We start from the raw sequence: 55,000 nt of genomic DNA, 5'->3' as shown, positions 1-55,000 counted from the left end.
TCGTTACGTTGTTTAATTTACAAGGTACACGCCTCTTCGGCGGAACGTTTGCTATTCTAGCACGCTCTCCCCTCTTTGTCAAGCTCTTTTTTCAAATCTTTTTCAGATCTTTTCGAGCCCGGCTCCCAGGTCCCATGCTATTCTGTTAGCCTTGCTATCTTACCACACCAGCCGAGCTTTGTCAAGAGGTTTCTTTCAAGTTCCTTCCGTCCCTCGTCCGCGACCTCTTGCCGCACGCCGCCGCCGTGTCAGACAGCTTTGTTAGATTACCAGATGTCCCCCGGTTTGTCAATCCCTTTTTTCAATTTTTTTCGCTTTTTGCAAAATGACGGGCAAAGCCCCAAGATCTGGTATGACCTCTGGTCATTTTTAAAAACCACCTGTGCAAAGCCGGAGGACTGTGCTATACTGTCCTTATGGTCCCCTCTTCCCGCCAGATCATGTGATCGGGACTTCGTTTTACATCGTTTTATATTAAGGAGTTGATCCCTTTGCGCATACGCCGCATGACCGCCACCTTCGGCAAGCTCCAAGAACAGGTCCTGGAGCTCCAGGACGGCCTGAACATCCTCCAGGCCCCCAACGAGACCGGCAAATCCACCTGGTGCGCCTTCCTCCTCTCCATGTTCTACGGCATCAACACCAAGGAACGGGACCGGGGCGGCGTCCTGGCGGACAAGAACCGCTACGCTCCCTGGTCCGGCGTCCCCATGTCCGGGCGCCTGGACTGCGTCGCCGGGGGCGAGAACCTGACCCTTTTCCGCACCACCCGCCGCCAGACGGCCCCCATGGGGGAGCTCCAGGCCCTCTACACCGGCACCGCCGACCCGGTCCCCGGCCTCACCGCGGCCAACTGCGGCGAAGAGCTCCTGGGCGTCAGCCGGGAGGTCTATGCCCGCAGCGCCTTCATCCGCCAGGGCGGCGTGGCGGTCAGCCAGGACCCCGGCCTGGAGCGTCGCATCGCCGCCCTCATCACCTCCGGCGAGGAGGACACCTCTTATAGCGAAGCGGTGGAGCTCCTGAAGAAACAGCTGAACCGCCGCCGCCACAACAAGACCGGCCAGCTCCCGGCCCTGGAGGCGGAGCTCCAGGAGACGGAGGCCCTCCTCGCCTCCCAGGCGGAGCTGGTCCGCCAGCGGGAGAACCTGATCGCCCGCTCGGCGGAGCTGGAGGCCAAAGAGGCCGCGCTGGACGGCGAGCTGACCGCCCTGGACCGCTGGGACGTCCACTGCCGGCACCAGGCCCTCCGCCAGGTGGAGGACGCCGCCGCCCAGGCGGAGGAGAAAGCCGCCGCCCTCCGCCGCCGTCTGGAGGAGGAGCAGATCCCCGAGAACGACGTGACGGGCCGTCTCCGGGGGGCCATCGTCAACCTGAACACCGTCCGCAAGAGCGCGGAGAAGGCCCAGGAGGAATACCAAGCCGCCAAAGACGCGCTCGACCGGGCGGAGGACAAGCTCTCCGCCAGCCCCTTCGCGGGCCGGACGGCGGAGGAGGCCCACCGGGCCGCCGCCGATCCCCTCCCGGACTTCAAGCCGCCCCGCCGGGCCGCGCTGCTGACGGCGCTGCTGGGCCTCTGCGCCGCCGGAGGCGTGGGATACGGCGTCTACATCTACATGAAAGATCTCTATGCCGCCCTGGGGGCCGCCGCCGGGGTGCTGGTCCTCGCCCTCATCGCCGCCCTCCTGATCGGGAAGCGGGCGGTGGGGAAGGCCAGGACCGCCGCCCTCACCGGCCGCTATGGCACTGCCGTCCCGTCGGAGATCTCCGCCCTGGCGGAGACCTATGCGGGCCTCCTCTCGGACCGGGACGCCGCCCAGGCGGAGGCCGCCGCCAAGTCCGCCGCCTCCCAGGGCCTCTGGCAGTCCGTGGACGTGAACGCGGACGGCATCCTGGAGGAGGTCCGCCGCTTCGCCCCCGCGGCCTATGACATCCCCAGCGCCGACGCCGCCCTCCGGGCCAGCGCCCTGCTCCGCAAGGAGCTGGCGGACGCGGACAAAACCGCCCGGGAGGCCCGCATCCGGGCGGATCTCCAGGCCCAGCAGGCCCCCGCCCTCCCCGAGGACCTGCCCGCTCCCGCGCAGCCCGTCCGGGACCGCAGGGCCGTGACGGAGGAGCTGGACCAGGTCCGGGCGGACCTGACCGCCCTCCGCTCCAATCTGGACCGCATCGCCGGGCGGCTCCACGCCACCGGGGACCCCCTGACGCTCCGGGCCGATGCCGAGCGCCTCACCGACGAGATCGCCTCCCTGGAGGGGGACCGCGCCGCCATCGAGCTGGCCCTGTCCACCCTGGCCCACGCCAACACCCAGCTCCAGGGCCGCTTCTCCCCCGCCCTGGGCCGGCGGGCGGCGGAGATCTTCGGCCGGCTCACCGGCGGCGCCTATGACGGCGTGCTGCTGGACAAGAGCCTCCGGGTCTCGGCGGAGCCCACGGGGGCCGGCGTGCCCCGGGACGTGGGCTATCTCTCCGCCGGGGCCGCCGACCAGCTCTATCTGGCGGTGCGCCTGGCCATCTGCGACCTGGTCCTCCCGGCGGAGGACCCCGTCCCCATCGTCCTGGACGACGCCCTGGCCAGCTTCGACGACGGCCGCTGCGCCGCCGCCCTGGACTATCTGCGCGAAGCGGCGCAGCGGCGCCAGATCCTCCTCTTCACCTGCCACAGCCGGGAGGCGTATCATTTCAAGGACGATCCCCGCGTCTCCATCCAGGTCTTGACGGCGCCGGAGGAGAAGGTATAGAATAAGGCCATATCATCTTATACGGGACCAGAGGAGGGCCTCACTCATGAGCGAATGCACCCACGACTGCTCCACCTGCGGCGAGTCCTGCGCGGACCGCCAGGAGCCCCAGTCTCTTTTGAAACAGCTGAACCCCCATGCCCGCGTGGGCAAGGTCTTCGGCGTCGTCTCCGGCAAGGGCGGCGTCGGCAAGTCCATGGTCACCAGCCAGCTGGCGGTCACCATGCGCCGCCGGGGCCATGCCGTCGGCATCCTGGACGCCGACGTCACCGGCCCCTCCATCCCCAAGGCGTTCGGCGTCCACGGCCAGGCCGTGGGCGGCGAGGACGGCATCTATCCCATGGAGTCCCGTTCCGGCATCCAGATGATGTCCACGAACCTGCTCCTGCCCAACGAGACGGACCCGGTCATCTGGCGGGGCCCGGTCATCTCGGGCGTCGTCCAGCAGTTCTGGACGGACGTCCTCTGGAACTGCGACTTCCTCTTCGTCGACATGCCCCCCGGCACGGGGGACGTGTCCCTCTCCGTCTTCCAGTCCATCCCCCTGGACGGCATCCTGGTGGTGGCCTCTCCCCAGGAGCTGGTGTCCATGGTGGTGGAGAAGGCCGTCAAGATGGCGGAGATGATGGAGGTGCCCATCCTGGGCCTCATCGAGAACATGAGCTATGTCCTCTGCCCCGACTGCGGGAAGGCGCTGCGCCTCTTCGGCGAGGGCAAGACCGCCGACGCCGCCAAGCGCCACGGCCTCCCCCTGCTGGCGGAGATGCCCATCGACCCGGCCCTGGCCGCCCTGGCGGACGCCGGGGACATCGAGTCCTTCCAGGGCGGCTGGCTGGACGCCGCCGCCGACCTCCTGGAAAAAAAGTGACGCCGCGCCGCGCTCCCCTGCCGGGCCCTCCCGGCGGGCGGAGCGCGGCGTCTTCCCTGCTCCCCCCAACTTGTACGGACCGCAGGAGGCCCGGCGCTCCGTTTTTGTCGGGAACGGCAATTGCAAAAACCGTCCCGATCCGACATAATAAGGGTAAAGATATGATATAGGAGGAGATCACCATGCAGGAACTGAAAGACCGCATCATCAAAGAGGGCAAGGTCCTCCCCGGCAGCATCATCAAGGTGGACGGGTTCCTGAACCACCGGGTGGACACGGTCCTGCTGGAGCACATCGCCGAGGAGTTCGGCCGCCATTTCGACATGGACCGGGTCACCGTCATCCTCACCGCCGAAGCCAGCGGCATCGCCCTGGCGGCCATCGTGGCCCGGCACTTCGGAAAGCCCATGATCTTCGCCAAGAAGGCCAAGAGCGACAACATCGAAGGCGGCCTCTACCAGAGCGAGATCTTCTCTTATACCTACAAGAAGAAAGTCACCCTCCTGGTCAGCAAGGAGTGGCTCCACACCGGGGACAAGGTGCTGGTGGTGGACGACTTCATGGCCAACGGCGAGGCCGTGCGGGGCCTGTGCGACATCGTGGAGAAGGCCGGGGCCGAGCTGGTGGGCGTCGGCTGCGCCGTGGAGAAGGGGTTCCAGGGCGGCGGCGACCGCCTCCGGGAGGCCGGCGTGGACCTCCGCTCCCTGGCCGTCATCGAGTCCGCCGAGCCGGGGAACATCGTTTTCCGGGAGGAAGCCTGAAAGGAAGTGTTCGGATGTCCCATCAGACCGTCATCGTCCTGGACTTCGGCGGGCAGTACGATCAGCTGATCGCCCGCCGGGTCCGGGAGCTGGGCGTCTACTGCGAGGTGAAGCCCTATACCGCCCCCCTGGCCGAGCTGGAGGCCCTGGCCCCCATCGGCATCATCTTCACCGGCGGACCGGGGAGCGTCTATGACCCCGCCGCTCCCCACGCGGACCCGGCGCTCTTCACCTGGGGCGTGCCCATCCTGGGCATCTGCTACGGCTGTCAGCTCCTGGCCCATCACTTGGGGGGGCGGGTCACCGCCGCCCAGGGCGGCTCCGCCCGGGAGTACGGCAAGACCGAGACCACCTTCGACACGGAGTGCCGGCTTTTCCGGGGCCTCCCCGCCCAAAGCGTCACCTGGATGAGCCACGGCGATTATATGGAGGCCGTGCCGGAGGGGTTCCGGCTCTGCGCCCGCAGCGCCGCCTGCCCCAACGTGGCCATCGCCGACGAGGCCCGCGGCTTTTACGGCGTCCAGTTCCATCCGGAGGTCGGCCACACGGAGCGGGGCCTGGACATGCTCCGCAACTTCCTCTACGAGGTCTGCGGCGCCACGGGCGACTGGACCATGGGGGACTACAAGGGCTCCGCCATCCGGCGTCTCCGGGAGGAGATCGGGGACGGGGAGGTCCTCCTGGCCCTCAGCGGCGGGGTGGACAGCTCCGTCGCCGCCGCCCTCCTGGCCGAGGCCGTGGGCCGCCAGCTGACCTGCGTCTTCGTGGACCACGGCCTGATGCGCCTGGACGAGGGCGACGAAGTGGAAGCCGCCTTCTCGAAATGGGACATCCGGTTCATCCGGGTGGACGCGGAGGAGCGGTTCCTCGCCAGGCTTTCCGGCGTGACGGAGCCGGAGGCCAAGCGGAAGATCATCGGCGAGGAGTTCATCCGCGTCTTCGAGGCGGAGGCCAAGAAGATCGGCAAAGTGGACTACCTGGCCCAGGGGACCATCTATCCCGACGTGATCGAGTCCGGCGCTGAGGACGCCGCCGTCATCAAGAGCCACCACAACGTGGGGGGCCTCCCCGCGTGCGTGGACTTCAAGGAGATCGTCGAGCCCCTGCGCCTGCTGTTCAAGGACGAGGTCCGGGCCCTGGGCCGGGAGCTGGGCCTGCCGGAGCACCTGGTCAGCCGCCAGCCCTTCCCGGGGCCGGGCCTGGCGATCCGCATCCTCGGCGAGGTGACCCGCGAGAAGCTGGACATGCTCCGCCAGGCGGACTCCATCTTCCGGGGCGAGATCGCCCAAGCGGGCCTTAGCGGGACCATGGACCAGTATTTCGCCGTGCTGACGAACATGCGCTCCGTCGGCGTCATGGGCGACGGGCGGAGCTATGACTACGCCCTGGCCCTGCGCGGCGTCACCACCAGCGATTTCATGACCGCGGACTGGGCCCGCATCCCCTACGACGTCCTGGACCGGGTGAGCGTCCGGGTGGTGAACGAGGTGCCCCACATCAACCGGGTCCTCTACGACATCACCTCCAAGCCCCCGGCGACCATCGAATACGAGTGAAGCCCGCGGCGCAGGCCCGCATGGATACCGCCCGCCCGCCTCATGATGCCGGCAGGCCCGCGGACGCCCCGCCCCGGGGCACGGCACATACCGTCTCATATCTCACATCCACCAGATTCGCCGGATCTGGATGACAGGAGGCATCCCTATGCGTCTCACCCTTTCCAACGCCGCCCTCCGCGCCGCCGTCCAGACCCAGGGCGGCGAGCTGGTCTCCCTCCGAGATCCGTCCGGCGTGGAGTATATCTGGCAGGGCGACCCCGCCTTTTGGTCCGGACAAAACCCCACCCTCTTCCCCATCGTGGGCAGCCTGAAGGACGGCCGGGTGGACATCGACGGGCGGACCTTCGAGATGGCCCGCCACGGCTTCGCCCGCCGCAGTGTGTTCACGGTCGCGGAGCAGGGCGGGGACTACGCCGTCCTGGAGCTTCGGGAGGGCCCCGAGACCCTGGCCCGCTATCCCTTCCCCTTCGTCCTCCGGATCCGGCACCAGCTCCTGGAGGACGGCTTCACCACCGCCTTCACGGTGGAAAACCCCGGCGGAGCGCCCATGCCCTTCTGCATCGGCGCCCACACCGCCATCAACTGCCCCCTCTTCCCCGGGGAGCGCTTCGAGGACTATGCGCTCGTCTTCGACCAGCCCGAGGACGCGGACACCCTCCTCCTGACCCCGGAGGGCCTCCTCCGCGCCGGCGGCAGGGAGCCCATGCTCCGCGCCGGGGAGACGGCCCTGGACTACGATACCTTCCGCCGCCTGGACACCGTCATCTTCCAGGGCCTGCGCTCCAAGAGCGTGGCCCTGCGGCACAAGGACACGGGCCGGGGCGTCTCCCTGGACTTCAGCCAGTTCCCCATGATCGCCTTCTGGACGAAGCCCGGCGCTCCCTTCCTCTGCATGGAGCCCTGGCACGGCTGTGCCGCCCTGGACGACGAATCCGGCCGTTTCCAGGACAAGCCCCATGTCGTCACCCTGGCCCCCGGCGAACGGAAGGACCTGGCCTATACCTTCACCCTTTTATAAGCTTTGCAGAGAAGGCCCTCCGGCTTGCCGGAGGGCCTTCCTGTCATCTTCGATCCTCTCTCACCCGGACCGCCATATAGTAATGCTCCTGCTCCGGGTCCAGCTCCACGGACATGATCCCCTCCTCCAGGTCGAACCCGAAGTCCTGCTCCACCAGCTCCACCCCTTCCGTGTTCACCAGAGCGGCGCTCTGCCGGGTGAACGTCAGCCCGGACCCCAGCCGGGTCACCAGATCGTAGCCCTGGAGCCCCACGTTCTCCGAACCGGAGCACCCGTAATCGAAGCTGGGCATCTTCCAGAGCTCACAGCGCACCTCCGCGCTCCCCCCGGCGGGCACCGTCACCGGGAAGCCCAGGTACAGCACCCGGTCCTGACTCAGGGTCTCCGCCAGGATATCGTCCAGCCGCCCGTCGGCATAGCGGTCCATGGGCGCACCGGAGAGGGCCCCGTACTGGCTCAGCAGCTCCGCCGCGGCCCCCCGGTACATCTCCGGGGAGACCACGGCGGAAGCGCCCTCCCGGTCCTGGGCATAACGCTCCCGGTGATAGGCGCACAGCCGGTCCAGCACCGCGTCCAGGGTGGTCTCGCTCCGGGTGACGGAGCAGGACACGCCCTCGATCTCCTCCCCCGGGCCGCAGCCCCCGTCCTGATAGCCCTGGAGGACGTATCCCCCGATGTCCTCCCCCAGCACCACCAGCAGCTTCAGGTCCGACTCGCGCAGCGCCCCGTCGGGGACGAAGCAGCTGTACCGCCGGGAGCCCTCGTCCCACTCACAGCCGTTGAAGCCGTAGCTAAAGATCTTCGTGGCACGCTCGTCCAGGGTGAAGGACACCGCCTGGGTCGCCGCCGGATGCTCCTCATGGGGCGCGGTGAAGTCCGAGAACTCGTACACCGTCACCGGCGTATCCAGCACCGGCCGCTCCCCCAGCGCCTGCTCCAGATACTCCCCGCTCTCCAGCAGGGCCTCATACTCCGTCCAGCTGTCCAGCGTGTCCAAGTTCATGGTGTCCGGCGCGTCCGCTCCGAAGGTGGACCGGAAGCCCCCGGAGTACGCCCCGGCGTAAAGCGCGGCCTCCGCCGCCGCCCCGTCCACCGTCACCGCCGGGCAGACCTCCGCCAGACGGTCGAAGCTCCCGGCGAAGGGATACAGGGCCGTCACCGCGATCTCCTCCTCCGAGGGGTTCCGGAGGACATAGGCGTCCGTCACCTCCGCCCCCCATTGCCGGGCCTCTCCGTGGCCGTCGCTCCCCGGGGCAAGATCCCAGGTGACGCTCCGCTCCGCCGTCAGCCCGGCGGGGCCCTCCACGGCGGCCAGGGGGAATACCGGCCCGGCGTAGGACATGAAGGCGATCCCCTCCTCCACGCCCGGGCCGCCCCCGCCGCCCTCGCCGGGACAGACGGGCGCGCCGCCGGAGTCCGCCCCGCTGCTGCCGGACATCCCGCCGCCATAGCCGCGGAAGCCCCCCGCGGCCAGCCAGCCGAAGCCCACGCCGACCACCAGCGCCGCACACGCCGCCAGCGCCCCCCAGCGCTTCCAGAGGACCGCCCGCCGCCGGGTCTCCAGGGCCTCCTCCACCAGCGCCGGGTCCGTCAGGCCCAGCACCCGGAACAGCCGTTCCGCCTTCATACCGCGATCCCCTCCTCCTCCAGATATGCCCGCAGGGCCTTCCGGCTCCGGAAGAGGGAGGACTTGACCTTCCCCTCCCCGCAGCCTAAGGCCGCGCCGATCTCCGCCAGGCTCTCGCCGTACCAGTAGCGCCGGAGGAACATGCTCCGCCCCTCCCGGGAAAGCCCCCGGAGGAACACGTCCAGCGCCTCCGCCAGCTCCCGGTCCTCCAGCGCCCGCTCCGGCCCGCCGTCCCCAGCGGGGACGCACTCCTCCAGCTCCCCCAGCAGCACCTCCGTCCCGCCGCCCCGCTTCTCCGCCCGGAGGCGCTTCCAGCGGTCCAGGGACAGGTTCCGGGTGATGTGCCCCAGCCAGGTCCGGAAGGCCGCGGGCCGCGCCGGCGGGATGGCCTCCCAGGCCCGGAGGTAGGTGTCGCTGACGCATTCCTCCGAGTCCTCCCGGCTTTGCAGGAGGTTCCAGGCGATGCGGTGCAGGAGCCTCCCATATTTCCCGTCGGTCTCCTGGATGGCCCGCTGGTCCCGGTCCCAATACAGCTCGATGATCTGCCCGTCTTCCATATCTCCGCCTCCTCTCCGGTCGTCCTGCCTATATAGACGAAAAAACCGGGGCCCCGGTTCCGCGGGGAGAGCAAATTCTCGGCCCCGGAGGGTCCTCCCGCACGCGCCCCCTCCCCGCCGGCGGGGCCTCCCCTGCTCTTTCGACACTTTGGCCCCGGAGGGTCTCCCCTCCGGGGCCAGTCTCCTCGGGTCAGGACGCCAGCAGTCCCCGGCTCACCAGGAACTCCCGCGCCACGTCGTCCACGGTCCGCTTCTCCACGTCCACCTGATAGGTCATCTCCACCATGTCCTCGTTGGAGATCTCACCGCCCAGGACGTTCAGCACCTCGTCCAGACCGGGGAAGCGCTCCAGCGTGTCCTCCCGCACGAGGAAGGCCCCGTTGTACTCCGGGAAGAAGCCCAGGTCGTCCTCCAGCACCCGGAGCCCTGCCTTGCGGTTCAGTCCGTCGGTGGCGTAGACCACGGTCACGTCGAAGCTCCCCTTCTCGGCGGCGGCGTACTTGAGGCTCACGTCCACGGACAGCGTGTCCTTGAACTTCAGCCCGTAGAACTCGGTGAAGGGCCCGAACTTCATGCTGCCCTCCTGGGTGAAGAACTCGTGCTCCGCGCCGAAGACCAGCCCTCCGGCCACAGGGACCAGGTCGCTGACGTTCCGCGCGCCCTCCTCCACGTGCCCGGTCAGGGCGATGGCGTAGGTGTTGTCGAAGCCCAGCTTCTCCAGCATGGTCAGGCCGTGCTCCTCCCCGGCCAGCCGGCCGGCGAAGTCGTAGAGGCTCTCCCCCTCCGGCACGTCGGAGGGGTCCATGTGGAGGAACGTCGTCAGCAGCGTCCCGTCGTAGGAGATCATCAGGTCGCAGGTATGCCCGTCGCCGATGAGGGCCTTGAAGTTGTTCACCTGGGACATCTGGTCCTGGATGGTGACGGAGTACCCCGTCCGGTCCTCCACCAGGATCTTGGCCATGTGGTGCATGATCTGCGTCTCACTGTAGTCCCCGTCGTAGAGGAGCAGCTCCCCCTCCTGGGCGGAGCCCAGCCCGAAGGGCAGCAGCAGGACGAAGGCCAGCAAAACGGCGGCCACAGGGATCCACATGCCCTTCGTGCCGCCCCGCTTCCGGGTGTCCTTCTCGAACCACCCCATCAGCAGGTCCAGCGCCACGGAGATCACCATCAGCGCCCCGGTGCCGGAGAGGATCAGCGTCATGTCCTGGACGCGGATGCCCCGGTTGATGGCGCCGCCCAGGCCCCCTCCGCCCACGAAGGCGGCGAAGACGGCGGTGCCGATCGCGTTGACCACGGCGATGCGGATGCCGGTGAACACCGTGGGGAAGGCCAGGGGGAACTCCACCAGCAGCGTCCGGTACGCCTTGCTCATGCCCATGCCGCGGGCGGCCTCCTTCACGCCGCCGTCCACCTCCTGGAGCCCCAGGCAGGTGTTGCGCACGATGGGCAGGAGGGAATAGAGGGTGATGCCGGTGATGACCGTCACCTTGCCCGGATCCAAAAGCACCATGATGATGCCCAGCAGCGCCAGGGCCGGGATGGTCTGCAGGATGTCCACCACCCGCAGGATGACGGCCCGGGCCTTGGGGTAGAGATAGGCCAGGATGCCCAGGGGCAGGCCGATGCAGATGGACAGGATGCTCGCCGCCAAAACGATGAACAGATGCTCGCATACCATCGCCCAGGTCATTTGCCCACCCCCTTCCGCAGGCCCCGGGGCGTGACGCGCTTTTGCAGCAGGTCGATCAGCGCCCCGATGGCCACCGCCAGCACCGCCGCCGGGACGGCCCCCAGCAGGATGAGGGTATTATTGTTGGAGGTCGTCCCCTGGTAGATGAAATCCCCCAGGCCCCCCTGCCCGATCATAGCGGCCAGCACCGCCCAGGACACGGTATAGACCGCGGACATCCGCAGCCCCGCCACGATGGTGGGCATGGCCAGCGGCAGCTCCACCTTGACCAGCGTCTGGAGCTGGGACATGCCGCAGCCCTTCGCGGCCTCGATGTATTTCCGCTCCACGCCCAGGATGCCGGTGTAGGTGTTCTTCAGCACCGGGAACATGGCATAGATGGCGAGGGAGACGATGACGGTGGCCGGGACCATGCCCAGCGCCAGGAACAGCAGCCCGATGAACACCAGCCCGGGGATGGTCTGGAACACGGACAGCAGGGGCATGATGAGGTTCGAGACCCGCCGGGGCAGCCGGGAGAGGAGGATCCCCACCGTCAGCCCCAGGAGGAACCCGAACGCCACGGATACCACCACATACCCCGTGTGGACCGCCAGGGCCCTGGCCAGCGCGCCGCCGTAAGTATCGATCAGGGCCCTCATCGCGCGTCCCCCCACAGGTTGGCGGACACGGACCGGGCCACGCTGGTCTTGGTGACGATGCCGGCGATGGTGTCGTCCTCGTTCAGCACCACCACATAGGGCTCACCGGATTCCAGCAGGTAGTCGAAGCACTCCTTGGCCTCGTCCCCCACCCGTGCGGTGCGGGCGGTCTGGCGGATCAGGGGCTCGATGCTCCGCAGGTCCTGCCCCCAGCGGCGGATGTCGCCGATGGAGACCACGCCCAGATACCGCTTCTCCTGGTCCGTCACCAGCAGGGTGTCCACGTTGCCCCGGGCCATCCGCTCCGTGCACTCCCGCACGCCCCGGTCCTTCTTCACGCTGAGGACGTTGGCCCGCATGAAGGACTCCACCGTCGTCGGCGCGGGATCCTCCGCCGTGTGCTTGCCCAGGAAGCTGCGCACCAGGTCGCTGGCGGGCTTTTCCAGCATCTCCTCCGGAGAGGCCATCTGCACGATGCGCCCCGCCTCCATGAAGATGATGATGTCCGCCAGCTTCAGCGCCTCGCCCATGTCGTGGGTGACGAAGACGATGGTCTTCTCCAGCTTCTGCTGGAGGTTCTTCACCTCGTCCTGCAGGGTCTCCCGCGTCATGGGGTCCAGGGCGCCGAAGGGCTCGTCCATCAGCACGATGGGCGGGGACGCCGCCAGGGCCCGGAGGACGCCGATCCGCTGCTGCTGCCCGCCGGAGAGCTCCGAGGGGTATTTGCCCGCGTGCTGCTCCATGCCCACCATCTTCAAAAGGTCGGGGACCAGCGCGTCGCACTTGGCCTTGTCATAGCGCAGCAGCTTCGGCACCACGCAGATGTTCTGGGCCACGGTCATGTTGGGGAACAGGCCGATCTGCTGGATGACATAGCCGATGTGCCGCCGGAGCTGGACCTTGTCCGTCTCCCGGACGTCCCTGCCGTCGATGGAGATGGTGCCGGAGTCCGGCTCGATGAGGCGGTTGATGGTCTTGAGGGTGGTGGTCTTGCCGCAGCCCGAGGGTCCGATCAGGACCACGAACTGCCCGTCCGGGATGGTGAAGGTCAGATCCTTCAGGATCTGGGTCTTGCCATAGCTTTTGCTGACGTGTTCGAATTGGATCATCGATTTCCTCCTTTTCCGCGAATGGTGCTCTTCTGTTCCCATTATACACGAGCATCTTGCGAAAGTAAAGGAAAGGAACCTCCAAATTTTCATTTGAAAGTTCTATATTAACGAAAAATTTACGCTTATTTTTTGAATAGTGTCAAAAAACGTTTTAAAACGAACGCAAACGTTTGCGAAAAGGGATCGAATTTCCTTCCGATCCTATCCAAAAGAGGAGATCTATGGTATGATATCCCTGCCATTTTCAGTACGGGAGGCGGGGCCCGCCGGCGCCTGCGGAGGGCCCCGGCGCCCCGGACGGGCCTGGCGGAGGGATCCCCTGCGCCGGCGGAGCGTCCCCGTGCCGCGGGCCGGACCGCCGCCCGGCAGGGCCGTCCCCGCCTCGGTGTTTCGGGGCCGTATCCGCCGGGGGATGCGGGATAAGGAGGAGACTATGGACTTGAAAACAGCGATGGAGCGCCGCCACGCCGTGCGGCAGTACCGGGGCCTGCCCATCCCGCCGGAGACCGCGGCGGAGCTGGAGCGGGAGATCGCCGCCTGCAATGCCGAGGGCGGCCTGCACATCCAGCTGGCCCTGGAAGAGCCGGAGGCGTTCCGGGGCCCCCTGGCCCATTACGGCAGCTTCCGGAACGTGCGGGACTATCTCTGCCTCGCCGGGCCCCAGGGGCCGGAGCTGGAGGAGAAGATCGGCTACTACGGCCAGCGGCTGGTCCTCCGGGCGTTCCAGCTGGGGCTGGATTCCTGCTGGACGGCCCTGACCTTCCGGAAGCGGAAGTGCCGCTGTGACCTGCGCCCCGGCGAGAAGCTGGTCTGTGCCGTCGCCCTGGGCTATGGCAAGGACCACGGCGTCCCCCATAAGAGCAAGGCCCTGGAGGCCGTCTGCCGCTGGCCCGGCGACGCTCCTCCGGACTGGTTCCGGGCCGGGGCGGAGGCGGCCCTGCTGGCCCCCACCGCCCTTGGGCAGCAGAAATTCCTCCTGACGCTGGAGGGGGACCGGGTCCGGGCCGAGGCCCTGAAGGGCCCATACTCCCAGATCGACCTGGGCATCGTGAAATACCAGTTCGAGCTTGCCGCAGGTCGGAAGCCCTGGATATGAAAACGCGCCCCTCCCCGCTTCGCGGGGAGGGGCGCTCCATCTCCATTCTCCGGTCCAGCTCCGGTTCAGCCCAGCGCCTGGTTCTTCTCACACGCGGCGATCACCGCGTCCATCACCGCGCCCCGGAAGCCCGCTTCCTCCAGCTTCCGCACGCCCTGGATCGTGGACCCGCCGGGGGAGCAGACCGCGTCCTTCAGCGCGCCGGGATGCTGTCCGGACTCCAGGACCAGCCGCGCGGAGCCCGCCAGCATCTGCGCGGCGAACTCCACGGCCTGGGCCCTGGGGATGCCGCAGGCCACGCCGCCGTCGGCCAGGGCCTCGATGAAGAGGTCCGCGTAGGCCGGGCCGCAGCCCGCCACGGCGGAGCCCGCGTCCATCAGCCGCTCCGGGATGGCGGAGAACCGCCCCGCGCCGCTCATGGCGTCCAGGAAGGCCCCCTCCTCCTCGTCCGTGACGCCGGGGCCCCGGGTGTACAGGATCATCCCCTCCCCGATGGAACAGGGGGTGTTCGGCATGATGCGGAGGATGGGCCACGCCCCGCCCGCCATGTCCAGGATGCTCTCCATGCTGAGCCCCGCCGCCATGGAGACCAGGACGAAGCGGCTCTCCCGCGCCTTCAGGACCGGGCCGATCTCCTCCAGCAGTCCCCGCATCATCTGGGGCTTCACGCCCAGGAAGATGTAGTCCGCCTCTCCCGCGACCCTGCCGTTGTCCGCCGGCACCGCGCCCAGCTCCTCCGCCAGCGCCGCCGCCTTCTCCCGGCCGCGGTTCGCCAGGAGGATCTGCTCGCCGTCCAGCCTCCGCCGGGCGGCTTTCGCCAGGGCGCCGCCCATGTTGCCGGTGCCGATGAATCCAAAGGTCATATCGTTCGCCTCTCCTTTCTCCGGGCGGCCCTCAGCGGACCTGCCCCTCTCCGTAGATCACATACTTGCAGGAGGTCAGTTCCTCCAGGCCCATGGGGCCCCGCGCGTGCATCTTCTGGGTGGAGATGCCGATCTCCGCCCCCAGGCCGAACTCCCCGCCGTCGGTGAACCGGGTGGAGGCGTTGACATACACCGCCGCCGCGTCCACCGCGTCCAGGAACCGCTGGGCCTTGAAATAGTTCGCGGTGATGATGGCCTCCGAGTGTCCGGTGCCGTGCCGGCCGATGAAGCCGATGGCCTCCTCCATGTCCTTCACGGTCCGCACCGCCAGGATGAGATCGTCATACTCCTCGTCCCAGTCGCTCTCCTCCGCCGGGACGGCCCGGTCCCCTAAGATCCCCAGCGCCGTCCCGTCGCAGCGGAGCTCCACCCCGTCCCTATCCAGCAGGGGCACCGCCTTCTTCAAGAACGCCTCCGCCACGTCCTCCTGGATCAGCACGCACTCCACGGCGTTGCACACCGAGGGCCGGGAGCACTTGGCGTTATAGAGGATCTCCGCCCCCATGTCCAGGTCCGCCTCGCTGTCCACATAGATGTGGCAGACGCCCTCGCCGGTGCGGATGACGGGGACGCTGGCCTCCTTCGCCACGGCCCGGATCAGCCCCGCGCCGCCCCTGGGGATCAGCACGTCCACATAGCCGTCCAGATGCATCAGCTCCTTGGCCCCCTCGCGGCCGGTGTCCTGCACCAGCGACACGCAGTCCTCCGGCAGCCCCGCCGACCGCAGGGCCCGGCGCATCAGCTCCGCGGCCTTGCGGTTGGAGCGGATGGCCTCCTTCCCGCCCCGGAGGATGCAGGCGTTGCCGGACTTCAGGCACAGCGCCGCCGCGTCCACGGTGACGTTGGGCCGCGCCTCGAAGATGATGGCGACGACCCCCAGCGGCACCCGCCGCCGCCCGACGATCAGCCCGTTGGGCCGGGTCTCCATCCTGTCCACTCTCCCGATGGGGTCCGGCAGGGCGGCCACCTGCCGCACGCCCGCCACGATGCCGCAGATCCGCTCCGGCGTCAGGGCCAGCCGATCCAGCATGGCGGGGCGCATCCCCGCCTCCCGGGCGGCGGCGACGTCGGCGGCGTTGGCCTCCAGCCACTCGTCCTGCCGCTCGGTCAGCACCGCGGCCACCGCCTCCAGGGCGGCGTCCTTCTTCGCCGTCCCGGCGGTCGCCAGGATACGGCCCGCGGCCTTCGCCGCCGCTCCCTGCTGCTCCAGCGCCGTCATAGCGCGCCCTCCTTCCCCGCGGCGATGAACCGCGTCCCGATGTCCTGTCCTTCCACGATGCCGTAGAGCTCCTCCATCCTGGCCCCGTTGGCGATCACCATGTCGCACCCGGCCTCCATGGCGATCCTCGCGGCGGAGAGCTTGGTCGCCATGCCGCCGGTGCCCCGCCAGGTGCCCGCGCCGCCCGCCATCTCCAGGATCTGCGGCGTCAGCTCCGTCACCCGGTGGAGGAGCTTCGCCCCCGGATCGCGCTTGGGGTCCGCGTCGTACAGCCCGTCGATGTCGCTGAGCAGGACCAGCAAGTCCGCCCCGCACAGCTCCGCCACGATGGCGGAGAGGGTGTCGTTGTCGCCCAGGACCTTGTGGTGCCCCGTCTCGATCTCGGCGGAGGAGACGGAGTCGTTCTCGTTCACCACCGGGAGGATGCCCAGCTCCAAAAGGCTCGTGAAGGTGTTCTTCAGATGCTCCGCCCGGGCGGGGTCCTCCACGTCGTCCCCGGTGAGCAGGATCTGCGCCACGGTGCAGTTGTACTCCGAGAAGAGCTTGTCATAGATGTGCATCATCCGGCACTGCCCCACGGCGGCGGCGGCCTGCTTCATCCGCAGGGCCCTGGGCCGCTCGTCCAGGCCCATCCGGGCCGTGCCCACGGCGATGGCCCCGGAGGTCACCAGGATGATCTCCCGTCCGCCGCCGCTGAGGTCCGCCAGCACCCGGACCAGCCGTTCCATGCTCCGCAGATCCAGGCTCCCGGAGCTGTGGGTCAGGGTGGACGTGCCCACCTTGACCACGATACGCTGTTTGTTTCGAATCACGATCCCCTCCCGCCCCACGGGCATGATGTTGCCCCCAGTATAACACGCCGGGACGGAAAAGGAAAGCCCGGAGGCGCGAAAGAAAACGGCGGGCCTCCCCGCCGTCCCTCCGCCATGTCACCGCCGCTTCCGGCCCACCCGGACGACGGCATAAAGGAACAGGGCACCCAGGGCCGTTTCCCCGATCAGCTCGGCGGTATGGAAGCCCACCACGAAGCTCAGAGCCGTCTGTGCCGCGATGACCGCCGCCACCGCCAGGAGCGCTGTCCCGATACCCCTCATCATATCCTTCATCGTTTTCTCCTCCGTCTCTATTCCTCGTCCTCTTGGGACGGATATCAGTATACCAGCGCGGGGACGGCCCTGCCATAGCTTTGCCTTACAGTTCGCCCCCGTATCTTACGATGCCGTAAGATTCCGCCCCGGCGCGGGTAATTTCCGAAAAACCGGAAAAGCTACCCCCACGAAAGGAAGGTTGCTGACTATGACCAGATCCACCAAGCCCACCCAAACGGAAGACGATACACAACAGGAAGCCGCCCAGTCCATCCTGGATTTCGGCTCCGCCATGACGGCCACGCCCCACGGGAACATCTACTGCCTGACCATCATCGGCCAGATCGAGGGGCACATGACCGCCTCCTCCGGCACCAAGACCACGAAGTACGAGCACGTCCTCCCCCTCCTGGCCAAGCTGGAGGAGTCCGACGAGGTGGCGGGGATCCTCTTCCTCCTGAACACCGTGGGCGGCGACGTGGAGGCGGGCCTGGCCATCGCGGAGCTGATCGCCGGGATGACGAAGCCCACCGTCTCCATCGTCCTGGGGGGCAGCCACTCCATCGGCGTGCCCCTGGCCGTGGCCGCCCGGCGGAGCTTCGCCGTGCCCTCCGCCGCCATGACGATCCACCCCGTCCGCATGAGCGGCACCGTCATCGCCGCGCCCCAGACCTACAGCTACTTCCAGCGGCTCCAGGACCGGATCGTGTCCTTCGTCGCCGGGCACAGCCGCATCAAGGGGGAGGACTTCCAGGCCCTGATGCTGAAGAAGGACGACATGGCCGCGGACGTGGGCAGCGTCGTCTACGGAGAGGAGGCCGTCCGCCTGGGGCTGATCGACGAGGTGGGGGGCCTTTCCGACGGCCTCCGCTGGCTCTACGGCGAGATCGACGCCGGGAAGAAAAAGCGGAGGCGCAAGATCTCCGATGCCTGACGGCAGCGCTCCGGGCCCCGTGCCCGGAGTTTTTATCCGTCATTTTGTAAAATATACTTGACAAATAGCCCGCTAAGTATTACACTGTCCTCACGATCCAAAAACAAAGGACTAGGAGGACATTTTATGGACCGCTTTCAAAAGGTATACCGCCAGGGGACCATCGACGTCATGGAGATCTGGGTGGACACGGAGACCGGCGTCCACTATGTGTTCCACAGGAACGGGAATGCGGCGGGCTTCACGCCGCTGCTGGACCCGGAGGGCAGGCCGGTCGTGACCCGCGGATAACACGGGAGGAGGGATCGTTATGGACCACTATCATATCGGCATAGCGCTGGGCATATCCGTCGGGCTCCTGGCGGGGCTTCTGTTCGTGGCGCTGCTCTTCAAGAAAAAGATCCTGGACATGCACTTCGACGAGCGGCAGGAGCTGGCCCGGGGCAAGGCGTTCCAGTACGGCTTCCTCACCCTGCTCGCCACCACCTATGCCTACGGCATCTCGGACATATTGTTCGGACGGTGGTGCGACGTGCTGGCGGGCGTCGCCATCTGCCTGGCCGCCGGCCTGTGCGTGTTCGCCGTCACCTGCATCCTGAAGGACGCCTATCTCAGCCTCCGGGAAAAGCCCCGGAAGTTCATGGTCCTCTTCGCCCTGCTGTCCTTGTTCAACCTGGGCCTCGGCGTGATGTACGGCGTCTCCGGCGGTCTGGTGGAGGACGGCGTGCTGACCTTCCGGGCGGTGAACCCCATCCTCGGGGCGGCGACCCTGCTCATCCTCATCGTGTACATCGCCGACCACCTCTTACGGGACCGGGCGGAAGAAGGATGAAGAACCTGCGCATGAAGGCCGCCCGGGCGGCCCTGGACATGAGCCAGCAGCAGCTGGCCGACGCGGTGGGCGTCTCCCGCCAGACGATCAACGCCATCGAGAAGGGGGACTACAACCCCACCATCAAGCTCTGCGCCGCCATCTGCCGCCGCCTGGGGAAGACGCTGGACGAACTGTTCTGGGAGGGCTGAGCGCCGGCGCGGACGGCCCGGGCACAAACGTTTGCGCAAGCATATCTACGGAACCTCCCCGGGGCGCTCCCCTGATTTTTATCTAATTCTGACCTATCCACGGCCGGGAGCCTCTTGTATAATAGGGGACTGCAAGAAGCGTCCACGAGAGTTTCCCGGCCCCCGCGCGGGGCCCATAGGAGGGATATATATGCTTCGCAAGACCAAGATCATCTGCACCCTGGGCCCCGCCGTAGACACGGAGGAGCAGATCTGCGCCCTCATCAAGGGCGGCATGAACGCGGCCCGCTTCAACTTCTCCCACGGCAGCCATCCCGAGCACCTGGAGCGCCTGAACATGCTGAAGGCCGTCCGGGACCGGATGGGCCTGCCCGTGGCCACCATCCTGGACACCAAGGGCCCCGAGATCCGCATCAAGAGCTTCGAGACCAAGAGCGTGGAGCTGAACGCCGGGGATCCTTTCACTCTGACGGTGGACGACGTGCCCGGCACCGCCGCCAAGGTCTCCGTCACCTATCCCAAGCTGGATCGGGAGGTGGAGCCGGGGCAGGTCATCCTCATCGACGACGGCCTGGTGGCCGTCCGGGTGGAGGAGATCGCGGGACACGACATCCTCTGCCGGGTCGAGAACGGCGGCACGCTCTCCGCCAATAAATCCATCAACATCCCCGGCGCCCATATCCAGCTCCCCGCCCTGACGGAGAAGGACGTGGCGGACATCCGCTTCGGCGTGGAGCACGACTTCGACTTCATCGCCGCCTCCTTCGTCCGCCGGGCCGAGGACGTGGAAGCCGTCCGGGAGGTCCTCCGCCAGTGCGGCGGGGACAGCGTGAAGATCATCGCCAAGATCGAGAACCAGGAGGGCGCGGACAACATCGACGGCATCCTGGCCGCTTCGGACGGCATCATGGTCGCCCGGGGCGACCTGGGCGTGGAGATCCCCGCCGCCAAGGTGCCCTATCTCCAGAAGCAGATGATCCGCAAGGGCCTCCAGGCGGGCAAGCCGGTCATCACCGCCACGCAGATGCTGGACTCCATGATCCGCAACCCCCGCCCCACCCGCGCGGAGGTCTCCGACGTCGCCAACGCCGTATACGACGGCACAGGCTGCGTGATGCTCTCCGGCGAGACCGCCGGGGGCAAGTATCCCATCGAGGCCCTGGCCGCCATGGTGGACATCGTCACGGAGACGGAAGCGGCCATCGACTACTGGCGGAAGTTCGAGAAGACGCAGGCCGCCGCCTCCTCCAACATCAACGACGCCATCACCCACACCTGCTGCCTGACCGCCCGGGACCTGGACGCCAAGGCCATCCTGGCGGCCACCAACTCCGGCCGGACCGCCCGGATGATCTGCCGGTTCCGTCCGGCCTGTCCCGTGGCGGCGCTGACCATGAAGGAGAAGACCCGCCGGCAGCTGGCCATCTGCTGGGGGGTGGTCCCCTTCCTGACCGGGGAGGTCGACTCCACGGACCGCATCTTCTCCCTCACCACGGAAGTGGCGGCCAAGGAGGGGCTGGTCCAGCCCGGGGACACGGTGGTCATCACCGCCGGGGTCCCCCTGGGCAGGAGCGGTTCTACGAACCTCATCAAGGCGCAGGTGATCGAGGATATCCGTCCCATGGACGGGGGAGATCAGCCATGAAGATGGCTGGTGCTTTGCACCCCCCATTCTCTCTTTTTCTCCCCGGAGAAAAAGAGAGAATGCGCCGTGCACGGTGGAAGAGAGAAAAAGACGAGGATGCGGCGGGGGCGCGGCTGGTGTGCTTCCGTTCCCACGCACGTCTTTCGCCCGCGGCGTAGTGCGGGCGGGAGTTTGGGAGGTCGTGGAAAAGACGCCCTCCCCGACCCACTGCCGCTCCCCTGGCAATCGATGAAAACGGAGGGCCTGCCGATCTTGTTCGGCAAGCCCTCCATTTTTTCATATGCACCAGCCATCTTCATGGCCGATTCCTTCCTTCAGTAGGTACTGATAGATAGGTCCTCGTCATCCTGGCCCTTCTCTATGCTCCGTATCTCCACGAAATACTTCACCTCCGGACTGACGGCGACCTCTACCCGGTCCCCCGCCCGGCGGCCCAGCAGGGCCTTCCCCACCGGGGACTCCTTGCTGACCAGGCCCTTCAGGGCGTCCTGCCGCAGGGTCGTCACGATCCGGACCTCCATCTCCCGCCCCATCATCTCGTTGAAGATCGTCACCCGGTCGAACAGCCCCACGGCGTCCGCCGCCCCCTCTACCTCGATGACCTTCGCCGTGCGGATCATCCGCTCCAGATAGCGGATCCGGCTGTCGTTCCGGTTCTTCGCCTGCTTGGCGCACTTATATTCGAAATTCTCGCTCAGGTCCCCGAAGGCCCGGGCCGTCTGGACCTCCTCGATCAGTTGGGGCCGCAGGACCCGGGTCCGGTGGTCCAGCTCCTCCTTCATCTTCTTGATGTCCACAGCCGTCAGCTCGTCGTACACGGCAGCTCCCCCTTCCTTGTCCCATGCCGTCCATCATAGCCCACTCTCCCCGCCCTGTCAAGCGGCTTGACGGGAAGCGGAGGAGGTGTTATCCTATAGAGAGGATAACGGAAAGGAGCCGGACCATGGGACTGACCGATCTGCTGGACATCCGCCCGGGCGTCACCGCCGTCATCGGCGGCGGGGGGAAGACCACCCTCCTGCGCGTGCTGGGGGCGGAGCTGGCGGCGGCGGGGCAGCGGGTGCTGCTCTGCACCAGCACGAAGTTCTTCCCCTTCCCGGACCTCGAGGATCTCTCGGACCCCTCCGAGGAGGCCCTGGCCAAGGCCCTGGAGGCCCGCCGCCTGGTCTGCGCCGGGTCCCCGGTCCCCGGCACCGGGAAGCTGACCGCCCCGGCCATCCCCATGGCCCGGCTGGCGGAGCTGGCGGACTGCGTGCTGGTGGAGGCCGACGGCTCTGCGGGACGGCCCCTGAAGGCCCACGCCCCCCATGAGCCGGCGATCCCCCCGGAAGCGGGCCAGACCATCCTGGTCGTCGGCGCCTCCGGCTTCGGACGGCCCATCGCAGAGGCCGCTCACCGCCCCGGCCTATACGCCCGGCTGGCGGGGGCCCCCGAGGACGCTCCCGCCACGCCGGAGACCGAGGCGGCGGTGCTCCTGGCGGAGGGGCTGCACGACCGGGTCCTGATCGGCCAGGTGGAGACGGCGGAGGACCGGGCCCGCGCCTCCGCCCTGGCGGCGCGGCTCCCCTGTCCCGCGGCGGCGGGATCTTTGCTGAGGAAGGAGTTTTTTCGATGTTAGTCGTCATCCGCGGAGCCGGGGACATCGCCACCGGCATCGCCCTGCGCCTGCACCGGGCCGGGCTGGAGGTCGTCATGACCGACCTCCGGCGGCCCACCGCCATCCGCCGGACCGTGGCCTTCTCCCAGGCCGTCCCCCTCGGGGAAACGACGGTGGAGGACGTCACCGCCAAGCGGGCGGAGTCCCCCGCCCAGGCGCTGGAGCTGCTGGGACAGGGCGCCGTCCCCGTGCTGGCGGACCCCGAGGGGGCCTGCATCCCCGTCCTGAGGCCCGGCGCGGTGGTGGACGCCATCCTGGCGAAGGAGAACCTGGGCACGAAGATCGGCGACGCTCCCGTGGTCGTCGGCGTGGGCCCCGGCTTCACGGCCGGGGTGGATTGCCACGCCGTGGTGGAGACCATGCGGGGCCACTGCCTGGGCCGGGCCCTGTACCAGGGCAGCGCCCAGCCCAACACCGGCATCCCCGGCCTCATCGGCGGCTTCGCCGGGGAGCGGGTCCTCCGGGCCCCGGCGGACGGGACCTTCCGCCAGCTCCTGGACATCGGCGCGCAGGTGGCGGTGGGGGACGTCGCCGCCGAGGTGGACGGCCGGCCCATGATCTGCACGCTGGACGGCGTGCTCCGCGGCATCCTGCCGGAGGGGACCCCGGTCCGCAAGGGCATGAAAGCCGGGGACATCGACCCCCGGTGCAAGATCGAGCACTGCTATCTCGCCAGCGACAAGGCCCTGGCCGTGGGCGGCGGGGTGCTGGAAGCGATACTGGGCCTATCCGGTCTGTTGAGGGCAAGATGATATCTACGCTTTGTAATAGAATGGAGGACGCCCATGCCTGAGAACGAAGTCAAGCTGACCAAGCTCGCCAAGTGCGCCGGCTGCGGCGCGAAGGTAGGCGCCGGGACCCTGGCCCGGCTGCTGGAGGGCATCCGGGTCCACCGGGACCCGAACCTCCTGGTGGGCTTCGACCGGAGCGACGACGCCTCGGTCTATAAGATCTCCGACGAGCTGGCCCTGGTCCAGACGGTGGACTTCTTCCCGCCCATCGCCGACGACCCCTACCTCTTCGGCCAGATCGCCGCCGCCAACGCCCTCTCCGACGTGTACGCCATGGGCGGCGAGCCCAAGCTCTGCCTGAACATCTGCGCCGTCCCCAAGGACATGCCCCAGGAGGCGGTCCACGACCTGCTCCGGGGCGGCTATGACAAAGTGTATGAAGCCGGGGCTTTGATAACAGGAGGTCATAGCATCCTGGACGACGAACCCAAGTACGGCCTGGCCGTCACCGGCTTCGTCCACCCGGACAAGATGCTCACCAACTCCGGGGCCCGGCCCGGCGACGTCCTGTTCTTCACCAAGCCCCTGGGCATCGGGGTCCTGACCACCGCCGCCAAGGCGGGCCTGGCCCCTCCGGAGGCCATGGATCTGGCCCACAGGCTGATGACCACCCTGAACAAGGCCGCCCGGGACGTGATGGTCCGCTACCGGGTCCACGCCTGCACCGACGTGACGGGCTTCGGCCTCCTGGGCCACGGGCTGGAGATGGCCCAGGGCAGCGGCGTGGATCTGGAGATCGACGTGGGGGCCGTGGACTTCCTCCCCGCGGCGGCGGCGCTGGCGAAGATGGGCATCCTCCCCGAGGGGATGTACCGCAACCGCGCCTTCGCCGAGCCCTCCGTGGACCCCGGGGAGGCGGAGCTCTGGCAGCAGGACCTGCTGTACGACCCCCAGACCTCCGGCGGGCTGCTGATGGCCGCGGACCCCGCCGACGCGGAGGCGCTCTTCGCGGCATTGAAGCCCGCCGTCCCCAGCGCCCAGCGCCTGGGCGTGGTCCGGGAGCACCGGGGCGGGAAGCGCATCTTTTTGAGGTGAGCGCGAAAAAGCGGACGGCCCGGCCGTCCGCCCAGCCTGTCGAAAAGACGTTTTCGACAGGCTGGGCAAGTTTTCAGGACGTTCAAAAAGTCCTGAAAACTTATCGATCGAAAACGAGAGGGACCCTTCCTGGGTCCCTCTCGCAGCTCTCCTCCTTCCCGTCGAGGAAGTCTCCCCTCCTTTTTCGACGCTCCGAAGCGGACGGCCCAGCCGTCCGCTTCTCGGTTCACTCCATACCGGTCACGGCCCCGATAAAGGCGGGCAGGCACGTCTCGGTATCCACCAGCATGTAGAGGAAGGGCCGGTCCAGATAGACCTCCGGCACCGTCCCCGGCATGGTGCCCCCGGCGCTCATCTCCACCGCCGTGGCCGCTCCGGCCCTGGTGCCCTCCTCGTCCACGGAGAGATAGGTCTTGTGCAGGACCTTGCTGATGAACAGCGGGCCCATCGGGGACCGCCCCATGCCGGAGAAGTCCGCCTTCCCCATATCGAAGGCGTCCGTCATCCCCATGGCCTCCAGGCTGCCGCTCAGCTCCGCGCTGTAAGCGCACCGGAATTTCGGGATAGCGGCATAGACCAGCGTCTCCTCCGCGCCCCTCAGGATGGCCCGGAGCCGCTCCCCGGTCAGGGAGGCGATGAGCTCCTCCAGCCTCACGCCCTCGTCGGGCAGCAGGGCGGCGAAGGCCCAGCGCCCGCCCTCGTAGTACTTCAGGAAGCCCTGGGCCCGCTCGTCCTTCAGATAGTGCCCCTCGGAGGAGTACATCATCGCCGCCGCCTGTTCCCGGCCGTCCTCCGTGGTGAAGACGCGGCCGTCCCGGACCTGGTCCTCCCGGTAGACCGTCTCCCATCTCGCTTCCAGGGCCAGGGCGTTGACGAGGTACAGCATCGCCGCCTCCGGGATCTCCTCCAGGATGCCGTCGATCATGCCGTGGGTCTCCTCCTCCACCCAGCCGTTGATCTCCTCCACGGCGGCGCCGTCGAAGGGGGAGGCGTACACCTCCGCCCCATACCGCTCCGCGGCGGTCCGGAGGAACGCCCGCTCGGGCTCGAAGGTCCCGTCGTCCCGGAGCCAGAGGGAGTTCGCCAGATCCACCCGGCACCCCTCCCCCTCCGGGAGCCCGGCGGTCCAGGCGGCGAGGGCGGCGGCCAGCTCCTCCGCCGGGAGGCCCAGGGCCTCCTCCATCTGCCGCAGCGTCTCGCCCGCCGCGCCTCCCGCGGTCATGCCCAGGGCGGAGAGCACGGATAGGGGCGAGAGCAGGACGCCCTCCCCCTCCCACTCCTCTTTCAGCAGCTCCACGGAAAACTCCGCCAGGGCGGCGGCGTCCTCCTCCGTCAGCTCCCGGGCGGCGGGGGCCTTGGCCGTCACGGTCTCCGTCAGGGCCCTCGCGCTCCCGGGGCTCCCGCCGCATCCGGTGAGGCACAGCAGGACCAGGAGCAGGGCAGTCAGTCGTGTTTTCATGGTACGTACCTCCTTTTCATCTTCCATCCATATAGACGGCAAAGAGCGCGGGGAGGTTCCGTCCCGCGCCAAATATCCCGGACACAGGTCCCGGAGGACCGAAAAAAGCGGACGGTCGAGACCGTCCGCACAGGCTGTCAAAATTTTTTTGAAAACGAGAGGGACCCCTCCTGGGTCCCTCTCGTGACTCTCTCCCTTCCCGCCGATGAGGTCTCGCCGCTTCCCCGACAGATGGACTGAGCGGACGGTCGAGACCGTCCGCTCTCATCTCACGCGATCCTTGCCAGCCATTTCAAGTCGTAGGGCTCGAAGATGACCTTCTCATAAGCCTCCACGTCCAGCGGGCTCCCGTCCCAGTCGCCGTGGATGTCTCCGTTCTGCTTGATCAGGATGTCGTAGAGGATGTCGTAGGTGACGCCGTCCTCCGGATCCGTCTCCACGATGGTGGAGTAGGGCAGGGTCTTGTGATAGGTCAGCTCCATGCCCTGATAATCGAAGTGGAACCCGCAGCGCATCCGGCAGCCGTCCAGCCCGGTGTACCGGGCGATCGCCTTGAGGTCCTGGAGGATCTTGTCGCCCTCTTCCTCGTAGAGGTTCTCCGGCGTGGTGGCGGTGTAGTCGAAGCGGAACTGGATGGACGCGCCGGGGAGCTTGTGGAAGCGGTCCAGGTAGGGGATCAGGTCCTTGGCCGGGTAATCCTTGTACAGCACGCAGTTCACCCGGAAGGGCACCGGGAGCCGCGCCAGGAGGGCGTCGTTGGACTCCACCACATACTTCTGCATGTGCCGGGAGACGTTGATGCAGGTGATCTTGTCCTTGTTCTTCTCCGTGAAGGCCAGGATGTCCTCCTCCGTCTGGAACTCGGACACCGGCAGGGTGGTGTTGATATAGACCTTGTGGGTGGCGGGGATCTCGTCCAGCATGGACTGGAGCACCTTCAGGTCGGCGAAGGGCTCGCCGCCGGTGAACACGAAATCGCAGTAGGGCGTGATGGCGTCCATCCGGCGGATGCTGGCGCGGATCTTTTCGGCGGAGAAGCCGGTCAGGTCCGCGTATTCGCCTTTATTGATGCAGAAGGGGCAATGGTTCTTGCAGTCGTAGGGGACGAAGACCGTCACCGTCGCGCCGCCCTCCCGCGTCTTGTAGGGATGCTTCATAACGTCGTCTCGCCTTTCCGTAAAGTGGTGATGGCACGGCCCTTTCAAAAAATGCCGTACACGAACTCTTATTTTAATAGATTTTCCACGGAAGGTCAAGAGCTATTCACAAATTCACCGCCAAAAAACCGCCCAAAGATCGGCCTGTCCCGGATCTACCAGTCATGCCGGGGCGTATAGAGGCCGCTTTCGCCGAAGGCTCGTACGATCTCGTCGATCCGATGGAAGCAGTCCGGGTCCTCCTTCGTGTCGTCGTCCAGGACGGCCCGGATCTTGGCGATCGGCTTCACCGCCTCAGACTCGGCCAGGGAGCGCAGTCCATGAGGATCCAATCTGTCGATGTATGTCATCACCACCTCGCCGATCGACGCTGCATACATCCCCCTCGCGATATCATAGTCCGACTTATCCACTGCCATTCGTATCCGGCCGCCTTTCACCTATGATCGTACCGGAAAATTCTTTGGTATACTCTTCATTTTAATTCCATATACTGCTTTTGTCAATAACGATTGTGGGTGTACGATATGAAAGAGGTTCTGGCGAAGCGGTTGAGGGGATGCCGGGAAGCTGCCGGTCTGACGCAGATCAAGGTCGCGATCTACTGTGACATCACAGAAAAAGCATATCAGAATTATGAATTAGGGGTCCATGAACCGAAATTGAGCATCATCATGCGGATCGCGCAGATCTACAAAGTGTCCATCGATTATTTGGTCGGTCTGACCGACGATCCGGCACCGTATCCCAGGAGCTCGGAACGGTCATGATGCTGCCGGGCGATAAGATGTCCAGATCGAGGGATCTGCGGAAACGACGGGGATTCTCTCAGGTCAAGATGCAGATGCTGACTGGGATCGACCAAAGCGATTATTCCAAGATCGAGACCGGGAAGCGGAGCATGTCTTTCGAGCAGTGCAAGCGGATCGCTTTGGCACTGGATACCAGCATGGACTACCTGGCGGGCCTGACCGACGATCCGGCACCGTATCCCCGGGCACGATAAAAGAGACTGCGTCCCCGCAGTCTCTTTTCATTTATGATATCGTCCGGATCTTCCGCGATCTCTTTCAGACGGCCGGAGTACCGCCCGAAGTCGAGGGGGTGCCGCTTTTGGATGTGCGCGATCCGCTCCCCGGTGAGGCCGGCGGCACCGGGGAGCATCTCCGGCGTGACACCTCGATGCCCCTCGCTGTCCAGACCGCAGATCTCCCTCACGCCGGGCCTCCCGCTCGGTCTCCGCCCCTCACTTCTTCCCATGCAGCGCCTTCATGCGCTTCTCATGGTCCAGGATGCTCTTGCGCATCCGCAGGCTCTTGGGCGTGACCTCCAGCAGCTCGTCGTCCGCCAGGAACTCCAGGCACTGCTCCAGGCTCATCTGCTTGGGCGGCACCAGGCGCAGCGCGTCGTCGGAGCCGGAGGCGCGGGTGTTGGTCAGCTGCTTCTTCTTGCAGACGTTGACGGTCATGTCCTCGCTCCGGGGGCTGACGCCGATGACCATGCCGCCGTACACCGGGACGCCCGCGCCGATGAAGAGCGTGCCCCGCTCCTGGGCGTTGAAGAGCCCGTAGGTGATGGACTCGCCGGTCTCGAAGGAGATGAGGGACCCGCTGCCCCGGCGGGAGATGTCGCCCTTATAGGGGGCGTAGCTGTCGAAGACGGAGGCCATGATGCCCTCGCCCTTGGTGTCGGTGAGGAAGTCGTTGCGGTAGCCGAAGAGGCCCCGGGCGGGGATCAGGAACTCCACCTTCATCCGGCTGCCCACGGGAGTCATCTCCACCATGTCGGCCTTCCGCTGGCCCAGCTTCTCGATGACCGCGCCCACGCAGTCGGCGGGCACGTCCACCACCAGCCGCTCGATGGGCTCGCACTTCTTCCCGTCGATCTCCTGGTACAGCACGCGGGCGGGGGACACCTGGAACTCATAGCCCTCCCGGCGCATGGTCTCGATCAGGATGCTGAGGGACATCTCGCCCCGGCCCGCCACGTTGAAGGCGGTCTCCTTGTCCGTCTCGGTGACCCGGAGGGACACGTCCCGCAGGGTCTCCCGGAACAGCCGCTCCCGGATCTGGCGGGAGGTGACGAACTTGCCCTCCCGTCCGGCGAAGGGGGAGTCGTTGACGGAGAAGGTCATCTCCAGGGTGGGGGCGGAGATCTTCACGAAGGGCAGGGCCTCCACCGTGTCGGGGACGCAGATGGTGTCGCCGATGGTGATGTCGGGGATGCCGCTCATGGCGATGATGTTCCCGGCGCGGGCCTCGGTGACGGCCTTCCGGCCCAGGCCGTCGAACTCATAGATGGCGGTGGCCTTGGCCTTGCGGAGGACGGCCTCGGGGTCGTGGTAGTTGCACACGGCAATCTCCTGGTTCTGCTTCAGGGTGCCCCGCTCGATGCGCCCGATGGCGATGCGGCCCACGAACTCGTTGTAGTCGATGGAGGAGACCAGCATCTGGAAGGGCTCGTCCACGTTGGCCTCGGGGGCGGGGATATAGTCCAGGATGGTGTCGAAGAGGGGCTTGAGGTCCGTGCCCTGTACGGTGGGGGAGCAGGAGGCGGTGCCGTTGCGCCCGGAGCAGAAGAGCATGGGGGAGTCCAGCTGTTCGGACGTGGCGTCCAGGTCCATCAGCAGCTCCAGCACCTCGTCGATGACCTCATAGACCCGCTGGTCGGGCCGGTCGATCTTGTTCACGACGACGATGACCCGGTGCCCCAGCTCCAGGGCGCGGCTGAGCACGAAGCGGGTCTGGGGCATGGGGCCCTCGGCGGCGTCCACCAGGAGGATGACGCCGTTGACCATCTTGAGCACCCGCTCCACCTCGCCGCCGAAGTCGGCGTGGCCCGGGGTATCCACGATGTTGATCTTGGTGTCGCCGTATTGGATGGCGGTGTTCTTGGCCAGGATGGTGATGCCCCGCTCCCGCTCCAGGTCGCCGGAGTCCATGACCCGGTCCACCACCTCCTGGTTCTCGCGGTACACGCCGCCCTGCTTGAGCATCTCGTCCACCAGGGTGGTCTTGCCGTGGTCGACGTGGGCGATGATGGCGATGTTCCTCAAACGTTCATTCTGCATAAGTCCCTTGGCTCCTTTTATCTATGGCGGACGGTCCGCCGGGAAAGATCCGCGCAAATTTTCACGGTCTCTTATTATATGCCAGTCCGCCTCGCTTTTCAACGGTAGGATCCACATTTTTCAGGACTTTTTACCAGAAGATCCACGTCACCTTGGACAAGTCCCACAAACGAAGCGGAGGCGGCAAACGCCGCCTCCGCCAGATCATACCGCGTCCCTGTCCGCCAGGGCCTCTTCCCGCAGCAGTAAGTACTCCTCCATGCAAAGCCCGCTCTCCCGGATGTCCTGGGCGATCTCCACGCCCACGTACCGGTAGTGCCACGGCTCGTAGCCGATGCCGGTGATCTCGCTCTTGTCGTTGGGATAGCGGAGGATGAAGCCGTATTCCCAGCAGTGCTCCATCAGCCACTTCTGTTCCTTGGTCTGCTCCTGCTTCTTCGTCAGGGCCTGATAGGACGAGGACACGATGTCCATCGCCAGGCCCAGCTGGTGCTCGCTGGTGCCGGGACGGGCCACCCAGCGCCCGGCCTCCTCGATGGCGGCCGCCCTGCTGTAGCCCGCGTTCTGGAGGCGGGCGATCTTATTGTTGTACAGATAGGTCTGCTTGGACATGGTCCGGTAGGCGGAGCAGATCTTGGGGGACAGCCCCGCCTCCCGGCAGGCGTCCAGCATGGCGTTGAGGTCGTCGTAAGCCCTCTCGTCCACCCGCATCCCGTCGGGCATGGTCTTCAAACGGACCTCATAGTCCTCCGGCATCTCGTTCCAGGGGTTCACCAGCAAAAGCTGCCAGTCCTCCCCCTCCGGGAAGGTGGGCGTGCCCGCCTCCCTGTCCCCCGGCAGCGCCGCCCGCACGGCGGGCGTCTCCGGCACGGCCGCGGGCGTCTCCGGCCCCTCCGCCGGTCTTGGCGCCGCCACGGTCAGCTCCGGCATCTCCGGCGCGGCCGTCTCCGGCGCGACCACGATCAGCTCTGGCATCTCCTCCGTCTCCGAGGGGGAGACGCCCAGTATCTCCCGGGCGTGGGCCTTGGCAGGCTCGCGGGCCTGGACGACGGTTGACAACAGCAGCAGCGATGCCAGCAGCGCCGCTGTCCGTTTGGTCCATCTCATGATGTTGCTGTTCCTTTCCACATCCACAATATCTTGTGGCTCATTCCTCCTCATCATACGCCTTCCATTCGACAAAAACAAGAGGTAATTTGTGAACGCGCCCAAAATTTTTTAGGGCCCGCTAACTGTGCGGCCGTCCGGGGGACATTTTCTCTTTTCATTTCGGCCTCAGCGTGGTATAATCCCCATGACCAGGGGATAACGGGGCCCCAGGGCCCTTTTCAGAAAGGATGCGCAGACATGAGCGAACGCATGGAACTGACGGAACGGAAGCTCGGCCGGAAAGACATCTTCCGCGGGCGGATCGTGGACGTCCACGTGGACACGGTGGAGCTGCCCAACGGGGAGACCGCCACCCGGGAGGTGGTGGACCACCCCGGCGGCGTGGCGGTGCTGGCCCTGGACGGGGATGGCTGCGTGCTGACGGTGACCCAATACCGCTACCCCTTCGGCAGGGCCCTGCTGGAGATCCCCGCCGGGAAGCTGGACTCCCCCGATGAGGACCCTTACGAGGCGGGCCTGCGGGAGCTGCGGGAGGAGACCGGCGCGGTGCCCGGCGTGTACGAGCCCCTGGGCCGCATCCTGCCCTCCCCGGGCTGCTACGGCGAGACGCTGCACCTCTATCTGGCCCGGGACCTCCAGATGGCGGAGCAGCACCTGGATGCGGACGAGTTTTTGAACGTGGAGCGGATCCCCTTCGGCAAGATGGTCCGCCGCTGTCTGGACGGTGAGATCGAGGACGCCAAGACCGTCGTCGCCGTCCTCAAGGCGAAGGCGCTGTTGGATCTGTGAAGACCGCCGGGACGCCCCGGCGACCGAGTTTGGAGGTCGGCTATGGCTGAGGGAAAGACCGTCCTGATCGTAGAGGACGAGAAGAACATCGTGGACATCCTGCGCTTCAACCTGGAACGGAAGGGGTACAGGACCCTGGAGGCGTACGACGGCGAGGAGGGCCTGCGCAGGGCCAGGGAGGAAAAGCCCGACCTGATCCTGCTGGACATCATGCTGCCGAAGATGATCGGCTTCGACGTCTGCGCGGCCCTGCGGGCGGAGGGGGACAACGTGCCCATCCTCCTCCTCACCGCCCGGGAGGAAGAGGACGACAAGGTCCGCGGGCTGGAGACGGGCGCGGACGACTATATCACCAAGCCCTTCTCCATGCGGGAGGTCATCGCCCGCGTGGAGGCCAACATCCGCCGCACCGCCATGTCCGCTCCCGCCGGGAGCGCGGCGGCGGACAGCGCCATGCCCGTGGCCGGGGACCTGGCGATCAACACGGACAGCCACCAGGTCTTCCGGGCGGGGAAGGCCATCGACCTGACCCAGCGGGAGTACGAGCTGCTGACCTTCCTCGCCAGCCACCCCAACAAGGTCTATTCCCGCGTGGACCTGATGGAGCAGGTCTGGAACTACGGCTACGTCGGCGACGACGTGCGGACGGTGGACGTGACCGTCCGCCGCCTGCGGGAGAAGATCGAGGAAGATCCCGCCAGCCCCCAGTTCATCCTCACCCGCCGGGGGGCGGGGTACTACTTCTCCGTCACCTGAGGGCGGGCCGGCGTCCCCCGGCAAACTCACGGTAAAGAAGGTGCCGCTTTGTTCCGAAGCCTCCACATGAAGCTGACGCTCATACTGCTGCTGCTGATCACCTCCCTCATGGCGGTGGTCGGGGCCTTTTTGACCATCAACGTCTCCAGCTTCTTCACCAACACCTTCTACCAGCAGATCGACAGCGTCTTCGGCGAGGATCAGCGGGAGTTCGTCACCTCCCTCCGGGGGGAGGCCGCCCAGGAGGACGGCGCCGTCCGCATCCGGGACATGCTGGACGTCACCGCCGGCAAGCTGGGCATCGACTACCGCACCCGGAACTACTTCGTCCTGGACGGGGAGACCGGGGCCTACCTGGCCGGCTCCGCCGACGAGGGCGCCATGCCCCGGGAGCAGAGCCCCAACCTCCTCACCGCCCGGAACGCCGTGCTCCGCCATGACGAGACCGGCATCGGCGACGTCAGCGACATCACCGCGGACTACATGGACGCCGCCATCCCCATCTTCGGCGGGGACAACGCCTTCATCATCTACATCCTGGACGACCGGGACACCGTCTCCGGGCTGAACGAGCAGCTCTTCGTCATCATCATGCAGGCCCTCTTCATCGGCCTTTTGATCTCCGTCCTGCTGAGCTTCCTCCTCTCCAAGACCATGGTGGACCCCATCGAGAAGCTCACCGCCGGGGCGGAGCGCATGGCCTCCGGCGACTTCGGCAGCGCCCTGCCGGTGGAATCCACCGACGAGATCGGCGTCCTCACCGGCACCTTCAACGAGATGGCGGGGGTCCTCCAGTCCACCCTGGCCGCCGTGGAGAACGAGCGGAACAAGCTGGACACCCTCTTCCTCCACATGACCGACGGCGTGGTGGCCTTCAGCCACGACGGCAAACTCATCCACTGCAACCCCGCCGCCAACGACATGCTCCAGCGCCCCGTGGGCCCGGCGTGCACCTATGACGAGCTCTTCGGGAGCCTCTACCCCTTCCAGGAGATGCTGGCCCTCCAGCGGCCGAACTTCGCCGAGGGGGAGCTGGAGGCCGGGGAGAAGACCCTGGAGGTCTACCTCGCCCCCTTCTCCGACCGGGAGCGGGGCGGCGTGCTGATCGTGCTCCATGACGTGACGGAGCAGCACCGCAACGAGGAGCGGCGCAAGGAGTTCGTGGCCAACGTCTCCCACGAGCTGCGCACCCCCCTGACCAACGTCCGCACCTACGCCGAGACCCTCCGGGACGCGGAGGGGGACATCCCCCAGGCCACCGCCAACAGCTTCCTGGACATCATCATCACCGAGACGGACCGGATGACCCACATCGTCCAGGACCTGCTGACCCTCTCCCGGCTGGACCGGGGGGACGCGGAGCTGGTCCTCTCCCGGTTCCCCTTCGCCGAGGCGATCCAAAGCGTGGTCCGCTCCAGCGCGCTGAACGCCCGGCAGCGGGGCCACGAGCTGCTCTGCGGCGATCTGAGCCACCTGCCCCTGATCGTGGGCGACCGGAGCCGCCTGGAGCAGGTGATGATGAACATCATCGGCAACGCCATCAAATACACCCCCGACGGCGGGCGGATCGAGGTCTCCGCCGGCTGCGGGGAGGACCACGTCTGGATGCAGGTCTGGGACGACGGCATCGGCATCCCGGACAAGGACAAGGAGCGGATCTTCGAGCGGTTCTACCGGGTGGACAAGGCCCGGTCGCGGGAGTCCGGCGGCACGGGCCTGGGGCTGTCCATCGCCCGGGAGATCGTCCAGCGGCACCACGGCGTCATCGCCCTGGTCCCCCACGAGGGGCCCGGCACCACCATCCGCATGACCCTGCCCATCGCCCAGGGCCGGGGCGGCAAAACGGAGGGCTGAGCCATGGGAGGACAATGGCGGGAGCGCCGGGACCTGATCCAAAACATCGTCATCACCCTGCTCGCTCTCTCGGCGGTGCTCCTCTTCACCCAGACCCAGCTCTACAGCCTGGACCTGACCGGGGGCCATGACGGTCCCGCCGGGGACGCCGGCCAGTCCGCCTCCGCCGCCGGGACGCCGGAGCTCTTCGCCGCCCCGGTGCGGGTAGCCGTCACCGGGGACTATGGCCGGTACGGCCGCGTGGCCCTCACCACCGCCGACGAGTCCTTCACCGACCCCCTGGGCCGCCGCCTGCTGGAGGCCCTGGGCTCCGCCAGGGACTACGCCGCCTGTACCAAGGCGGACTTCCTCCGGGCCCTGCGGGGGCCGTCCCTGTACTACGATTTTTGGGAGCCCCTGCCCCTGTCCGTCCTGGCGGGCCTGCTGGGCGGGGAGGCGGAGGTCTCCCCCAGGGAGGACCTCTCCGCCCGCCGCCTGCTCCTCGCCCTCCAGGACAACGGCGCCGTCCTCTACCTCTGGGACGGCGGGGACGCCCTCTCCCGGGCCGGCACCGCCGTCTCCGCCGACAGCCTGGCGCAGGTCATCAGCCGCTATGAGCTGGGCGGCGCTTCCTTCGCCATGGACGCAGGCCCCGACGGTCCGGAGCGGGCCTTGGACCCCTGCTCCCTCCTCCCGGCGGAGCCCCCGGTCCTCCCCGCCTTCACGGTGGGGGACCCCCTGGCCTCCACGGACTGGCTCCTCTCCGCCCTGGGCTTCAACCCCCGGAGCCGGACCCGGCACACGGAGTCCAACGGCACGGAGCTCATCATGGACGGGGAGCGGACCCTGCGGGTGCGGCCCGACAACAGCGTCCACTACCAGAGCGGCCAGGACCCCAGCCTCACCGTGGCCGCCGCCGGGGAGGTGCCCACGGCCCGCGAGGCGGCCCTGGGCGCGGGGGGGCTGCTGGCCCGCCTGCTGGCCCCCGTCTCCGGGGAGGCCCAGCCCTATCTCCAGGGCGTGCGCCGCAATGGGGACGTCACCGTCGTCCGCTTCGGCTACCAGGCCGGGGGCGTGCCCATCCGCTTCCAGGACGGCGCCGCCGCCGCGGAGGTCACCCTCACCGGGACCAGCGTCACCGGCCTGGTCCTGCGCTTCCGGCAGTACCAGCTCCTGGAGGAGCCGTCCCTGCTGCTCCCCCTGCCCCAGGCCCTGGCGGTGGCCTCCGCCAGCCCCGGGAAGGAGCTCTCCATCGGCTATGTGGAGCGCAGCGGGGGATGCCGGGCCACCTGGCTGTGCGACTGATCCCGCATCCTCTTGAAAGGGGGGCCGGCCCTTGGACCGTTCCCGTCTGAAAAACATCATCATCCTGATCCTGGTCCTGGTGAACGGCTTCCTGCTGGCCTCTCTGGCCCAGCGCCGCTCCGCGGAGCGGGACGCCTCCCGCCGGACGGCGGAGCAGCTGGCCGCCCTCTTCCAGGCGGACGGCATGGTCCTGGACGCCCGGGCCATCTCCCGGGACGCGCCGCCGGACGGCGTGGCCCTCTCCAGGGCCACCGCCCTGGAGGAACAGGCCGCCGCCTTTTTGCTGGGGGACGCCCTCACCTCCTCCGACCAGGGCGGCGGCATCTACCATTACGCCGGGGCGGCGGGGGAGGCCCTGTTCCGCTCCAGCGGCAGCTTCGAGGCGTCCGGGATCCTGGCGGAGCGGGACGCGGAGGACTTCTGCCGGGACTTCTGCCGGACGTTTTCCTACGAGCCCCCCGACATCCGCCTGGACGGGGACGGCAGCGGCTCCGCCTCCTCCTGCGCGGTCTATGGCAAACTGCCGGTCTTCAACTGCACCGTGACCTTCACCATCGAGCGCGGCGTCCTCACCGCCGTCAGCGGCACGCTCCTGCCCAAGGACGGCGCCCCCTCCCCGGGGGAGGCGCCCCTCTCCGCCGCCGGGGCCCTGGTGGCCTTCCAGCGGATGCGCCGGGAGAGCGCGGTGGTGGCCTCCACGGTGACGGACGCCCGGCTGTGCTATGAGCTCCAGACCAGCAACGCGTCCATGTCCCTGTCCCCGGCCTGGCGGATCGTCACCGACACGGAGGATTATTACGTGAACGCCGATACCGGCGCGGTCACCGCCGGGGGCGCCCGGACCGGAGAGGGCGGGGCGTGAACCCGGGCCCCGGGGCCCCGCGTTTTTCGAGGGACCCTTCCCGGGTCCCTCGAAAAACGCTCCTCCTTCCCGTCGACGAAGTCTCCTCTACTTTTTCGACGCTCTGAAGATCCGGCCTCCCGGCCGGATCTTTTCCCGCGTCGTGGAACTCCCGGATCCTTTTCGACAAAACATTATGGAAAAACACAAAAGGAAAGGTTTGCATTTTCCACCTGGCTGTGCTATGATAACGTAGTCTGTGAACAAGATCTTAACCTCCCCGCCCTCAAAGCGGGTATGAAGCGCCGCCAGCCGGGCAAACTGTCCTTGGTGCGCCTCCACAAGGTCCCGGCGTGGCAAAACGTTGCTTGAAGAGAGGGTCAATATTTTGACGAAATATATCGTACAGGGCGGAAAGCCCCTGTTTGGCGAAGTCGAGATCAGCGGCGCGAAGAACGCCGCCGTCGCTATCATCCCCGCCGCCCTCCTGGTGGACGGGGTCTGCCGCATCGAGAACATCCCCCAGATCTCCGACGTGACGCTGTGCCTGGACATCCTGGAGCAGCTGGGCGCGGGCGTCCGCAGCATCGACCGCCACACCGTCGAGGTGGACTGCCGTCACATCCGCTCCACCCGCACCCCTTACGACCTGGCCCGGCGGATCCGGGCTTCCACCTATTTCATCGGCGCCCTCCTGGGCCGGTTCGGCCAGGCGGAGGTCGCCCTGCCCGGCGGCTGCAACTTCGGCGGCGTCCGGCCCATCGACCAGCATATGAAGGGCTTCAACGCCCTGGGGGCCACCGTGGTGGTGGAGGGCGGCTTCATCCGCGCCTCCTCCGGCGAGGGGCCGCTGAAGGGCACCAGCATCTATCTGGACGTGGTGTCCGTAGGGGCCACCATGAACATCATGATGGCCGCCGTCATGGCGGAGGGCCGCACGGTCATCGAGAACGCCGCCAAGGAGCCCCACATCGTGGATCTGGCCAACTTCCTCAACTCCATGGGGGCGAACATCCGGGGCGCGGGCACGGACACCATCAAGATCCGGGGCGTGGACCGCCTCCGCGGCGGCAGCTACGCCATCATCCCCGACCAGATCGAGGCGGGCACCTATATGGCCGCCGTGGCCGCCACCGGCGGCCAGGTCCTGGTGAAGAACATCATCCCCAAGCACATGGACTGCATCACCGCCAAGCTCCAGGAGTGCGGCGTGGAGGTGGAGGAGCACGAGGACACCCTGCTGGTCCGCCGGAACGCCCCGCTGCGCAGGGCCAACATCAAGACCCTCCCCTATCCCGGCTTCCCCACGGACATGCAGCCCCAGATCACCACGGTGCTCTCCCTGGCGAAGGGCATCTCCCTGGTGACGGAGAGCGTGTGGAGCAGCCGCTACCGCTATGTGGACGAGCTCCGCCGCATGGGGGCGAACATCCAGGTGGACGACAAGACCGCCGTGGTGGACGGCGTGGACCATCTGGTGGGCGCGCCCATCCAGGCGTCGGACCTCCGGGCGGGGGCCGCGCTGGTCATCGCCGCCCTGGCCGCCAAAGGCGAGAGCGAGATCAGCTGCATCCACTACATCGAGCGGGGCTACGAGAACCTGGTGGAGAAGCTCCGAGGACTGGGAGCGGACATCCAGGCCGTGGACGAGCCGGAGGAACACCGGCGGCTCCGCCTGGGCTGACATCGGAGATCTGCCGGGAGACGGAGGGGGATCCCTCCTGTCTCCCGGTTTTTGCAGAGGAGGGCTCATGAGGATCGTCGAAGCGGGCTCCAGGACGCCGGAGCTGATCTCCCGTCTGCTGGGGGTCTGGGAAAGGTCTGTAAAAGCCACCCACCTCTTCCTCACCAAAGAGGAGATCGAAGCCATCGGAGCGTATGTCCCCCAGGCGCTGCGGGAAGTCCCGCACCTGGTCGTCGCGGAGGACGGGCGCGGGCTCCCCGCCGGCTTCATGGGCGTCGGCGGGCACAGACTGGAGATGCTGTTCCTCCTGCCGGAGGAGCGGGGGAAGGGCCTGGGCAGGACGCTGGTCCAATACGGGATGGAACGCTATGCCGTCCGGGAAGTGGCCGTCAACGAGCAGAACCCCCAAGCCCGGGGCTTTTACGAGCGCATGGGCTTCCGGGTCTGCGGGCGGACGGAGACCGACGAACAGGGCGGGCCTTATCCGCTTTTGTACATGCGCTTGTGAGGACCGGGGAGGGACGGCATGACGGCACTGACATCCATGCGCAACATCGGCAGGGAGATGGCCCGGAAGCTGACGGCGGCGGGCATCGGCTCCGCCGAGGCGCTGACGGGGATGGGCTCCAAGCAGGCGTATCTCCGGCTGAAGCTCCTCTATCCCCGGGTCTGCCTGGTGCATCTCTACGCCCTGGAGGGCGCGGTCCAAAACGTGGACTTCAACGACCTCCCCCAGGAGGTCAAGGCGGACCTGAAGGAGTTCAGCGACTTTTTGAACGGCAAAGGAGGCCCTGCGCTTTGACGACCGTACATACCCTCGCCAGCGGTTCCTCCGGGAACGCGCTGCTGCTCTCCTGGGCGGGGGGCCATGTCCTGGTGGACGCGGGCATCTCCTGCCGCCGGATCCGCCAGGGGCTGCAGTCCCTGGGGCTGGACCTCCGGGACCTGGACGCCGTGTGCCTCACCCACGGCCACAGCGACCATGTCTCCGGCCTCCAGACCCTGCTCAAGCACACGGACTGCCCCATCTACGCCACCGCCCCGGCGGGCCGAGACCTGCTGCGCCGCATGGCCCTGCCGGAGGGACGGCTGGAGGAGGCCTCCGCCTCCTTCCGCATCAAGGACTGCTCCGTCCGCGCCTTCCCCACCTCCCATGACGCGCCCGGCTCCTGCGGCTACCGCTTCGACGGCCCGGACGGCGGCTTCGGCCTGCTGACGGACAGCGGTGTGGTGACCCCGGAGGCGGAGGCGGTCCTCCCCGGCGTCTCCCTCGCCGTGCTGGAGGCCAACCACGACGTGGAGGCCCTGCGCAGCGGCCCCTATCCCTACTATTTGAAGGCCCGCATCCTGGGCCCCGGCGGGCACCTGCGCAACGAGGACGCCGCCGCCTTCGCCGTCGCCCTGGCCAAGGCGGGGGCCCGGGAGATCGTCCTGGCCCACCTGAGCCGGGAGAACAACACCCCCGCCATGGCCCTCCGGGCGGTGGGGACGGCCCTGCGGGCCGAGGGGCTGGCCCCCCGCCTCTCCGCCGCGCCCAGGGACTGCCTCAGCGGGGCCTACACTCTGGAAGGAGGCGCGATATGCAGCGGATCACCCTCCTGTGCGTGGGGAAGCTGAAAGAGCGGTTCTACGCCGAGGCGGCGGCGGAGTACGCCAAGCGCCTCAGCCGGTACTGCAAGCTGGAGATCGTCGAGCTGGCGGAGGAGCGTCTGCCGGAAGATCCCTCCCCGGCCCAGATCGACGCCGCCCTGGCCAAGGAGGCGGCGGCCATCCGGGGGAAGCTGCCGCCCTCGTCCATCCTGGTGGCCCTGTGCGTGGAGGGGCGGATGCGCTCCAGCGAGGAGCTGGCCCGGCTCATGGCCGCTTGGGCCGGCCGGGGGGAGGGCCGTCTGGTCTTCCTCATCGGCGGGTCCCACGGGCTCCACGCGTCCGTCAAGGCCCAGGCCGCGGAGGCGCTGTCCATGTCCCCCATGACCTTCCCCCACCATCTGGCCCGGGTGATGCTGCTGGAGCAGATCTACCGGGCGTTCCAGATCGGCGCGGGGACGCGATATCATAAGTGAGCCCTTGCCCGGAGGGCGGGGATCGGTGTATACGGTTGGATCATAGCCTGAACAGGAGGGATTGGCATGAAGATCTTCTATCCCGACGGCCCCCGGCCGGACCTGTCCATGAGCCGCGAGGAGAAGGCCCGCCGGGCCCGGCGCTTCCGCAGGACGGCCGCTCTGGCGGACGCGTGCCTGCTCCTGGCGCTGGCCGCGGCGGCGCTGCTGGCGTATGTCGGCCGGTCTCCCGCGGATGCGCCGCCGTGGCTGTCGTCCTGGCTGATCGGGGCGTTCCTGCTGGGCATGGCGGGGATGCTGGCGGGGGAGATCCTGGCCTTCCGCCGCTGCCCCTTCTGCGGGAGGAAGCTCAGCGCCCGGGACTGGACCATACGGCCCTTCGTCTGGCGGGCGTTCCGCTGCCCGGAGTGCGATTTCGTCCCCAACTGGGGCCGCCGGGACTGACTCCCCGCGCCGGGGCGGGGCGAAAAGCGCCTCCCCCCTTGCAAAAGGGCGGGGATGTGATATAATGTAGCATCCATATGAAATAACAGAAATCAGGTGAACACGATGACCTACACGAAGATCGCGGCGTTATTCGCCGACCAGGAAGCCCTCGCCGGCCAGACCGTCACCGTAGGCGGCTGGGCCCGGACCATCCGGGACATGAAGAACTTCGCCTTCATCGAGCTGAACGACGGCTCCTGCCTCAAGAACCTCCAGGTGGTCATGGAGTCCGGGGCCCTGGAGAACTACAAAGACATCGCCGCCCAGAACGTGGGCGCGGCCCTCATCGTCACCGGCACGGTGGTCCTCACGCCCGGGGCCAAGCAGCCCCTGGAGCTGAAGGCCGCCAAGATCTCGGTGGAGGGCGCCTCCACCCCGGACTACCCCCTCCAGAAGAAGCGGCACAGCGTGGAGTTCCTGCGGACCATCCAGCACCTGCGGCCCCGGACGAACCTGTTCTCCGCCGCCTTCCGGGTCCGCAGCGCCGCCGCCTTCGCCATCCACGAGTTCTTCCAGAGCCGGGGCTTCGTCTACGTCCACACCCCCATCATCACCGCCAGCGACTGCGAGGGCGCGGGGGAGATGTTCCGGGTCACGACGCTCGATCCCGCAGATCCCCCCCGCACCGAGGACGGGAAGGTGGACTTCTCCCAGGACTTCTTCGGCAAGCCCGCCAACCTCACCGTCTCCGGCCAGCTGAACGCGGAGAACTTCGCCATGGCCTTCGGGGACGTGTACACCTTCGGCCCCACCTTCCGGGCGGAGAACTCCAACACCCAGCGCCACGCCGCCGAGTTCTGGATGATCGAGCCGGAGATGGCCTTCTGCGACCTCAAGGGCTATATGGACGTGGCCGAGGCCATGATCAAGTACGTCATCAAGGCCGTCCGCGAGCGCTGCCCGGATGAGATCGACTTTTTCAACAGCTTCGTGGACAAGGGCCTCAAGGAGCGGCTGGAGCACGTGGCGAACTCCGACTTCGGCCGGGTGAGCTATACCGAGGCCGTGGAGATCCTGGAGAAGAACAACGACCGGTTCGATTACAAGGTCTTCTGGGGCTGCGACCTCCAGACGGAGCACGAGCGGTATCTGACCGAGCAGGTCTACAAGCGCCCGGTGTTCGTCACGGACTACCCCAAGGAGATCAAGGCGTTCTACATGCGCCTCAACGACGACGGCAAGACCGTGGCCGCGGCGGACTGCCTGGTCCCCGGCATCGGGGAGATCATCGGCGGCAGCCAGCGCGAGGAGCGCCTGGAGGTCCTGGAGTCCCGTATCCAGGAGCTGGGCATGAAGCCCGAGGATTACTGGTGGTACTGCGACCTGCGGCGCTACGGCACCTGCCGCCACGCGGGCTTCGGCCTGGGTTTCGAGCGGATGGTGATGTACCTCACGGGCGTCAGCAACATCCGGGACGTCCTGCCCCATCCCAGGACCGTGGGGAGCGCGGACTTCTAAAAAACGACAGCGCCTTGGGGAGCCCCAGGGCGCTGTCGTTTTTCATCCACAGTTCCGCTCGACGATCCCCCGGATCTCGTCCGTCTGCTCCGCCGTCAGGGGGGCCTGGCCGGCCTCGCAGCGGACGTAGCTCTCCGTCAGGCTCACGCCGTAGCCGCCCCCAAACTCCGTATCCACCGTGAACTCGGGCAGGCACTTACAGACGGCCTCCGGATCGTAGTCCAAGTGGATGACGATGTCCGTCAGGGTCACGGAGTCGCCGCCCCAGAAGGAGTAGGTCTCCCCCTCCAGCGTCACCTCCGTCACGGTGTTCCCGCAATAGACCGTCACCGGGCCCTCCGCCGTCTGGGGCTCCGCCGCCGGTCCGTGGGCCTCCCGGCCGAAGTCCCAGCCCAGGGCCTCCAGGCTTTCCAGGGCTTCCTCCGGGACGTCCGCCAGCGTGCCCTCCTCCAGCCGCTCCCACTCGTAAACTCCGGTCCGGGCGGGATAAGTCTCGCATACGCCGTCGTGCGTCACCCGGACCCGGTCCCCGCTTTGGAAGCCCGCCCAGGGGTCCTCTCCCTCCGCCTGGGCGGAGAGGACCATGGGGGTCCCGTCCTCCGCCACCAGCAGGGCGCCCCCGTCCTCCGCCAGCAGGAGACGGCCCTCCGTCTCCGTCCGCTCCGGCCCCTTCGCCGGGGCGGCACAGGCGGTCAGCAGGAGCGCCAGGGCAACGATCGAGATGCCGATCCGTCTCACAAGCCATCCCTCCTTCACGAGATCATCTCGCCGCCGATGCTGTAGCCGCTCCAGGTCCCGCACTCCGGCCACACGGCGGAACAGTCATAGAAGCAGTACGCTCCCAGGGGGGACCGCCACTTCTCCGCGTTGAAGAACAGCGTGGGCAGGGAGCAGATCTCCTCCGCGTGCTCCTCGTTGGGCGTGATGGAGAACAGGCACCCGTCCTCCCACTGATACCAGAGGGGGCTGTCCTCCCCGTCCTCCGGCTTGGGGGTGCTGACGGAGGACGCGGAGAAATAGCCCTGCTCCTTCAGCTCGTCGAAGGTCCCCGCCACCACCTCCACGCCGTGCGTCTCCCCGAAGCGCCAGGCCAGAGCGGCCTCCTCGCTTTCGCTCAGCCCGCCGGGGGCCCGGGAGAGGTCCAGTCCCGCTACGGAGATGTCCTCGTTCAATGCCGGGTCCTTGTTCCACAGATCGTCCAGCACCTGGAGGTACAGCCCGCAGAGGTCATAGCAGGTCCCGCCGGGGTCCTCCCCCCGGCCGATGGACCAGGCCGTCACGCCATAGACCTCCCCGAACCGGGCGGGGAAGGTCTCCATCACCATGCCGTTGAAGGCCACCTCCACCGTCATGCCGTCCGCCAGGGCGGAGGGGCCCGCCGGTCCGCCGTCCAGGGTCACGGGCACATCCTCCGTGTCCAGCCGGTAGACCCCGCCCCCGCCGTGAAGGCCCTCCCCCAGCTCCGCCAGGAGCAGATCCCCGTCCTCCGCCCCATCCACGATGCGGCAGGTCACGACTGTGGGCTCCTCGTCCGGGTCCAGGGAGAGGCGGGATCCCCCGGAGCCGGGGGCCCCCGCCGGGGCGCCGGTCCGGGACGCGTCCGCCCCGCTCTCCCCGCCGGGGGAAGAGGGCCCCGCCGCCGGGGCGCTCCCGCAGGCGGACAGCGACAGGCAGAGGGCCAGCGTCAAACCAAATCTCCAGAGCTTCATGAAGACCGCCTCCTTTTCCTGTTTAGTCGGGAAAGGAGGCGGTTTCGTTCCCGGTCCGTCAAAGTTTTTTCTTCTCCCGCAGGATCATGCCCAGCAAGCCCCCCGCCAGGGCGGACAGCCCCGCCGCCCAGACCTGGAAGAGCGCCGTGTGGTTGTACACCAGGAACACGCAGGGCAGCGTCAGCGCCGCGCAGGCCGGGGGATAGGCCAGCCACCAGCGGCGCAGCCGCCTCCCCAGGGGGCAGGCGCCGAAAAAGCAGGACAGGGGCAGGATGAGGAAGGGGTAAAAGATCCCCGTCAGCACCGGGAAGTCCCGGGCGTCCGCCAGCATCAGCCCCGGCGGCAGCAGCAGCTCCACCGCCGCCGCCAGCAGGAGGTAGGGCGCCAGCGTCCGCCAGGGCGGCTCCGCTGCCTCCAGGCCGGAGGACCTCCGGATCGCCAGCACGTCCGCCTGCCACTCCAAAAAGCGGACCAGCCACTTCAGCACATAGCATAAGAGCAGCAGCCCCAGCAGGCACAGCCAGGTATCCATATACGAAAACCACCGGCACCGCCACCCCGCCAGGGAGGCCACCGCCGCCGTGGCCAGGAAGTGGACCGCGGACCAGAGGAGCGTCCGCCGCTCCAGCAGGAAGGGGACCTCCATGGTGCCCAGGGCCGCGCCCAGCAGGCCGGACCAGAAGATCTGCACGAAGGCGGCGGACACCGGATCCCCATACGCCTCCGCCATGGCGGCGGTCACCAGGGGCACGCAGGCCCCCTCCGGCCTGGGATAGGCGAAGGCGCTGCCCGCCACGAACAGCATGATCACCGCCAGGCCCCCCCAGGGGGCCCCCAGCCGCGCCCGGCGGACGAACTCCCGCCAGACCTCGCGCTCGCTCATATCCCCAGCACCTCCTTGATCTTCTTCACATACCGCCGGGAGACATAGGTGGCCGTCCCGCCCTCCAGCGTCACCCGGATGGTCCCCGTCAGGCTCAGGTCCAAGGCCGTCACCCGCTCCCAGTTGACGATCTCGGAGTGGGACACCCGGATGAACGTCCGCCGGTCCAGCCGTTCCTCCAGCTCGTAGAGCCGGAGGCGGACGGTGTAGGCCCGCCCGTCCACGGTCTGGGCCCGGACCTCCTTGTCCTCGCCGTAGAAGCGCAGGACCTCCCCCGGCTCCAGCGGCACGGCCTTCGGGCCCTGGAAGCCCAGCAGGCGCTCCGGCCCCTCCAGCCGCCCCAGCAGCGCCGCCAGCTCGGGCGACTCCCCCGGGGCCAGGATCTTGACCAGCAGCTCCCTCAGCTCCGGGTCCAGTTCCACATCGATCCTCACGTCTCTCCCTCCTCTCTGCCCCCCAGTATACCCAAAAGGCCCCTCCCCGTCCAGAGGAAGCCGACGGTCGGCCGCCTGGGACGGACCGATGGTCCCCGATCTGCCGGGACGGAGGAGAGGAGCGGCATCCGGCGGCGCGGGCGGGATCGGACAAAATGGGGAGAAAGTAAAGATCTGGGGTTGACAAATCGGGGATCTCGTGTAAAATAAGCATTAGATGAGCTTACTAAGTATTTGCTTATTCGGAGGTGGAACATGACCAAGCGGGAACGGCAGCTTTTGAACTGGATCGAGGAGAACCCCCTGATCTCCCAGAAAGAGCTGGCGGACAAGGCGGGCATCACCCGCTCCTCCGTCGCCGTGCATATCTCCAACCTGATGAAGAAAGGCTATATCACCGGCAAGGGCTACATCGTCCAGACCGCGCCCTACGTCACCGTCGTCGGCGGCGTCAACGTGGACATCGGGGGCCGCCCCTCGGCGGCGCTGGTGGCCCGGGACTCCAACCCCGGCGCGGTCCTCTCCTCCCTGGGGGGCGTGGGGCGGAACATCGCCCACAACATGGCCCTGCTGGGCCTGGACGTGCGGCTGGTGACCGCCTTCGGCGACGACCTCAACGCCCAGAAGCTCGCCGCCAGCTGCGCGGAGCTGGGCATCGACATCTCCCATTCCCCCATCATCCCCGGCGGGCGGACCTCCACGTACCTCTTCATCAACGACGAGCGGGGCGACATGGCCCTGGCCGTCAGCGACATGGAGATCTATTCCCACCTGACCCCCCAGCTCCTCTCCCAGCGGCGGGCGCTCCTGGACGGGAGCCAAGTGGTGGTGCTGGACACCAACATCCCGGAGGAGAGCATCGCCTGGCTCGCGGAGGAGTGCAGCGCGCCCCTCTTCGCCGACCCGGTCTCCACCGCCAAGGCCGTGAAGCTCAAGCCCGTCCTGGGCAGGCTCCACACCCTGAAGCCCAACCGCCTGGAGGCGGAGCTCCTCTCCGGCGTGCCCATCACCGACGAGGCCAGCCTGGAGCGGGCCGCCGACGTCCTGCTGGAGACGGGGCTGCGGCGGGTGTTCCTCTCCCTGGGCGCGGACGGCGTCTTCGCCGCCGACCACAGCGGCCGGGTCCATCTCCCCTGCCTCCCGGCGGAGCTGGTCAACGCCACGGGCTGCGGCGACGCCTTCATGGCCGCCATCGCCTGGGCCTATCTCCAGGGCACGGACCTGGCGGAGACCGCCCGGGCGGGCCTCGCCGCCTCCTCCATCGCCATGGAGAGCGGGGAGACCATCAACCCGCAGATGAGCGAGGCCGCGCTGAAGGCCCGCCTCGGTGCATGAGCGTTCATCCATCGAAAGATCGATCATATTTGGAGGTTTCATCATGAACATGAACAAGTATCTCGACATCGCCCCCGAAGTGCAGGAAGCCCTGGCCGCCGGGAAGCCGGTGGTGGCCCTGGAGTCCACCATCATCTCCCACGGGATGCCCTATCCCCAGAACGTGGAGACCGCCCTGAAGGTGGAGTCCATCATCCGGGAGAACGGGGCCGTCCCCGCCACGATCGCCGTGCTGGGCGGACGGCTGAAAGCCGGCCTCTCCCCGGAGCAGATCGACTACCTGGGCAAGACCGGCGCGGGCGTGGCCAAGGCCAGCCGCCGGGACCTGCCCGTCCTGGTGGCCCAGGGGAAGGACGGCGCCACCACCGTCACCACCACCATGATCGTGGCCCACATGGCGGGCATCCAGGTCTTCGCCACCGGCGGCATCGGCGGCGTCCACCGGGGCGCCGAGACCACCATGGACATCTCCGCCGACCTGGAGGAGCTGGCCCGCACTCCCGTCATGGTCGTCTGCGCCGGGGCCAAGTCCATCCTGGACCTGGGCCTGACCCTGGAATACCTGGAGACCCACGGCGTGCCCGTGATCGGCTACGGCACCGAGGAGCTCCCCGCCTTCTACACCCGCAAGAGCGGCTTCCGGGTGGACTACCGCATCGACGCCCCCGAGGACCTGGCCAAGATCTTCTATGTCAAGCAGGACTCCGGCCTGGGCGGCGGTATGCTGGTGGCGAACCCCATCCCGGAGGAGTGGTCCATGGACGCGGCGGTCATCGGCAAAGCCATCGACGACGCCGTGGCCGAGGCCAAGGAGCTGGGCATCCACGGCAAGGAGACCACCCCCTTCCTGCTGGCGAAGATCAAGGATCTCACCGGCGGCGACTCCCTGGCCAGCAACATCCAGCTGGTGTACAACAACGCCCGCCTGGCCGCGAAGACCGCGGCGGAGCTGAGCAAGCTCGCCAAGGACTGAATCCCGTGTCAAGATGGACCGGCTGAAAGACCGGCCGGTCCATTTTGCAAATGAGGTGACCTTATGGACACGATCCTGCTCTCCGCCGTTCCCCGTGAGAAAACTCTGTTCACGCCGAAGGCCCACAACGACTTCCTCTGGGCCGTCATCGGCTCCCCCTGGGGCCTGCTGGCCGTCTGGCTGGTGCTCATCAACGCCGTCACCTTCTGCGTCTTCGGCGTGGACAAGTGGAAGGCCAAGCGGAAGGAGAAGAAAAGCTCCGTCCGCCGGGTGCCGGAAAAGACGCTGCTGATCCTCTCCGCCATCGGCGGCAGCGTGGGGGCCCTGCTCGCCATGCGGGCCTTCCATCATAAGACCCTCCACAAAGCCTTCCGGTTCGGCGTGCCGCTGATCCTGGCCCTCCAGATCGTCATCCCCTTCGGGCTTTGGCTGTACATGAACGTCATCCGCTGAAGCGCGGCGGGCCTCGGGACGGGGCCCGCCGTTTTGCCGTTCCCTGTCAGATCTGGCAGGGGGGTTCCCTTGTTTTTTCGTCCCTTTTTGTTTATAATGGGGATATCTCAACAAAGGAGGGACCTCTATGAACAAGACCCCGCATTACGCCAGCTACCTGAAGATCCTGGAGGAGGAACTGATCCCCGCCATGGGCTGCACGGAACCCATCGCCGTGGCCCTGGCCGCCGCCAAGGCCCGGGAGGCCCTGGACTTGACCCCTGAGCGATGTCGAGTCGAAGTCAGCGGGAACATCATCAAGAACGTGAAGGCCGTCACCGTCCCCAACACCGGCGGCATGAAGGGCCTGGAGGGCGCCGCCGCCGCGGGCATCGCCGCCGGGCGGGCGGACCTGGAGCTGGAGGTCCTCTCCCAGGTCACGGACGAGGGCCGGGCCGCGATCCGCCGGTGCCTGGAAACGTGCGCCTTCGAGGTCGTCCCCGCCGGGGGGGACCGGGTCTTCTATATCAAGATCACCGTGGAGGCCCAGGGCCACAGCGCCTGCTGCGAGATCGTGGACTTCCACACCAACATCGTGCTCATCCAGAAGGACGGCCAGGCCCTCTTCCAGTCGGCCTCCGCCTCCGACAGCGCCGACGTGCAGACGGACCGCTCCATCCTCAGCGTGGAGGAGATCGTCCGGTTCGCCGACTGCCTGGACCCCGCCGACGTGAGGGAGGTCCTGGGCCGTCAGATCGCCTATAACACCGCCATCGCGGCGGAGGGCCTCAAGGGCGGCTGGGGCGCCCAGGTGGGGAAGACCCTCCGCTCGGCCGGCGGGGACAGCGCGGCCCTGCGGGCCAAATCCGCCGCCGCCGCCGGGTCCGACGCCCGGATGAGCGGCTGTGAGCTGCCCGTGATCATCGTCTCCGGCAGCGGCAACCAGGGCATGACCGCCTCCCTGCCCGTCATCGAGTACGCCCGGGACATGGGCGCCGGGGAGGACGACCTCCTCCGGGCCCTGGCGGTGTCCAACCTGATCACCATCCACCAGAAGACGGGCATCGGGCGGCTCTCCGCCTTCTGCGGGGCCACCAGCGCCGGGTGCGGCGCGGCCTGCGGCATCGCCTATCTCCACGGCGGGCGGTACGACGTGATCGCCCACACCATCGTCAACACGCTGGCGATCTGCTCCGGCATGGTCTGCGACGGGGCCAAGCCCTCCTGCGCGGCGAAGATCGCCGCCGCCGTGGACGCGGGCCTGCTGGGCTGGCAGATGTACGCCGGCGGGCAGAACCAGTTCACCGCCGGCGAGGGCATCCTCAAAGAGGGCGTGGAGGCCACCATCGCCAGCGTGGGCCGCCTGGCCCGGCAGGGGATGCGCCAGACGGACCGGGAGATCCTGGACATCATGGTCGGACGGTGACCGGGGACGGATAACGTTTGCGTACGGGCGGCTCTGCCGCCCGTACTTTTTCACTGTCAAAATGCCAAAAACCGCTGTCCTTATTTGTCAGGCCCGCCGAAAAGGCATCTTCGATGCCGGAAAACGTTGACAAAACCGGAGGGCTTGCTTATAATGAATCTCGACTCAGCGGCGCAGAGGGCGGATGCAGTGCAAACGTTTTCCGCCGCGTCTTCGAACAGGTCATGGAAGAAGCGGTCCGTCCGCTCCTTCCCTTTTCTTTCCCCCGGCGGGGCCGGGCATCTGACAGGAGGGGAGCGAGTCCGGTGTTACACGGATTGGACTACTTGCGGGAGATCAACACGGCTTCCGTGCTGCTGCGGCTGACGCTGGCCATGTTCTGCGGCGGCATGATCGGCCTGGAGCGGGCCAGGAAGCACCGCCCGGCGGGCTTCCGCACTTACATGCTGGTGTGCATGGGCGCGGCGCTGACCATGCTGCTCAGCCAGTACGAGAACCACATGCTGCACAGCGTCTGGGCCCCCATCGCCTCGGAGATCGGCGTCCGCACCGACGTCAGCCGGTTCGGCGCGCAGGTCATCAACGGCATCGGCTTCCTGGGCGCGGGCACCATCCTGGTGACCGGCCAGCAGAAGGTGAAGGGCCTGACCACGGCGGCGGGCCTCTGGGCCTCGGCCTGCATGGGGCTGGCCGTGGGCGCGGGGTTCTACGAGTGCGTGGGGCTGGCGTTCCTGCTGATCTTCCTGGTGGTGCACCTGCTGCCCGCCGTGGAGCTGTACGTCATCGAGAACGCCCGGAACATGAACATCTACGTGGAGTTCCAGTCCCTGGACGACGTGGCGGAGATCATCAACCGCATCAAGGCCCAGGACGTGACGATCTACGAGGTGGAGGTGGACCACGGCAAGCAGACCCTGTCCCAGCATCCCAACGCCATCTTCGCTTTGCGGATGAACCAGAAGGGGACCCACGCCAAGATCCTGGCCACGGTCTCGGAGCTGCCCGACGTATACGTCGTCCACGATATTTAAGGAGGGGGGACCAACATGCTGTCTGTTTTCGACGGTCTGCGGGACGTGACCATCGCGTCCGTCGCCCTGCGGATGACGCTGGCGGTGATCTGCGGCGGCATCATCGGCATCGAGCGGGAGTACAAGCGCCGCCCGGCGGGCTTCCGCACCCATATCCTGATCTGCCTCGGCGCGGCCATGACCACGCTGACCAGCCAATACCTCTACCTGGTCCTGGGCCAGTACACCGACATGGCCCGCCTGGGCGCCCAGGTGGTGGCGGGCATCGGCTTCATCGGCGCCGGCACCATCATCGTCACCCGCCGCCAGCGGGTGAAGGGCCTGACCACGGCGGCGGGCCTCTGGGCGGCGGCCATCATCGGGCTGTCCCTGGGCGGCGGCTTCTACGAGGGCGGCCTCTTCGCCACGGCCCTCATCATGATCGCCGAGCTGTTCTTCTCCCGCGTGGAATACCGGATGCTGGAGAACGCCCCGGAGGTCAACCTCTACATCGAGTACAGCGGCAACGCCACCTTGGATGAGCTCCTCCGGGAGTTCCGGGAGCGGGGCCTGAAGATCCTCAACATGGGCATCATCCACTCCAACTCCAACGAGAAGCACAACGCCTGCGCCATCTTCACCCTGCGGCTGCACAAGGGACTGGACGTCGACCATCTCCAGACGGACATCCGCGCCACCGCCGGGGTCATCTCCGTGCGGGAACTGTGAACCGGGACGACGCCGGGAGCGCGATGCGCTCCCGGCGTCTCAGTCTGTCGAAAAAGTCTTTTCGACAGCCTGAGCAAGTTTTCAGAACTTTTTTGAAAGTTCTGAAAACTTATTTATCGAAAACGAAAGGGACCCTTCCTGGGTCCCTCTCGTAACTCTCTTCCTTCCCGTCGATGTAGTTCTCTCTACTTTTTCGACAAACTGGGCAGGTCCCCGGGGGGCTCCCGAGACCGGGCGGCGCGGGGCTCCCCCCCCACTCTCCGGCCCTCCGCTCCTCTCCCCGTCCGACCGGCCGGAGCGGCTCCCGCCGTCCCCCGGCGGGCCGCGGCTGTCCGCGGCTGTCCGCGGTGAGAGAATATCCGTCGCTGTTTCGCGGACATTTTGTGTAAATGCACGATTGACATCCCCCCTGGGCCGTGGTAAGGTAATGCTACAATCGGATAACGGCAAAGGATATCCCCGGGGGAACGGCGAGAGCCTGCCGAAGGAGTGAAACTCTCAGGCGCCTGGGCACAGGCAGGGACCGGGGATGGATGTGGCTCTGGAGAAACCCGGCAGCGGGTACCGAAGGTGCAAGGCGGCGCGTGGGAGCGGCCGCCGAATCTCTCAGGTAAAAGGACAGAGTGGGTCGGCGCGGGCGGTCTGCCCGTGTGTCTCCCTGTCCCTCGTTCGGAGCGGCGTCCAGCCGTTCCTTTTACTTTTTAGGAGGGGAAAACTGATATGTTACAGCAACTGCAAAGCACGCTCCTGCCCATCGTGCAGGCCATCAACGCATACCTTTCGGACTACATCCTGGTGGGCCTGCTCATCGCGGTGGGCCTCTGGTTCTCCATCAAGACCCGCTTCGTCCAGATCCGCTGCTTCGGCGAGGGGGTGCGCAAGGTCTTCGGGGACCTGACCCTCACCGGCGACAAGCACGCCAGCGGCATGAGCTCTTTCCAGGCCCTGGCCACCGCCATCGCCGCCCAGGTGGGCACCGGCAACATCGTGGGCGCCTCCGGCGCGATCCTCACCGGCGGCCCCGGGGCCATCTTCTGGATGTGGATCATCGCCTTCTTCGGCATGGCCACCATCTATTCCGAGGCCGTGCTGGCCCAGCAGACCCGGATCAAGGACAAGGACGGCAGCATCCAGGGCGGTCCCGTGTACTACATCACCACCGCCTTCCAGGGGGGCTTCGGGAAGTTCCTGGCGGGCTTCTTCTCCGTCGCCATCATCCTGGCCCTGGGCTTCTTCGGCTGCATGGTGCAGTCCAACTCCATCGGCTCCACCTTCCAGACCGCCTTCGGCGTGCCCTCCTGGATCGTCGGCGTGGTGCTGGTGGTCATCTGCGGCGTCATCTTCCTGGGCGGCGTCCAGCGGCTGGCCTCCGTCACGGAGAAGATCGTCCCCATCATGGCGGCCCTGTTCGTCCTGGGCGGACTGGTGGTCCTGGCCATGCGCATCCAGTACATCCCCACCACCCTGGGCATGATCTTCAAATACGCCTTCCAGCCCCAGGCCATCCTGGGCGGCGGCTTCGGCGCGGCGCTGAAGATCGCCCTGAGCCAGGGCGCCAAGCGCGGCCTGTTCTCCAATGAGGCCGGCATGGGCTCCACGCCCCACGCCCACGCCCTGGCCAACGTGGCCTGCCCCCACGATCAGGGCATCGTGGCCATGATCGGCGTGTTCATCGACACCTTCATCGTCCTGACCCTCAACGCCCTCGTCATCATCTCCACCCTCTACACCGCCGACGGCCCCCTGGCCGCGGGCTACACCGGCTCCGTCACCGAGACCATCGGCAAGGCCAACCTGGCCCAGACGGCCTTCGGCGTGGTGTTCGGCGAGGGGCTGGGCGCGATGTTCGTGGCGGTCTGCCTGTTCTTCTTCGCCTTCTCCACCATCCTGGGGTGGAACCTCTTCGGCAAGATCAACATGACCTACCTCTTCGGCAAGAAGTCCACCGTGGTGTACACCCTCATCGCTCTGGTGTTCATCTTCCTGGGCACCCTGGCCTCCAACGATCTGGTCTGGGAGCTGTCCGACATGTTCAACAACCTGATGGTCATCCCCAACGCCATCGGCCTCTTCGCCCTGACCCGCCTGGTGGTCAAGGCCGTGAAGTGAGGCGGCGGTCCATAGGATAAAAAGAGAGACAGCCCGTGGGGCTGTCTCTCTTTCGCTCAGTCCTGGGCGAACAGGGCGTTGTAGTCCACTCGCAGGACCTCCGCCAGCTTGTCGATCTCGAAGACGGAGACCATCCGGCGGCCGATCTCGATCTGGGCGACCATGATCTCAGAAAGGTCGCATCCATCGACTTGCAGCTGTGCGGCCAGTTCTTTCTGTGTCAGGCCCCTTTCCCTGCGATAATGCCGGACCTTCGCGCCGATATTCCGGTCCATAGGCGTACTGCGTTTCATCAAAGCCTCTCCATGATATCCTATTCGTTTTGAGGTCCTATTGCGGAGGCTGTCTCTCCTGCTCAGTCCTGAGCGAACAGGGCGTTGTAATCCACTTGCAGGACCTCTGCCAGCTTGTCGATCTCGAAGACGGAGACCGCTCGGTGTCCAGTCTCGATATGCCCCACTATGGTCTCCGACAGGTCGCAGCCGTTGACTTGGAGGCGGGCGGCTAATTCCTTCTGTGTCAGTCCCATCCGTTCCCGGTAGAACTTGACCTTCGCGCCGATGTTTCGATCCATGGGCGTACTGCGCTTCATAAAAACACTCCATATATATCGTGATCTTATCTTGATAATATGGACTGTCCTTGCGATAATACCTACATACACGTAGGGAGCGCTGTTTTTTAGAGGTTTTATCATGTCAGGTCCCAGCATGTTAGAACCCCCCGTCGCGAAAGAGCCGATGCCGGTCCGTATCAGGATCGCTGGATCGTCTGCGGCGTCATGACGAGGAGACCGCCATCCGGCGCATCTGCGGCGTCCTGCGGCTCTATGACTGCATCATCTACCCCTCCTCGCTGGGGTGCGAAGCCTTCGACAGCGACGGCAGCCCCATCCCCCTCGCCGGGCCTCCCTCCCCGCCATAAGGCAGCAGGAACACCGCCACCCCCTCCGACGCGGGGGCCAGGGCATACATCGGCCAGAAATAGGCCAGTCCCTCCTCCGTCAGGTAAAAATCCTGAGGGTTGAACCGCCGCAGCCCCTGCCGCCATCCCTCCCGCCAGCGGCCCGCCCCGGCCCGCTCCCGGCGGGCGATCTCCTCCGCCGCGTGGGCCAGGAGCCGCTTCTTCCAGGCCGTCCCGGCGGGGAAGAAGTCCTTCAGCGGCACGGGGTAGCCCGCCGCCAGGTCCCAGGTGTCCCCCCGGCGGACGATCGTGGCCGGGCCCGGCCCCACCGTCTCCCGGACCTGGGTGTAAAGGCTCCACAGGCCCCCCTCGTTATAGGTGACCCGATAGCTCATCTCCGCCCGGGACATGGGCAGGGGGCGGCTGGCCTCCAGGGCCGCGCGGTGCTCCGCCGCCGCCTGGGGGTAGAGGCAGCGCTCGCAGTAGCGCAGGAACGAGCGGCACTGCAGCCGGTAGAAGCGTTCGATCCTCCGGGCGGTCCGGCCCTCCGCCGGCACCGGCAGGGGGACCTGCGCCTGGGCCGACAGCACCGGCACGCCCTCCACCTCCCACTCCTGCTCCGCCGCGAAGGGCTCCGTCCGCAGCTCCGTCAGACGCTCTCCCACAGCCACCGCTCCTCTCTCCAGACTTGGTTTCTCCAGCCTATGCGCCCAGGGGGGAGGGGGTGACGGCGGGGAGGGCTTTTCCCGCGTGAAATTTTCCATGCCCTCCCCCTTTACTTTCGCGCGCTGAAATGTTAAAATAGGGGTGTTCGAACTGAGGACAGGAGGACTTCTCATGAAGATCGGCAAGAAAGAAAAAAGCGGCCAGCTCTATAAGGCCATCCTCCAGCTCCGGGACGAGGAGGAGTGCTATGAGTTTTTCCAGGACCTTTGCACCGTGGCGGAGCTGCGGAGCATGGAGCAGCGCTTCGAGGTGGCCTCTTTGCTGGACGACGGCATGATCTACAACGACATCCTGGAGCGCACCGGGGCCTCCAGCGCCACCATCAGCCGGGTGAACCG

The 55,000-nt window shown here is 67.1% G+C and carries 58 protein-coding genes and 1 riboswitch; of the genes, 36 read left to right on the top strand and 22 right to left on the bottom strand.

Translation table 11 applies throughout. The features are described 5' to 3' along the window. Positions 1-506: 506 nt before the first annotated feature. The 5 genes from QZ332_RS04615 to QZ332_RS04595 all read left to right on the top strand — a co-directional run bounded on the left by QZ332_RS04615 (position 507) and on the right by QZ332_RS04595 (position 6,944). A complete protein-coding gene (locus QZ332_RS04615) occupies positions 507-2,738 on the top strand; it encodes an ATP-binding protein (protein ID WP_295762948.1) in 2,232 nt (743 codons plus the stop codon). A gap of 46 nt (positions 2,739-2,784) precedes the next feature. After that, the gene (locus QZ332_RS04610; RefSeq protein WP_295762945.1) at positions 2,785-3,606 is read left to right on the top strand and encodes a P-loop NTPase; all 822 of its coding nucleotides are present in this window, start codon (positions 2,785-2,787) and stop codon (positions 3,604-3,606) included. A 182-nt stretch (positions 3,607-3,788) separates the two neighbouring features. Further along, on the top strand, positions 3,789-4,367 hold the full coding sequence (locus tag QZ332_RS04605; protein WP_295762942.1) for a xanthine phosphoribosyltransferase: 579 nt from the start codon (positions 3,789-3,791) through the stop codon (positions 4,365-4,367). Between the two features lie 14 nt (positions 4,368-4,381). Then, complete coding sequence (gene guaA, locus QZ332_RS04600; RefSeq protein WP_295762939.1) at positions 4,382-5,923, top strand: glutamine-hydrolyzing GMP synthase; 1,542 nt, start codon at positions 4,382-4,384, stop codon at positions 5,921-5,923. 148 nt (positions 5,924-6,071) lie between these two features. Continuing rightward, a complete protein-coding gene (locus QZ332_RS04595; protein ID WP_295762936.1) occupies positions 6,072-6,944 on the top strand; it encodes an aldose 1-epimerase family protein in 873 nt (290 codons plus the stop codon). Positions 6,945-6,987: 43 nt separating this feature from the next. On the opposite strand, the gene QZ332_RS04590 is transcribed toward QZ332_RS04595, so the two are convergent. From QZ332_RS04590 to QZ332_RS04570, 5 genes are all read right to left on the bottom strand, one after another. After that, positions 6,988-8,571, bottom strand: a complete 1,584-nt coding sequence (locus QZ332_RS04590; protein ID WP_295762926.1) for a hypothetical protein — start codon at positions 8,569-8,571, stop codon at positions 6,988-6,990. Next, the gene (locus QZ332_RS04585; RefSeq protein ID WP_295762919.1) at positions 8,568-9,128 is read right to left on the bottom strand and encodes an RNA polymerase sigma factor; all 561 of its coding nucleotides are present in this window, start codon (positions 9,126-9,128) and stop codon (positions 8,568-8,570) included. Before QZ332_RS04585 ends, QZ332_RS04590 begins: the two co-directional genes overlap by 4 nt. 190 nt (positions 9,129-9,318) lie before the next feature. Beyond that, positions 9,319-10,818 (bottom strand): glycine betaine ABC transporter substrate-binding protein, encoded by a 1,500-nt coding sequence (locus QZ332_RS04580; protein WP_295762916.1) that lies wholly within the window; start codon positions 10,816-10,818, stop codon positions 9,319-9,321. After that, on the bottom strand, positions 10,815-11,459 hold the full coding sequence (locus tag QZ332_RS04575; RefSeq protein WP_295762910.1) for an ABC transporter permease: 645 nt from the start codon (positions 11,457-11,459) through the stop codon (positions 10,815-10,817). The genes QZ332_RS04580 and QZ332_RS04575 overlap by 4 nt, the downstream gene beginning before the upstream one ends. Next, positions 11,456-12,568 carry a betaine/proline/choline family ABC transporter ATP-binding protein gene (locus QZ332_RS04570; RefSeq protein ID WP_295762907.1) on the bottom strand — a complete coding sequence of 371 codons (1,113 nt, stop codon included), beginning with the start codon at positions 12,566-12,568 and terminating at the stop codon, positions 11,456-11,458. The genes QZ332_RS04575 and QZ332_RS04570 overlap by 4 nt, the downstream gene beginning before the upstream one ends. Before the next feature lie 436 nt (positions 12,569-13,004). Between QZ332_RS04570 and QZ332_RS04565 the strand changes: the two genes are divergently transcribed. Further along, entirely contained in the window at positions 13,005-13,667 is a 663-nt protein-coding gene (locus QZ332_RS04565) for a nitroreductase family protein (protein ID WP_295762904.1), read from the top strand. A 65-nt stretch (positions 13,668-13,732) separates the two neighbouring features. Here QZ332_RS04565 and proC read toward each other — a convergent pair whose 3' ends face one another. The 4 genes from proC to QZ332_RS04545 form a co-directional block, all read right to left on the bottom strand. Further along, positions 13,733-14,530: a pyrroline-5-carboxylate reductase gene (gene proC / locus QZ332_RS04560; RefSeq protein ID WP_295762901.1), complete on the bottom strand. Its 798-nt coding sequence runs from the start codon at positions 14,528-14,530 to the stop codon at positions 13,733-13,735. 31 nt (positions 14,531-14,561) lie between these two features. After that, positions 14,562-15,809, bottom strand: a complete 1,248-nt coding sequence (locus tag QZ332_RS04555) for a glutamate-5-semialdehyde dehydrogenase (RefSeq protein WP_295762897.1) — start codon at positions 15,807-15,809, stop codon at positions 14,562-14,564. Further along, complete coding sequence (gene proB, locus QZ332_RS04550) at positions 15,806-16,621, bottom strand: glutamate 5-kinase (protein ID WP_295762894.1); 816 nt, start codon at positions 16,619-16,621, stop codon at positions 15,806-15,808. The genes QZ332_RS04555 and proB overlap by 4 nt, the downstream gene beginning before the upstream one ends. A 117-nt stretch (positions 16,622-16,738) precedes the next feature. Continuing rightward, complete coding sequence (locus tag QZ332_RS04545; RefSeq protein ID WP_295762887.1) at positions 16,739-16,906, bottom strand: hypothetical protein; 168 nt, start codon at positions 16,904-16,906, stop codon at positions 16,739-16,741. 199 nt (positions 16,907-17,105) lie between these two features. Between QZ332_RS04545 and QZ332_RS04540 the strand changes: the two genes are divergently transcribed. From QZ332_RS04540 to pyk, 5 genes are all read left to right on the top strand, one after another. Continuing rightward, positions 17,106-17,831 carry a ClpP family protease gene (locus tag QZ332_RS04540; RefSeq protein ID WP_295762882.1) on the top strand — a complete coding sequence of 242 codons (726 nt, stop codon included), beginning with the start codon at positions 17,106-17,108 and terminating at the stop codon, positions 17,829-17,831. A gap of 126 nt (positions 17,832-17,957) precedes the next feature. After that, positions 17,958-18,122 (top strand): DUF6440 family protein, encoded by a 165-nt coding sequence (locus QZ332_RS04535; RefSeq protein WP_295762879.1) that lies wholly within the window; start codon positions 17,958-17,960, stop codon positions 18,120-18,122. A 19-nt stretch (positions 18,123-18,141) separates the two neighbouring features. Then, positions 18,142-18,663, top strand: coding sequence for a hypothetical protein (locus QZ332_RS04530; protein ID WP_295762876.1), 522 nt, complete (start codon positions 18,142-18,144; stop codon positions 18,661-18,663). Next, positions 18,660-18,854: a helix-turn-helix transcriptional regulator gene (locus QZ332_RS04525; RefSeq protein ID WP_295762873.1), complete on the top strand. Its 195-nt coding sequence runs from the start codon at positions 18,660-18,662 to the stop codon at positions 18,852-18,854. Before QZ332_RS04530 ends, QZ332_RS04525 begins: the two co-directional genes overlap by 4 nt. Positions 18,855-19,044: 190 nt before the next feature. After that, positions 19,045-20,499, top strand: a complete 1,455-nt coding sequence (gene pyk, locus QZ332_RS04520; protein ID WP_295762871.1) for a pyruvate kinase — start codon at positions 19,045-19,047, stop codon at positions 20,497-20,499. Between the two features lie 314 nt (positions 20,500-20,813). On the opposite strand, the gene QZ332_RS04515 is transcribed toward pyk, so the two are convergent. After that, on the bottom strand, positions 20,814-21,317 hold the full coding sequence (locus tag QZ332_RS04515; RefSeq protein WP_295762866.1) for a GreA/GreB family elongation factor: 504 nt from the start codon (positions 21,315-21,317) through the stop codon (positions 20,814-20,816). Positions 21,318-21,442: 125 nt separating this feature from the next. Between QZ332_RS04515 and yqeC the strand changes: the two genes are divergently transcribed. Genes yqeC through selD form a run of 3 tightly spaced genes read left to right on the top strand, consistent with a single transcriptional unit; the run spans position 21,443 to position 23,982 of the window. Beyond that, on the top strand, positions 21,443-22,117 hold the full coding sequence (gene yqeC / locus QZ332_RS04510; RefSeq protein ID WP_295762863.1) for a selenium cofactor biosynthesis protein YqeC: 675 nt from the start codon (positions 21,443-21,445) through the stop codon (positions 22,115-22,117). After that, the gene (gene yqeB / locus QZ332_RS04505) at positions 22,111-22,908 is read left to right on the top strand and encodes a selenium-dependent molybdenum cofactor biosynthesis protein YqeB (RefSeq protein ID WP_295762860.1); all 798 of its coding nucleotides are present in this window, start codon (positions 22,111-22,113) and stop codon (positions 22,906-22,908) included. Before yqeC ends, yqeB begins: the two co-directional genes overlap by 7 nt. 33 nt (positions 22,909-22,941) lie before the next feature. Further along, the gene (gene selD, locus QZ332_RS04500) at positions 22,942-23,982 is read left to right on the top strand and encodes a selenide, water dikinase SelD (RefSeq protein ID WP_295762857.1); all 1,041 of its coding nucleotides are present in this window, start codon (positions 22,942-22,944) and stop codon (positions 23,980-23,982) included. Between the two features lie 226 nt (positions 23,983-24,208). On the opposite strand, the gene QZ332_RS04495 is transcribed toward selD, so the two are convergent. The 3 genes from QZ332_RS04495 to QZ332_RS04485 all read right to left on the bottom strand — a co-directional run bounded on the left by QZ332_RS04495 (position 24,209) and on the right by QZ332_RS04485 (position 27,017). Further along, a complete protein-coding gene (locus QZ332_RS04495) occupies positions 24,209-25,441 on the bottom strand; it encodes a serpin family protein (protein WP_295762854.1) in 1,233 nt (410 codons plus the stop codon). Between the two features lie 269 nt (positions 25,442-25,710). Beyond that, the gene (locus QZ332_RS04490) at positions 25,711-26,598 is read right to left on the bottom strand and encodes a 4Fe-4S cluster-binding domain-containing protein (RefSeq protein WP_295762851.1); all 888 of its coding nucleotides are present in this window, start codon (positions 26,596-26,598) and stop codon (positions 25,711-25,713) included. Between the two features lie 155 nt (positions 26,599-26,753). Then, positions 26,754-27,017 (bottom strand): hypothetical protein, encoded by a 264-nt coding sequence (locus QZ332_RS04485; protein ID WP_295762848.1) that lies wholly within the window; start codon positions 27,015-27,017, stop codon positions 26,754-26,756. Between the two features lie 108 nt (positions 27,018-27,125). Here QZ332_RS04485 and QZ332_RS04480 point away from each other — a divergent pair, with 108 nt between their 5' ends. Then, on the top strand, positions 27,126-27,368 hold the full coding sequence (locus tag QZ332_RS04480) for a helix-turn-helix domain-containing protein (RefSeq protein WP_295762845.1): 243 nt from the start codon (positions 27,126-27,128) through the stop codon (positions 27,366-27,368). Then, positions 27,365-27,604 carry a helix-turn-helix domain-containing protein gene (locus QZ332_RS04475; RefSeq protein ID WP_367116648.1) on the top strand — a complete coding sequence of 80 codons (240 nt, stop codon included), beginning with the start codon at positions 27,365-27,367 and terminating at the stop codon, positions 27,602-27,604. Before QZ332_RS04480 ends, QZ332_RS04475 begins: the two co-directional genes overlap by 4 nt. 240 nt (positions 27,605-27,844) lie before the next feature. On the opposite strand, the gene typA is transcribed toward QZ332_RS04475, so the two are convergent. Together typA and QZ332_RS04465 are read right to left on the bottom strand one after the other, a co-directional pair. Continuing rightward, positions 27,845-29,668, bottom strand: a complete 1,824-nt coding sequence (gene typA, locus QZ332_RS04470; protein ID WP_295762840.1) for a translational GTPase TypA — start codon at positions 29,666-29,668, stop codon at positions 27,845-27,847. A 204-nt stretch (positions 29,669-29,872) separates the two neighbouring features. After that, positions 29,873-30,775, bottom strand: a complete 903-nt coding sequence (locus QZ332_RS04465; protein ID WP_295762837.1) for a M15 family metallopeptidase — start codon at positions 30,773-30,775, stop codon at positions 29,873-29,875. Positions 30,776-31,015: 240 nt separating this feature from the next. Here QZ332_RS04465 and QZ332_RS04460 point away from each other — a divergent pair, with 240 nt between their 5' ends. From QZ332_RS04460 to asnS, 12 genes are all read left to right on the top strand, one after another. Beyond that, positions 31,016-31,567 (top strand): NUDIX domain-containing protein, encoded by a 552-nt coding sequence (locus QZ332_RS04460; RefSeq protein ID WP_295762835.1) that lies wholly within the window; start codon positions 31,016-31,018, stop codon positions 31,565-31,567. A gap of 42 nt (positions 31,568-31,609) precedes the next feature. Further along, positions 31,610-32,323, top strand: coding sequence for a response regulator (locus QZ332_RS04455; protein WP_295762832.1), 714 nt, complete (start codon positions 31,610-31,612; stop codon positions 32,321-32,323). A gap of 66 nt (positions 32,324-32,389) precedes the next feature. Continuing rightward, positions 32,390-34,177, top strand: a complete 1,788-nt coding sequence (locus tag QZ332_RS04450) for an ATP-binding protein (protein ID WP_295762829.1) — start codon at positions 32,390-32,392, stop codon at positions 34,175-34,177. A 3-nt stretch (positions 34,178-34,180) separates the two neighbouring features. Continuing rightward, positions 34,181-35,461 carry a hypothetical protein gene (locus QZ332_RS04445; protein ID WP_295762826.1) on the top strand — a complete coding sequence of 427 codons (1,281 nt, stop codon included), beginning with the start codon at positions 34,181-34,183 and terminating at the stop codon, positions 35,459-35,461. Between the two features lie 31 nt (positions 35,462-35,492). Next, entirely contained in the window at positions 35,493-36,323 is an 831-nt protein-coding gene (locus QZ332_RS04440) for a hypothetical protein (protein ID WP_295762823.1), read from the top strand. A gap of 367 nt (positions 36,324-36,690) precedes the next feature. Then, complete coding sequence (locus QZ332_RS04435; RefSeq protein ID WP_295762821.1) at positions 36,691-37,986, top strand: UDP-N-acetylglucosamine 1-carboxyvinyltransferase; 1,296 nt, start codon at positions 36,691-36,693, stop codon at positions 37,984-37,986. Positions 37,987-38,053: 67 nt separating this feature from the next. Then, a complete protein-coding gene (locus QZ332_RS04430; protein ID WP_295762818.1) occupies positions 38,054-38,494 on the top strand; it encodes a GNAT family N-acetyltransferase in 441 nt (146 codons plus the stop codon). A gap of 18 nt (positions 38,495-38,512) precedes the next feature. Then, positions 38,513-38,788, top strand: a complete 276-nt coding sequence (locus QZ332_RS04425; RefSeq protein ID WP_295762815.1) for a TfoX/Sxy family DNA transformation protein — start codon at positions 38,513-38,515, stop codon at positions 38,786-38,788. Continuing rightward, positions 38,785-39,603, top strand: coding sequence for an MBL fold metallo-hydrolase (locus tag QZ332_RS04420; protein WP_295762812.1), 819 nt, complete (start codon positions 38,785-38,787; stop codon positions 39,601-39,603). The genes QZ332_RS04425 and QZ332_RS04420 overlap by 4 nt, the downstream gene beginning before the upstream one ends. Next, positions 39,567-40,049: a 23S rRNA (pseudouridine(1915)-N(3))-methyltransferase RlmH gene (gene rlmH / locus QZ332_RS04415; RefSeq protein WP_295762809.1), complete on the top strand. Its 483-nt coding sequence runs from the start codon at positions 39,567-39,569 to the stop codon at positions 40,047-40,049. The genes QZ332_RS04420 and rlmH overlap by 37 nt, the downstream gene beginning before the upstream one ends. 66 nt (positions 40,050-40,115) lie before the next feature. Beyond that, complete coding sequence (locus QZ332_RS04410; protein WP_295762806.1) at positions 40,116-40,493, top strand: hypothetical protein; 378 nt, start codon at positions 40,116-40,118, stop codon at positions 40,491-40,493. 105 nt (positions 40,494-40,598) lie between these two features. After that, complete coding sequence (gene asnS, locus QZ332_RS04405; protein WP_295762803.1) at positions 40,599-41,993, top strand: asparagine--tRNA ligase; 1,395 nt, start codon at positions 40,599-40,601, stop codon at positions 41,991-41,993. Positions 41,994-42,035: 42 nt separating this feature from the next. Here asnS and QZ332_RS04400 read toward each other — a convergent pair whose 3' ends face one another. From QZ332_RS04400 to QZ332_RS04385, 4 genes are read right to left on the bottom strand one after another with little or no spacing between them, the layout of a single operon-like run. Further along, positions 42,036-42,731, bottom strand: a complete 696-nt coding sequence (locus tag QZ332_RS04400; protein ID WP_295762801.1) for a hypothetical protein — start codon at positions 42,729-42,731, stop codon at positions 42,036-42,038. Positions 42,732-42,745: 14 nt separating this feature from the next. Beyond that, entirely contained in the window at positions 42,746-43,702 is a 957-nt protein-coding gene (locus QZ332_RS04395; protein ID WP_295762799.1) for a hypothetical protein, read from the bottom strand. Positions 43,703-43,760: 58 nt separating this feature from the next. Further along, positions 43,761-44,585, bottom strand: a complete 825-nt coding sequence (locus tag QZ332_RS04390) for a DUF3021 family protein (RefSeq protein ID WP_295762796.1) — start codon at positions 44,583-44,585, stop codon at positions 43,761-43,763. Beyond that, positions 44,582-45,019: a LytTR family DNA-binding domain-containing protein gene (locus QZ332_RS04385; protein ID WP_295762793.1), complete on the bottom strand. Its 438-nt coding sequence runs from the start codon at positions 45,017-45,019 to the stop codon at positions 44,582-44,584. Before QZ332_RS04385 ends, QZ332_RS04390 begins: the two co-directional genes overlap by 4 nt. 255 nt (positions 45,020-45,274) lie before the next feature. Here QZ332_RS04385 and QZ332_RS04380 point away from each other — a divergent pair, with 255 nt between their 5' ends. The 7 genes from QZ332_RS04380 to QZ332_RS04350 all read left to right on the top strand — a co-directional run bounded on the left by QZ332_RS04380 (position 45,275) and on the right by QZ332_RS04350 (position 53,033). Continuing rightward, entirely contained in the window at positions 45,275-46,354 is a 1,080-nt protein-coding gene (locus tag QZ332_RS04380; RefSeq protein ID WP_295762791.1) for a PfkB family carbohydrate kinase, read from the top strand. 43 nt (positions 46,355-46,397) lie between these two features. Next, a complete protein-coding gene (locus QZ332_RS04375) occupies positions 46,398-47,327 on the top strand; it encodes a pseudouridine-5'-phosphate glycosidase (RefSeq protein ID WP_295762788.1) in 930 nt (309 codons plus the stop codon). Between the two features lie 63 nt (positions 47,328-47,390). Beyond that, positions 47,391-47,780, top strand: a complete 390-nt coding sequence (locus tag QZ332_RS04370; protein WP_295762785.1) for a DUF1294 domain-containing protein — start codon at positions 47,391-47,393, stop codon at positions 47,778-47,780. A 127-nt stretch (positions 47,781-47,907) separates the two neighbouring features. Further along, positions 47,908-49,185, top strand: a complete 1,278-nt coding sequence (locus QZ332_RS04365) for a serine dehydratase subunit alpha family protein (protein WP_295762782.1) — start codon at positions 47,908-47,910, stop codon at positions 49,183-49,185. Positions 49,186-49,490: 305 nt separating this feature from the next. Beyond that, positions 49,491-50,216 carry an MgtC/SapB family protein gene (locus tag QZ332_RS04360; protein WP_295762779.1) on the top strand — a complete coding sequence of 242 codons (726 nt, stop codon included), beginning with the start codon at positions 49,491-49,493 and terminating at the stop codon, positions 50,214-50,216. Between the two features lie 15 nt (positions 50,217-50,231). Next, entirely contained in the window at positions 50,232-50,924 is a 693-nt protein-coding gene (locus QZ332_RS04355; RefSeq protein WP_295762776.1) for an MgtC/SapB family protein, read from the top strand. A gap of 531 nt (positions 50,925-51,455) precedes the next feature. Then, positions 51,456-51,556: riboswitch (glycine riboswitch) on the top strand. A gap of 88 nt (positions 51,557-51,644) precedes the next feature. Next, on the top strand, positions 51,645-53,033 hold the full coding sequence (locus tag QZ332_RS04350) for a sodium:alanine symporter family protein (protein WP_295762773.1): 1,389 nt from the start codon (positions 51,645-51,647) through the stop codon (positions 53,031-53,033). Between the two features lie 56 nt (positions 53,034-53,089). Here QZ332_RS04350 and QZ332_RS04345 read toward each other — a convergent pair whose 3' ends face one another. From QZ332_RS04345 to QZ332_RS04335, 3 genes are all read right to left on the bottom strand, one after another. Continuing rightward, the gene (locus QZ332_RS04345) at positions 53,090-53,308 is read right to left on the bottom strand and encodes a helix-turn-helix domain-containing protein (protein WP_295762770.1); all 219 of its coding nucleotides are present in this window, start codon (positions 53,306-53,308) and stop codon (positions 53,090-53,092) included. Between the two features lie 80 nt (positions 53,309-53,388). Then, positions 53,389-53,625, bottom strand: coding sequence for a helix-turn-helix domain-containing protein (locus QZ332_RS04340; RefSeq protein ID WP_295762767.1), 237 nt, complete (start codon positions 53,623-53,625; stop codon positions 53,389-53,391). Between the two features lie 250 nt (positions 53,626-53,875). Beyond that, positions 53,876-54,601, bottom strand: coding sequence for an RsiV family protein (locus tag QZ332_RS04335; RefSeq protein WP_295762764.1), 726 nt, complete (start codon positions 54,599-54,601; stop codon positions 53,876-53,878). Positions 54,602-54,773: 172 nt separating this feature from the next. Between QZ332_RS04335 and QZ332_RS04330 the strand changes: the two genes are divergently transcribed. After that, positions 54,774-55,000: YerC/YecD family TrpR-related protein (locus QZ332_RS04330; protein ID WP_295762761.1), on the top strand; the 227-nt coding region annotated here is incomplete at its 3' end.

The sequence above is a fragment of the uncultured Oscillibacter sp. genome, assembly GCF_910584465.1.
Classification (GTDB): domain Bacteria; phylum Bacillota; class Clostridia; order Oscillospirales; family Oscillospiraceae; genus Oscillibacter.
The sequence above is the reverse complement of the archived record's forward strand: the minus strand, read 5'-3'. Positions and strand labels throughout refer to the sequence as shown.

Coding starts and splice junctions, on each gene's coding strand:
- QZ332_RS04345 (WP_295762770.1), bottom strand. CDS start 53,308: ATGGACCGGAATATCGGCGCGAAGGTCCGGCATTATCGCAGGGAAAGG.
- pyk (WP_295762871.1), top strand. CDS start 19,045: ATGCTTCGCAAGACCAAGATCATCTGCACCCTGGGCCCCGCCGTAGAC.
- QZ332_RS04565 (WP_295762904.1), top strand. CDS start 13,005: ATGGACTTGAAAACAGCGATGGAGCGCCGCCACGCCGTGCGGCAGTAC.
- QZ332_RS04430 (WP_295762818.1), top strand. CDS start 38,054: ATGAGGATCGTCGAAGCGGGCTCCAGGACGCCGGAGCTGATCTCCCGT.
- typA (WP_295762840.1), bottom strand. CDS start 29,668: ATGCAGAATGAACGTTTGAGGAACATCGCCATCATCGCCCACGTCGAC.
- yqeB (WP_295762860.1), top strand. CDS start 22,111: ATGTTAGTCGTCATCCGCGGAGCCGGGGACATCGCCACCGGCATCGCC.
- QZ332_RS04495 (WP_295762854.1), bottom strand. CDS start 25,441: ATGAAAACACGACTGACTGCCCTGCTCCTGGTCCTGCTGTGCCTCACC.
- QZ332_RS04395 (WP_295762799.1), bottom strand. CDS start 43,702: ATGAAGCTCTGGAGATTTGGTTTGACGCTGGCCCTCTGCCTGTCGCTG.
- QZ332_RS04445 (WP_295762826.1), top strand. CDS start 34,181: ATGGGAGGACAATGGCGGGAGCGCCGGGACCTGATCCAAAACATCGTC.
- QZ332_RS04540 (WP_295762882.1), top strand. CDS start 17,106: ATGACCAGATCCACCAAGCCCACCCAAACGGAAGACGATACACAACAG.
- QZ332_RS04455 (WP_295762832.1), top strand. CDS start 31,610: ATGGCTGAGGGAAAGACCGTCCTGATCGTAGAGGACGAGAAGAACATC.
- QZ332_RS04585 (WP_295762919.1), bottom strand. CDS start 9,128: ATGGAAGACGGGCAGATCATCGAGCTGTATTGGGACCGGGACCAGCGG.
- QZ332_RS04530 (WP_295762876.1), top strand. CDS start 18,142: ATGGACCACTATCATATCGGCATAGCGCTGGGCATATCCGTCGGGCTC.
- QZ332_RS04340 (WP_295762767.1), bottom strand. CDS start 53,625: ATGAAGCGCAGTACGCCCATGGATCGAAACATCGGCGCGAAGGTCAAG.
- QZ332_RS04410 (WP_295762806.1), top strand. CDS start 40,116: ATGAAGATCTTCTATCCCGACGGCCCCCGGCCGGACCTGTCCATGAGC.
- QZ332_RS04490 (WP_295762851.1), bottom strand. CDS start 26,598: ATGAAGCATCCCTACAAGACGCGGGAGGGCGGCGCGACGGTGACGGTC.
- QZ332_RS04525 (WP_295762873.1), top strand. CDS start 18,660: ATGAAGAACCTGCGCATGAAGGCCGCCCGGGCGGCCCTGGACATGAGC.
- QZ332_RS04450 (WP_295762829.1), top strand. CDS start 32,390: ATGAAGCTGACGCTCATACTGCTGCTGCTGATCACCTCCCTCATGGCG.
- QZ332_RS04355 (WP_295762776.1), top strand. CDS start 50,232: ATGCTGTCTGTTTTCGACGGTCTGCGGGACGTGACCATCGCGTCCGTC.
- QZ332_RS04605 (WP_295762942.1), top strand. CDS start 3,789: ATGCAGGAACTGAAAGACCGCATCATCAAAGAGGGCAAGGTCCTCCCC.
- QZ332_RS04545 (WP_295762887.1), bottom strand. CDS start 16,906: ATGATGAGGGGTATCGGGACAGCGCTCCTGGCGGTGGCGGCGGTCATC.
- QZ332_RS04425 (WP_295762815.1), top strand. CDS start 38,513: ATGACGGCACTGACATCCATGCGCAACATCGGCAGGGAGATGGCCCGG.
- QZ332_RS04570 (WP_295762907.1), bottom strand. CDS start 12,568: ATGATCCAATTCGAACACGTCAGCAAAAGCTATGGCAAGACCCAGATC.
- QZ332_RS04390 (WP_295762796.1), bottom strand. CDS start 44,585: ATGAGCGAGCGCGAGGTCTGGCGGGAGTTCGTCCGCCGGGCGCGGCTG.
- proC (WP_295762901.1), bottom strand. CDS start 14,530: ATGACCTTTGGATTCATCGGCACCGGCAACATGGGCGGCGCCCTGGCG.
- QZ332_RS04380 (WP_295762791.1), top strand. CDS start 45,275: ATGACCAAGCGGGAACGGCAGCTTTTGAACTGGATCGAGGAGAACCCC.
- QZ332_RS04535 (WP_295762879.1), top strand. CDS start 17,958: ATGGACCGCTTTCAAAAGGTATACCGCCAGGGGACCATCGACGTCATG.
- QZ332_RS04615 (WP_295762948.1), top strand. CDS start 507: ATGACCGCCACCTTCGGCAAGCTCCAAGAACAGGTCCTGGAGCTCCAG.
- QZ332_RS04370 (WP_295762785.1), top strand. CDS start 47,391: ATGGACACGATCCTGCTCTCCGCCGTTCCCCGTGAGAAAACTCTGTTC.
- QZ332_RS04575 (WP_295762910.1), bottom strand. CDS start 11,459: ATGAGGGCCCTGATCGATACTTACGGCGGCGCGCTGGCCAGGGCCCTG.
- QZ332_RS04555 (WP_295762897.1), bottom strand. CDS start 15,809: ATGACGGCGCTGGAGCAGCAGGGAGCGGCGGCGAAGGCCGCGGGCCGT.
- QZ332_RS04350 (WP_295762773.1), top strand. CDS start 51,645: ATGTTACAGCAACTGCAAAGCACGCTCCTGCCCATCGTGCAGGCCATC.
- QZ332_RS04365 (WP_295762782.1), top strand. CDS start 47,908: ATGAACAAGACCCCGCATTACGCCAGCTACCTGAAGATCCTGGAGGAG.
- QZ332_RS04375 (WP_295762788.1), top strand. CDS start 46,398: ATGAACATGAACAAGTATCTCGACATCGCCCCCGAAGTGCAGGAAGCC.
- QZ332_RS04475 (WP_367116648.1), top strand. CDS start 27,365: ATGATGCTGCCGGGCGATAAGATGTCCAGATCGAGGGATCTGCGGAAA.
- QZ332_RS04465 (WP_295762837.1), bottom strand. CDS start 30,775: ATGAGATGGACCAAACGGACAGCGGCGCTGCTGGCATCGCTGCTGCTG.
- guaA (WP_295762939.1), top strand. CDS start 4,382: ATGTCCCATCAGACCGTCATCGTCCTGGACTTCGGCGGGCAGTACGAT.
- QZ332_RS04610 (WP_295762945.1), top strand. CDS start 2,785: ATGAGCGAATGCACCCACGACTGCTCCACCTGCGGCGAGTCCTGCGCG.
- QZ332_RS04595 (WP_295762936.1), top strand. CDS start 6,072: ATGCGTCTCACCCTTTCCAACGCCGCCCTCCGCGCCGCCGTCCAGACC.
- rlmH (WP_295762809.1), top strand. CDS start 39,567: ATGCAGCGGATCACCCTCCTGTGCGTGGGGAAGCTGAAAGAGCGGTTC.
- QZ332_RS04590 (WP_295762926.1), bottom strand. CDS start 8,571: ATGAAGGCGGAACGGCTGTTCCGGGTGCTGGGCCTGACGGACCCGGCG.
- yqeC (WP_295762863.1), top strand. CDS start 21,443: ATGGGACTGACCGATCTGCTGGACATCCGCCCGGGCGTCACCGCCGTC.
- QZ332_RS04485 (WP_295762848.1), bottom strand. CDS start 27,017: ATGGCAGTGGATAAGTCGGACTATGATATCGCGAGGGGGATGTATGCA.
- selD (WP_295762857.1), top strand. CDS start 22,942: ATGCCTGAGAACGAAGTCAAGCTGACCAAGCTCGCCAAGTGCGCCGGC.
- QZ332_RS04580 (WP_295762916.1), bottom strand. CDS start 10,818: ATGACCTGGGCGATGGTATGCGAGCATCTGTTCATCGTTTTGGCGGCG.
- QZ332_RS04460 (WP_295762835.1), top strand. CDS start 31,016: ATGAGCGAACGCATGGAACTGACGGAACGGAAGCTCGGCCGGAAAGAC.
- asnS (WP_295762803.1), top strand. CDS start 40,599: ATGACCTACACGAAGATCGCGGCGTTATTCGCCGACCAGGAAGCCCTC.
- QZ332_RS04480 (WP_295762845.1), top strand. CDS start 27,126: ATGAAAGAGGTTCTGGCGAAGCGGTTGAGGGGATGCCGGGAAGCTGCC.